48 protein-coding genes (1 of these 48 running past the window's edge) are annotated in these 57,671 nt (G+C 64.5%); 15 read left to right on the forward strand and 33 right to left on the reverse strand.

The window, feature by feature from the left end:
- Positions 1–143: 143 nt before the first annotated feature.
- From AAC050_RS03310 to AAC050_RS03330, 5 genes are all read right to left on the reverse strand, one after another.
- The gene (locus tag AAC050_RS03310) at positions 144–1,646 is read right to left on the reverse strand and encodes a tryptophan halogenase family protein (protein ID WP_339913632.1); all 1,503 of its coding nucleotides are present in this window, start codon (positions 1,644–1,646) and stop codon (positions 144–146) included.
- Between the two features lie 15 nt (positions 1,647–1,661).
- Complete coding sequence (locus tag AAC050_RS03315; protein ID WP_339913633.1) at positions 1,662–3,452, reverse strand: glycoside hydrolase family 3 protein; 1,791 nt, start codon at positions 3,450–3,452, stop codon at positions 1,662–1,664.
- Positions 3,453–3,755: 303 nt separating this feature from the next.
- Positions 3,756–6,623: a TonB-dependent receptor gene (locus AAC050_RS03320; protein ID WP_339913634.1), complete on the reverse strand. Its 2,868-nt coding sequence runs from the start codon at positions 6,621–6,623 to the stop codon at positions 3,756–3,758.
- 256 nt (positions 6,624–6,879) lie between these two features.
- The gene (locus AAC050_RS03325; protein ID WP_339913635.1) at positions 6,880–8,304 is read right to left on the reverse strand and encodes a glycoside hydrolase family 30 beta sandwich domain-containing protein; all 1,425 of its coding nucleotides are present in this window, start codon (positions 8,302–8,304) and stop codon (positions 6,880–6,882) included.
- 146 nt (positions 8,305–8,450) lie between these two features.
- Positions 8,451–9,518, reverse strand: a complete 1,068-nt coding sequence (locus AAC050_RS03330; protein WP_339913636.1) for a LacI family DNA-binding transcriptional regulator — start codon at positions 9,516–9,518, stop codon at positions 8,451–8,453.
- Between the two features lie 95 nt (positions 9,519–9,613).
- On the opposite strand from AAC050_RS03330, the gene AAC050_RS03335 reads away from it, so the two are divergent.
- Positions 9,614–10,846: an MFS transporter gene (locus AAC050_RS03335; protein ID WP_339913637.1), complete on the forward strand. Its 1,233-nt coding sequence runs from the start codon at positions 9,614–9,616 to the stop codon at positions 10,844–10,846.
- A gap of 38 nt (positions 10,847–10,884) precedes the next feature.
- On the opposite strand, the gene AAC050_RS03340 is transcribed toward AAC050_RS03335, so the two are convergent.
- Complete coding sequence (locus AAC050_RS03340) at positions 10,885–11,766, reverse strand: endonuclease/exonuclease/phosphatase family protein (RefSeq protein WP_339913638.1); 882 nt, start codon at positions 11,764–11,766, stop codon at positions 10,885–10,887.
- A gap of 486 nt (positions 11,767–12,252) precedes the next feature.
- Between AAC050_RS03340 and AAC050_RS03345 the strand changes: the two genes are divergently transcribed.
- Positions 12,253–12,855 carry a peptidoglycan-binding protein gene (locus tag AAC050_RS03345; RefSeq protein ID WP_339913639.1) on the forward strand — a complete coding sequence of 201 codons (603 nt, stop codon included), beginning with the start codon at positions 12,253–12,255 and terminating at the stop codon, positions 12,853–12,855.
- A 106-nt stretch (positions 12,856–12,961) separates the two neighbouring features.
- The gene (locus tag AAC050_RS03350; RefSeq protein WP_339913640.1) at positions 12,962–13,945 is read left to right on the forward strand and encodes an alpha/beta fold hydrolase; all 984 of its coding nucleotides are present in this window, start codon (positions 12,962–12,964) and stop codon (positions 13,943–13,945) included.
- Positions 13,946–14,144: 199 nt separating this feature from the next.
- On the opposite strand, the gene AAC050_RS03355 is transcribed toward AAC050_RS03350, so the two are convergent.
- From AAC050_RS03355 to AAC050_RS03370, 4 genes are all read right to left on the reverse strand, one after another.
- Entirely contained in the window at positions 14,145–14,534 is a 390-nt protein-coding gene (locus AAC050_RS03355; RefSeq protein WP_339913641.1) for a response regulator, read from the reverse strand.
- Complete coding sequence (locus AAC050_RS03360; RefSeq protein WP_339913642.1) at positions 14,527–19,248, reverse strand: CHASE domain-containing protein; 4,722 nt, start codon at positions 19,246–19,248, stop codon at positions 14,527–14,529. Before AAC050_RS03360 ends, AAC050_RS03355 begins: the two co-directional genes overlap by 8 nt.
- A 237-nt stretch (positions 19,249–19,485) precedes the next feature.
- Complete coding sequence (locus AAC050_RS03365; protein ID WP_339913799.1) at positions 19,486–20,880, reverse strand: amidase; 1,395 nt, start codon at positions 20,878–20,880, stop codon at positions 19,486–19,488.
- A 161-nt stretch (positions 20,881–21,041) separates the two neighbouring features.
- Entirely contained in the window at positions 21,042–23,291 is a 2,250-nt protein-coding gene (locus tag AAC050_RS03370; protein ID WP_339913643.1) for a S9 family peptidase, read from the reverse strand.
- 114 nt (positions 23,292–23,405) lie between these two features.
- On the opposite strand from AAC050_RS03370, the gene AAC050_RS03375 reads away from it, so the two are divergent.
- A complete protein-coding gene (locus tag AAC050_RS03375) occupies positions 23,406–24,221 on the forward strand; it encodes a ferredoxin--NADP reductase (protein ID WP_339913644.1) in 816 nt (271 codons plus the stop codon).
- Positions 24,193–24,537, forward strand: coding sequence for a chorismate mutase (locus AAC050_RS03380; RefSeq protein WP_339913645.1), 345 nt, complete (start codon positions 24,193–24,195; stop codon positions 24,535–24,537). Before AAC050_RS03375 ends, AAC050_RS03380 begins: the two co-directional genes overlap by 29 nt.
- Position 24,538: 1 nt before the next feature.
- Here AAC050_RS03380 and AAC050_RS03385 read toward each other — a convergent pair whose 3' ends face one another.
- The 9 genes from AAC050_RS03385 to AAC050_RS03425 form a co-directional block, all read right to left on the reverse strand.
- A complete protein-coding gene (locus tag AAC050_RS03385) occupies positions 24,539–24,898 on the reverse strand; it encodes an Hpt domain-containing protein (RefSeq protein ID WP_339913646.1) in 360 nt (119 codons plus the stop codon).
- 123 nt (positions 24,899–25,021) lie between these two features.
- Positions 25,022–25,366, reverse strand: coding sequence for a hypothetical protein (locus AAC050_RS03390; protein WP_339913647.1), 345 nt, complete (start codon positions 25,364–25,366; stop codon positions 25,022–25,024).
- The gene (locus tag AAC050_RS03395; RefSeq protein WP_339913648.1) at positions 25,363–26,628 is read right to left on the reverse strand and encodes a bifunctional alpha/beta hydrolase/OsmC family protein; all 1,266 of its coding nucleotides are present in this window, start codon (positions 26,626–26,628) and stop codon (positions 25,363–25,365) included. The genes AAC050_RS03390 and AAC050_RS03395 overlap by 4 nt, the downstream gene beginning before the upstream one ends.
- A gap of 4 nt (positions 26,629–26,632) precedes the next feature.
- The gene (locus AAC050_RS03400; protein ID WP_339913649.1) at positions 26,633–27,349 is read right to left on the reverse strand and encodes a flavodoxin family protein; all 717 of its coding nucleotides are present in this window, start codon (positions 27,347–27,349) and stop codon (positions 26,633–26,635) included.
- Positions 27,350–27,495: 146 nt separating this feature from the next.
- Entirely contained in the window at positions 27,496–27,966 is a 471-nt protein-coding gene (locus tag AAC050_RS03405) for a hypothetical protein (RefSeq protein WP_339913650.1), read from the reverse strand.
- Positions 27,967–28,097: 131 nt separating this feature from the next.
- Positions 28,098–28,709 carry a hypothetical protein gene (locus tag AAC050_RS03410; RefSeq protein ID WP_339913651.1) on the reverse strand — a complete coding sequence of 204 codons (612 nt, stop codon included), beginning with the start codon at positions 28,707–28,709 and terminating at the stop codon, positions 28,098–28,100.
- A gap of 15 nt (positions 28,710–28,724) precedes the next feature.
- Complete coding sequence (locus AAC050_RS03415) at positions 28,725–30,131, reverse strand: MBOAT family protein (RefSeq protein ID WP_339913652.1); 1,407 nt, start codon at positions 30,129–30,131, stop codon at positions 28,725–28,727.
- Positions 30,132–31,400 carry a GDSL-type esterase/lipase family protein gene (locus AAC050_RS03420; RefSeq protein WP_339913653.1) on the reverse strand — a complete coding sequence of 423 codons (1,269 nt, stop codon included), beginning with the start codon at positions 31,398–31,400 and terminating at the stop codon, positions 30,132–30,134. It lies immediately after the preceding gene.
- 2 nt (positions 31,401–31,402) lie between these two features.
- Positions 31,403–32,323 carry a DUF459 domain-containing protein gene (locus tag AAC050_RS03425; RefSeq protein ID WP_339913654.1) on the reverse strand — a complete coding sequence of 307 codons (921 nt, stop codon included), beginning with the start codon at positions 32,321–32,323 and terminating at the stop codon, positions 31,403–31,405.
- Positions 32,324–32,611: 288 nt separating this feature from the next.
- Here AAC050_RS03425 and AAC050_RS03430 point away from each other — a divergent pair, with 288 nt between their 5' ends.
- Genes AAC050_RS03430 through AAC050_RS03440 form a run of 3 tightly spaced genes read left to right on the forward strand, consistent with a single transcriptional unit; the run spans position 32,612 to position 34,857 of the window.
- Complete coding sequence (locus tag AAC050_RS03430; protein ID WP_339913655.1) at positions 32,612–33,316, forward strand: CoA transferase subunit A; 705 nt, start codon at positions 32,612–32,614, stop codon at positions 33,314–33,316.
- Between the two features lie 2 nt (positions 33,317–33,318).
- On the forward strand, positions 33,319–33,978 hold the full coding sequence (locus tag AAC050_RS03435) for a 3-oxoacid CoA-transferase subunit B (RefSeq protein WP_339913656.1): 660 nt from the start codon (positions 33,319–33,321) through the stop codon (positions 33,976–33,978).
- A gap of 45 nt (positions 33,979–34,023) precedes the next feature.
- The gene (locus tag AAC050_RS03440) at positions 34,024–34,857 is read left to right on the forward strand and encodes a hypothetical protein (protein WP_339913657.1); all 834 of its coding nucleotides are present in this window, start codon (positions 34,024–34,026) and stop codon (positions 34,855–34,857) included.
- A gap of 62 nt (positions 34,858–34,919) precedes the next feature.
- Here AAC050_RS03440 and AAC050_RS03445 read toward each other — a convergent pair whose 3' ends face one another.
- From AAC050_RS03445 to flgK, 6 genes are all read right to left on the reverse strand, one after another.
- On the reverse strand, positions 34,920–35,537 hold the full coding sequence (locus AAC050_RS03445; protein ID WP_339913658.1) for an ABC-type transport auxiliary lipoprotein family protein: 618 nt from the start codon (positions 35,535–35,537) through the stop codon (positions 34,920–34,922).
- A complete protein-coding gene (locus AAC050_RS03450; RefSeq protein ID WP_339913659.1) occupies positions 35,534–36,472 on the reverse strand; it encodes an MlaD family protein in 939 nt (312 codons plus the stop codon). The genes AAC050_RS03445 and AAC050_RS03450 overlap by 4 nt, the downstream gene beginning before the upstream one ends.
- 13 nt (positions 36,473–36,485) lie before the next feature.
- Positions 36,486–37,289 carry an ABC transporter ATP-binding protein gene (locus AAC050_RS03455; RefSeq protein WP_339913660.1) on the reverse strand — a complete coding sequence of 268 codons (804 nt, stop codon included), beginning with the start codon at positions 37,287–37,289 and terminating at the stop codon, positions 36,486–36,488.
- The gene (locus AAC050_RS03460; protein WP_339913661.1) at positions 37,286–38,401 is read right to left on the reverse strand and encodes an ABC transporter permease; all 1,116 of its coding nucleotides are present in this window, start codon (positions 38,399–38,401) and stop codon (positions 37,286–37,288) included. The genes AAC050_RS03455 and AAC050_RS03460 overlap by 4 nt, the downstream gene beginning before the upstream one ends.
- Positions 38,402–38,525: 124 nt before the next feature.
- Positions 38,526–39,446, reverse strand: coding sequence for a flagellin (locus tag AAC050_RS03465; RefSeq protein WP_339913662.1), 921 nt, complete (start codon positions 39,444–39,446; stop codon positions 38,526–38,528).
- Positions 39,446–41,566 carry a flagellar hook-associated protein FlgK gene (gene flgK, locus AAC050_RS03470; RefSeq protein ID WP_339913663.1) on the reverse strand — a complete coding sequence of 707 codons (2,121 nt, stop codon included), beginning with the start codon at positions 41,564–41,566 and terminating at the stop codon, positions 39,446–39,448. Before flgK ends, AAC050_RS03465 begins: the two co-directional genes overlap by 1 nt.
- Positions 41,567–42,062: 496 nt before the next feature.
- Here flgK and AAC050_RS03475 point away from each other — a divergent pair, with 496 nt between their 5' ends.
- The 5 genes from AAC050_RS03475 (at position 42,063) to mnmA (ending at position 47,601) form a co-directional block, all read left to right on the forward strand.
- Positions 42,063–43,592: a flagellar hook-length control protein FliK gene (locus AAC050_RS03475; protein ID WP_339913664.1), complete on the forward strand. Its 1,530-nt coding sequence runs from the start codon at positions 42,063–42,065 to the stop codon at positions 43,590–43,592.
- Between the two features lie 3 nt (positions 43,593–43,595).
- Positions 43,596–44,285 (forward strand): flagellar hook capping FlgD N-terminal domain-containing protein, encoded by a 690-nt coding sequence (locus tag AAC050_RS03480; RefSeq protein WP_339913665.1) that lies wholly within the window; start codon positions 43,596–43,598, stop codon positions 44,283–44,285.
- A gap of 73 nt (positions 44,286–44,358) precedes the next feature.
- Positions 44,359–45,816 carry a flagellar hook protein FlgE gene (gene flgE / locus AAC050_RS03485; RefSeq protein WP_339913666.1) on the forward strand — a complete coding sequence of 486 codons (1,458 nt, stop codon included), beginning with the start codon at positions 44,359–44,361 and terminating at the stop codon, positions 45,814–45,816.
- 171 nt (positions 45,817–45,987) lie between these two features.
- Positions 45,988–46,272: a DUF1153 domain-containing protein gene (locus AAC050_RS03490; protein ID WP_339913800.1), complete on the forward strand. Its 285-nt coding sequence runs from the start codon at positions 45,988–45,990 to the stop codon at positions 46,270–46,272.
- A 126-nt stretch (positions 46,273–46,398) separates the two neighbouring features.
- A complete protein-coding gene (gene mnmA / locus AAC050_RS03495) occupies positions 46,399–47,601 on the forward strand; it encodes a tRNA 2-thiouridine(34) synthase MnmA (protein WP_339913667.1) in 1,203 nt (400 codons plus the stop codon).
- A gap of 47 nt (positions 47,602–47,648) precedes the next feature.
- Here the strand turns inward: mnmA and AAC050_RS03500 are convergent, their stop codons facing one another.
- Both AAC050_RS03500 and AAC050_RS03505 read right to left on the reverse strand, forming a co-directional pair.
- On the reverse strand, positions 47,649–48,797 hold the full coding sequence (locus AAC050_RS03500; protein ID WP_339913668.1) for a zinc-binding dehydrogenase: 1,149 nt from the start codon (positions 48,795–48,797) through the stop codon (positions 47,649–47,651).
- A gap of 72 nt (positions 48,798–48,869) precedes the next feature.
- Positions 48,870–49,361 (reverse strand): helix-turn-helix domain-containing protein, encoded by a 492-nt coding sequence (locus AAC050_RS03505; protein ID WP_339913669.1) that lies wholly within the window; start codon positions 49,359–49,361, stop codon positions 48,870–48,872.
- 203 nt (positions 49,362–49,564) lie between these two features.
- Between AAC050_RS03505 and AAC050_RS03510 the strand changes: the two genes are divergently transcribed.
- Positions 49,565–50,401 (forward strand): thioesterase family protein, encoded by an 837-nt coding sequence (locus AAC050_RS03510; protein ID WP_339913670.1) that lies wholly within the window; start codon positions 49,565–49,567, stop codon positions 50,399–50,401.
- A gap of 3 nt (positions 50,402–50,404) precedes the next feature.
- Here AAC050_RS03510 and AAC050_RS03515 read toward each other — a convergent pair whose 3' ends face one another.
- Positions 50,405–51,961, reverse strand: coding sequence for a CHASE domain-containing protein (locus AAC050_RS03515; protein WP_339913671.1), 1,557 nt, complete (start codon positions 51,959–51,961; stop codon positions 50,405–50,407).
- Between the two features lie 149 nt (positions 51,962–52,110).
- Between AAC050_RS03515 and AAC050_RS03520 the strand changes: the two genes are divergently transcribed.
- Complete coding sequence (locus AAC050_RS03520) at positions 52,111–53,301, forward strand: acetyl-CoA C-acyltransferase (RefSeq protein ID WP_339913672.1); 1,191 nt, start codon at positions 52,111–52,113, stop codon at positions 53,299–53,301.
- Here the strand turns inward: AAC050_RS03520 and scpB are convergent.
- The 5 genes from scpB to AAC050_RS03545 all read right to left on the reverse strand — a co-directional run.
- Positions 53,298–53,969: an SMC-Scp complex subunit ScpB gene (gene scpB / locus AAC050_RS03525; RefSeq protein ID WP_339913673.1), complete on the reverse strand. Its 672-nt coding sequence runs from the start codon at positions 53,967–53,969 to the stop codon at positions 53,298–53,300. The genes AAC050_RS03520 and scpB overlap by 4 nt on opposite strands.
- On the reverse strand, positions 53,966–54,793 hold the full coding sequence (locus tag AAC050_RS03530; protein WP_339913674.1) for a ScpA family protein: 828 nt from the start codon (positions 54,791–54,793) through the stop codon (positions 53,966–53,968). Before AAC050_RS03530 ends, scpB begins: the two co-directional genes overlap by 4 nt.
- A gap of 45 nt (positions 54,794–54,838) precedes the next feature.
- A complete protein-coding gene (nagZ, locus tag AAC050_RS03535; protein WP_339913675.1) occupies positions 54,839–55,888 on the reverse strand; it encodes a beta-N-acetylhexosaminidase in 1,050 nt (349 codons plus the stop codon).
- Positions 55,889–55,891: 3 nt separating this feature from the next.
- Positions 55,892–56,605, reverse strand: a complete 714-nt coding sequence (locus AAC050_RS03540) for an SPOR domain-containing protein (protein WP_339913676.1) — start codon at positions 56,603–56,605, stop codon at positions 55,892–55,894.
- A gap of 78 nt (positions 56,606–56,683) precedes the next feature.
- Positions 56,684–57,671, reverse strand: partial view of a deoxyguanosinetriphosphate triphosphohydrolase gene (locus AAC050_RS03545; protein ID WP_339913677.1) — the 3' portion only. It continues 194 nt past the right edge of the window; the window shows 988 of its 1,182 coding nt (coding positions 195–1,182); its start codon lies off the right edge, out of view — the gene reads right to left on this strand; its stop codon occupies positions 56,684–56,686.

Below are 57,671 nucleotides of genomic sequence, written 5' to 3' on the forward strand. Positions count from 1 at the left end.
CGGCGTCTGGATATCCGTCATCTCATTCCCCCGATGGGCGTGCGATCAACGCGCACAGTGTTGGGTAAAACCGGTTGCTCCGCCCGGGATCGCGCATCATCGCCAATTTGCAGCACGTCAGGTCCCTCCATGGTGAACGGCCGCTAGGCCGGCGCGGGACAGGTCCTGGCGACGAAATCGGCATGGCTCGGCATCACCTTCACGCATTTGCTGATCACCGACTCGATGTTGGCGAGAAACTCCACATTTTGCGCGTCGGTCTTGATATCGACGAGTGGATCATAGCCCCGGGGGAATATCCCCTGACCCAGGAACACCTGGATCCAGCTCTCTTCGGCGAACAGTTCCTCATCCTCGCGGAAGATGCGGCCGTTGGCACGAAACAGGTCGATCTTGCGCTGCAACGTCGGGGGCACCTCCATGTCCCGGCAATACCGCCAGAAGGGCGTGTCGTCCCGTTCCGTGGCCTTGTAGTGGAGGATGATGAAGTCGCGGATACGCTCGTATTCGAAATCCGACTGACGGTTGAACTCGTCGATTCCGGCCTGGTCGAAACCGGCGTCAGGCAGCAGTCGCACCATCCGGATGATCGCCGACTGGATGAGGTGCAGGCTGGTCGATTCCAGCGGCTCTAGAAAGCCGCTCGACAGTCCGATCGCGACGCAGTTGCGGTTCCAGATCTTCTTGCGTTTGCCGGTGACGAAGCGAAGTCGCAGCGGGTCGGCCCTTTGCGCGCCGTCGAGATTATCGCACAGGATGCGCTCGGCCGCGTCGTCGTCCATGTAGCGGCTCGCGTAGACATGGCCGTTGCCGGTGCGATGCTGCAGGGGGATACGCCACTGCCAGCCCGCCGGACGTGCCGTGGATCGCGTGTACGGGGTGAAATCCCCGGACCGTTCGCAAGGCACGGCGATGGCGCGGTCACAGGGCAGCCAATGGGTCCAGTCCTCGTAGCCGGTCTTCATCGCCTGCTCGATCAGCAGCCCGCGGAATCCCGAACAGTCGACGAAGAGATCGGCGGAGATCACCTCGCCATCATCCATCGTCACCGACTGGATGAAGCCGTCCTCGCTGCGGAGGGTGACGTCGACGACCTTGCCCTCGCGCTGCTGCACCCCACGCTCCTGGGCGAAGCCGCTCAGATATTTCGCGTAGAGGCCGGCGTCGAAATGAAAGGCATGGGCGAGATGGCCGATCGGCGACTCGGCCATCCGGGGGTCAGCGCGCATGAATTTGTTCTCGAGCGCGGCCGCAGTGTTGATCGAGTAGTTGGCAAAATCGGTGATACTGCCCTGGCTGTGCGCCTTGAGCCAGTATTGATGGCAGCGCAGCCATTCGAAGTCCCGGCCAATCACTCCGAAGCCATGGATGTAGCTGGAGCCAGGGCGTAGCCAGTCATTGAACTGGATGCCGAGCTTGAAGCTGCCCTGGGTTCGCTGGAGGAACTCGTTCTCGTCGAGCCCAAGCAACTCGTTGAACTTCTTGATCGCGGGGATCGTCGCCTCACCCACGCCGACGGTGCCGATCTCCCGGGATTCGACGACCGTGATCTCGTAGAGCCCCTTGAACAGATGGGAGAGCAGCGCCGCGGTCATCCATCCGGCCGAGCCGCCGCCGACGATCAGAATCCTGCTGAGTTGCCGCATGCGTCGTCCCCTGACCTACGGCGTCGCCGTTTCACACGTCGCGGGCGTCGCGGGCGCTGGAAGCCTTCCGACCGTCCCCGGGCGAGCATAACTCAGCCCGTAACCACGCGGAAACTGAACCATATTGCCGGGGCCCTCGCCCGTACTGCAGGCCGAGCCCGGCCAGACGAAGGACAGACGTCCGGTGAAGTCGAACTCGCCGCCCAGCAGGACATCCGCCAGTCCGTCGCCTTCGGTGCCGGGAAGGAAGGCGGCAACGAACGCGTCTGAAAGGTTGATCAGGTCGTTGGCGTAGGCGGTTCGTCCCGAATACAGCACCGTGATCACCGGCACGCCCCGGCCGGAAACCGCACGAAGGACCGCAAGGTCAGCGGGATTGGTGAGGCTGTGCTGGACCGGACTCGGAGCCCGCACATCACCCAGGTATTCCGCATGGGGTGTCTCGCCGAGAACGACGATCACGGCATCAAAGGCCGACACATCAACGCCGGCACCATCGATCGAATAGACGACATTGGCCACCCCCAGACCCCGACGAAGCGCACCGAGCAGGGTCGTTCCGCCGCGGAAGTCCGCATTGGTATTTTCAGTGCCCTGCCAGGTCAGGGACCAGCCGCCGGTCTGATTGGACAGGCTATCGGCGCTCACCCCCACGACGAGAACCCTGCGATCGTGCGCGAGTGGCAGGACGCCGTTGTCATTCTTGAGCAGAATCACAGACTTCCGCACCGCCTCGCGTCCCAGAGCGCTTGCCAGCATCGCGTCAGCGCGCCCGTTGTACACGCTCGCCGACGGTGCCCGCTCGAACAGGCCCGAGCGCATCTTGACCCTCAGGATGCGCGAGACGGCTTCGTCGAGGCGCACCATGGAAATCCGGCCCGCCTGAACATCGGATACGGTATTGGCGATAAAGGCCTTCCAGTCCTCGGGGACCATGATCATGTCGATGCCGGCGTTGATCGCCGCAGCACAGTGGTCCTTGGTGCAGCCGGGCACCTGATCGATGCCGTTCCAGTCCGAAACGACAAATCCGTCAAAGCCGAGCCGGTCCCGAAGGACATCGGTCAGCAGCGTCCGATTGCCGTGCATCTTGCCATGGTCCTCGCCCGCCTGAACATCGTTCCAGCTGTTATAGGACACCATCACGGTCTGCACGCCCGCATCGAGGGCAGCATAATAACCGGCCCCGTGACGCGTGATCATCTCCTGGCGCGTCGCCCGGGTTTCGCCCTGGTCGATGCCGTCGAAGGTGCCGCCATCGCCCATAAAATGCTTGGCGGTCGCCACCACATCACCCTCCCCGTCGAGGTCACCCTGAAGGCCACGGATCATGGCGTCCGCATACCGGGCGACGAGCGCCGGGTCGCTTGAATAGCTTTCATAGGCCCGCCCCCAGCGACGGTTTTCACTGACCGCGAGTGTCGGAGCGAAGACCCAGGTGATGCCGGTGGCGCGGACCTGACGCGCGGTGGCGCGGCCGATGCGCTCAATCAGGGCGGGGTCGTTCGCGGCACCCAACCCGATATTGTGCGGAAACAGGGTGGCACCGGCGACATTGTTATGGCCATGCACGGCATCGGTGCCCCAGATGACCGGAATCTGGACCGCCATGTCGGTCGACTGCGACGCGCGATAGTAGCGCGCGGACAGCGCAGCCCAGTCCGCAACCGACGCAGCCTTGTCCGCATCCGGCCAGCTGCCGCCACCGTTCAGAATCGAGCCGATGTAATACTGCCGGACCTCGTCCGGAGTGATGTAACGGATCTCGGGCTGGGTGATCTGCCCGACCTTTTGTTCAAGAGTCATCCCCGCCACGATTCCGGCGATGCGCTGCTCCATCGCCTGATCGATCGCATGGGGCGAACGATGGAGAGGCCAGTCCGACGCTTCGATCGTCGAAGCAAACGGTGATGCATTCTCCATCGCTGGAGAGATGCTGCACCCGGCCAGAAACAACAGTGGAAGGCATAGCTTGAAGGAGAGACGGATCATTCAGATACTCGGAGCTTGCATAAAGCGCTGCGGCGGAGTCGCGGTACGGCGGGATAGCGCGTCCACGCCTGGCGGCCCTGGCCGGAGCCTGCACGAGGCTCCGGCCAGGCTTTAACGCTAGAACCGATAGTTGATCCCGAACAGGAACTGACGGCCGTATTCCTCATGGGTCTCCGGCATGAAGGAGCCGTCCGAAGTGTGCGTGCCACCGGCGTCCAGGCCGAGACGGGTGCGATAGGGCGAGTTGGTCAGGTTGTTGACCTGGAACAGCAGGCCCAATCCGTCCAGCCGGCCGGACTGGAAGGTGTAACCGATCTGGGCGTCCACCTGTTCGTCGTCGAGGATTTCAGTGTAGCCACGCGTGGCGAACAGCTGCACCACCTCGCCCTTGAAGGCTTCCCGGAACCGCTTGCTGATACGGGCCTGAAAACCCCCATGCTCGTAGTAGGCGGTGAGGTTGTAGACGGTACCCGACAGGCCGGGAATACGCACTGTCTGACCGGTGGCGCTGGGGTTCAGATCGGACTCGGTCAGGGAAATGCTTCCGATCAAGCCCAGTCCGTCCAGAGGGTCCCAGACCGTGCCGAAGTCGAATGCACCGCTGAACTCAAACCCGTGGATCGTGCCGCCGTTTCCATTCGCCGGCAGCGTCATCTGGCCGATCGGACTGATGATCACGCCGGCCGGGATGGAAGACGCCGTGACCGGAAGCGGAATCCCGGAGAAGTCGAAGGTCCCGGTCTGACGGTAAATATAGGTGTCGAGGGATTTGTAGAAAGCCGCCACCGAAAGATAGCTGGTCCGGTTGATATACCACTCGTAAGCGATATCGAACGCTGTGGCGCGCCAGGGCCTCAGGTTCGGATTGCCGCCGGACGCCGACCAGGGGTTGACGGTCTGACCCGGGGCGCAGGGCTGTCCTGTACAGACGTTCGAGTTGAAGCTGGGGGTCACATTGGCGCGCATCTCGTCCATGCGTGGCCGCGCCATGGTTTTCGACGCCGCGAACCGCAGCCGATGACCATCGCCCAGATCGTAGATCAGATTCAGGCTGGGCAGGACATCGATGTAGTCGTCGCCGGCAGTGATGTTTATGGGCACGATCGGTTGACCCGGAGCCGTGCCGTTGATGATGACGCCCGTCGATTCTTGGGACTGCTGGACGACCTGCAGCCCGATGTTCCCGCGCAGCCGTTCGTACTCGAAATCGGCCTTGGTGAAGAAGGTGACAACCTGTTCCGAAATGTCCCAGTTCTTGTCGTAGAAATTGGCATCCAGGATCGGCGACCGGTCATAGTAAACGTCAAGCGCTCGCGACAGGTCGACACTCAGAACATCGCCGAAACCCGCAAAGCCGAGCGACGTCGGAGTCGCGAGATATTGCGGATCGACAAGGACCTGCTGTCGTCCGTTCTTAAGGAACAGATCAAAGTCGTCCACCCGCTTCGACTTGTCACGATTGGTGAAATTCACGCCGGCGGTGATGGCGCTGATGAAGCCGTCGAGCTGGCGTTCGGCCTGCAGGTCGACCGCGTAGACACTTTCCTCGACATCCGGAAAACGGATGGCACCGTCGTGGCCCCAGCCGCCCCAGGGCGCGCGATCACCCAGCGATACCTGCGCTGCGTCGGCATAGTTCAGACCTGCCGTATAGGTGGGGTAGCCGTCGTCTGACAGTCGGAAACCGATGGTGTCGAGCGTGCGACCCACACCCGGCGTTGCGCCGGTTACCCCACCGACCCCGAGGCCGTAGCCGGCATAGGTCTCGAGAATCTGTTCGCGGCGTTTGTTGGTGGAATAGGAGAGATCGGCCATAAGCCGCGTCCGGTCGTCGAGTTGGTATTCGTTATTCAGCCCCACCGAAAAAAGTTCGTCGGTCCGGGTATTATAGTCGTTCCGGATGATCGGAACGCCCCCGTTGAGCGTACCGCTGACCGCCAGCGACGAGCCGCCGCGATCCTCGGTCTGGACATCGGTGAAGGTCGCGCCATCGGCCCAGCCGTTTGAGAACCACTGCGCGCCCCGGGTCGTCTCTTCCTGATCGAAGCGCGAATAGTAGAGGTCGAGCGTCGAATGAAGCCGATCGTTTGGCCGCCATTCCAGAATGCCGATAAAGGCGTCGCGTTGATTGAGCCGTGAGGTGGCGAACACCTCCTGACCATTGAGGATCAGCGCGTCGTCGGCACTGTCTGGCGTGACGGCGAAGCCAAACGCTTCATAGCCATAGGCCTTATAGTGCTGGTTCTGTGACGGAGAATCCAGATGCGCAAAACCGAGCGCGATTCCCACCGTGCCGTCCGCGAATTGGTCGATATAGCTGAGGCTCGCACGGCCACCGTAATCGCGGACGTCGTCATTGAGCCGGTCGCCCTGGGTCAGCTCGCCACGGAGGTTCAGCGCGACAATTCGCTCGCTGAAATCGAGCGGACGGACCGTGCGCAAGTCCGCCGTTCCCGACAGGCCCATGCCCGAAACCTCGGCGTCAGGTGTCTTGTAGATGACCACTCCCGACAGGAGCTCCGAAGGATACTGGTCGAACTCGACCGCCCGGTTGTCTCCGGAGCTTGCCTGCTGGCGTCCGTTCAGCAGGGTCGTGGTGAAGTCCGGGGCCAGTCCGCGAATCGAGATCACCTGGGCACGACCATTGACGCGCTGGGCAGCAAGGCCGGGCAGGCGCGCGATCGATTCAGCGATCGAGACATCCGGAAGTTTGCCGATATCCTCGGCCGACACGGCCTCAACAATCGACGTTTCGTTCCGCTTGATGGCAATGGAATCGGCCAGACCACGACGAAGCCCCGTTACAACGACCTCCTCAACCTCGGTAACGGCCTGCCCCCTCGCGGCCGGCGATGCCGGAGTCGCGACCTGCGCCAGCGCGCCCGCTGGAGCCGTCAGGGCAAGCGCCAGGGCGGAAACCGTCAGATAGAGATGCCTGGGCGAATTAAGCGTCGGACGACGATCGCTCATGAAGCCGGTGCGCATGGTTAGCCTCCCCTTTTTGATCACACGTCGGCACCCCTGCACCGCGCGAACTCATTATTGGCCTCGTTAATCCCCGCCGGAACGTCAGATTGGAAGCGCTTCCAACGGCTAACTTATCCCGCAAACATACGCAACACATTTTCGCCACAGCCTGTCGGAACTCGCCCCGGAAGCGTCTCCCGTTCCATCGCCACGAGGACGCCGCGAACGTACTGGGAACCGCTCTGGACCGCCGCCTTCGGCCACCGCGTTTCCTTCACGAACCTGGCTTCGGCCGCCATACATAGGTTGCGGCCGACTGCGGTGGCAGTTCGGCTGATGCCTGCCGTCGGCCGTCCTGAATGCCGAATGCAACAGGCACCGCCCCTTCGTTCAGGACAATCAGAACGCGCTCTCCGTCCGGATTGAGGAAGGCGACACCCGTCAAACCGTCCGCCACCGCCAGGCCGACCCTTTGCGCCCCGGCGCGCACGAAGCGACTGGCGTGCCCGAAGGCATAGTATTCCTGATTGCGCTGCACGGCCCCGGTGTGACTGTCGATCGTCACCACACCGCGACAATCTCCACAGCCGCCGGCATGCGGTCCATAGGCTTCGTCCAGGGCCAGGTTCCACATCAGGACCCCCCGCGCCCACCCGTTCGTCGACCCGATGATGAGGTTCTTCATCATCCAGACAAAGCTGTCCGAGAAATCGGACGCCCACTCTCCGCCCGAACATTCGGTGAAGAAGGCCGACTTGTCAGGATAGGCGTCATGAACCTGGGTTTGAGCGGCGACATCGCCGAGATAGCAGTGCCAAGCTACACCCGCCACGAACGCCCGCGCGTTCGGATCGGAAAGGACCCCCAGCGGTTGCTCCGGCTGATCCCAATTGTGGTCCCAATCTAGAATCTTCGTTTCGATCCCCGTAGTCCGAAGAAGCGGGCCGAGGTGATGACCGATGAAGTTTGCCCGACCTTCCGGGCTCCAACGCATGCCGGGATAGCTGTCGGGTTCGAAATCGGGTTCGTTCTGGATGCTGAGATAATCTGTAGGCACACCCTGGGCTGCTGCGGCCTCAATATAGCGCCGGAAATAGTCGGCGTAGGTCGCGTAGAACTCCGACTTCAGTTCACCCTGGATCATCGAGCCGGTGGTTTTCATCCAGCCCGGCGCACTCCAGGGCGTGGCCATGATTTCAAGATCGGGATTGATAGCCAGCGCCTGTCGGACGGTCGGGAACACATATTCCTCCATCCTCTGCGTCGAGAAATCCTTCAGTGTCGTATCCAGAAGGTCCGCCAGACTGTAGTGGTCCAGCGAGAAATCCGAGGCTCCGATCGTGACTCGGGTGAAACTGAAGCCAAGTCCCCCCTCCTCCCGACCGAACAACTCCAGCATCAGGGCATCGCGCTGGGCGGGTGTAAGTCGCGTCTGAATCAGCCAGGCGGAAGCGTCCGTGATCGCCGCACCGAAACCGACCATGTGTTGAAAGCGCCGGCTCACGTCGACAGCGATGACCGGCCGGTCCGACGGGACCCCAGCCGTAAATCTCAATGGAGCCTGTTCGCTCAACATCTGACTTCGGTCACCAGTGGTCACCCACACGCGAGCGGTAAGCGCTTCCGGATCACCCGCAGAGGCACAGCCGGCGACGGTCAGCGCCATCAGCGCCGCCACGACGGGAGCCAATCGCCTCACCTGCGTGCTTTTCCTGATGTTTTCTAGGCTCTCCAAGGTCATGTGACTGCTGAATCCTGCCACAGTCCCTGCCGCAAATTCCTACCAGCCATCGCCTCACCCCTCAAATGGAAGCGCTTCCAATAAGTTGGAACGCGGGGGCTCTGTCAAGCGGTCGCTGCTGCGATCTTTGACGTCGGGCCGCCGGTCGACTCCCGCAGGACGACCGCATGAGGCAGGTTCTGGAACCGCCAGGTCACGTCTCCACCTGCTCCGTTCAGGCGTTTGACCAATGCGATCACCGCTTCGTGAGCCATCTCTTTAAGCGGTTGGTGAACCGTCGTCAGCGGCGGCCAGACGATCGCCGAAACCGGCGTATCATCGAAGCCGGTGATCGACAGGTCGCCCGGTACGTCGAGCCCTCGCCCGTGAGCGATCGACAGGGCACCGGCCGCCATATCGTCATTCGCGCAGATCAGGGCCGTCGGCGGGCACGGGCCGTCAAGCAGTTGCGCCGTCAGCAGTCCGCCGGATCGAAAGGTGAAGTCGCCTTGCAATACCTCGACACTGTCAGGGTCCAGACCCGCTTCCAGAAGCGCGCGGCTGAGACCGTCCCGGCGACGCGCGGCGGACAGGTGCCCCTCGATCCCGCTGATATAGGCAAAACGCCGATGGCCCAGCTTCAACATATGGCGAGCGATATCGTAACCGCCGGCCTCGTCGTCGATGCCGACACCATCCGCCACGTTACGACCCGCGCCGCCCGGCGAGATCGTCACCACACGACAGCCCAGCCGTCGAACCTCCTCAATGAGCATCACGTCATCCGCGAAGGGCGGCGTGAGGATCATGCCCTGACACTTGTGCGAACCGATCAGGTCGAGGATCTGCCGCTGACAATCCGGACTTTGCTGAGGCACGTGATGGGTGAGCAGTTGATATCCCAGGGCCAGGCACCCTCGCAGGGCCCCAAGCTCCAAGGCCGAGGCGTAAAAAGAGTTCGGCTCTGTGTCGAGATCGGACGCGAAGACAAGCGTCAAAATCCGGCTGCCCCCCCCTGCCAGCGAGCGCGCCTGGGGGTTCACTCGATAATTCAGAGCCTCCACCGCCGTGAGGACGCGTTGACGTACCTCATCCCGGACGTTGGGGCCCCCGTTCAGGACGCGGGATACGGTCGTGCGCGCTACGCCGGCACGGTCCGCCACATCGTCGATCGTCGGCTTCTTCAGCGTCACAGATTACTCCGGCAGGGATCGAACAGGACGATGGTCGTATGCCGCGCCTCTTTCAAGAGCTCGACGCGGTCACAGGGGTTACGTCATATGCTGCGATGATCGAGTCTGTCACCCATACCCGCCCGACGATGCGCCGCTCGCTCAGCTTCGTCCTGGGTTACGGTGCCGCGCAGGCCGGCGCATTCATCTGCTTCATTCCCCTGCTGACCCTGCTGCTTCCGGAAAAGGCGGAACAGATCGGCGGTGCCGACAAGGCACTGCTTCTGAGCCAGGCGGCCATGATCGGCGGCCTGACCGCCGCCGGGGCCAATCTCCTGTTCGGCACACTTAGCGATCGCACCGAAAGTCGTTTCGGGCGACGACGTCCATGGATTCTTATGGGTTTTTTCGCCGCAGCGCTGGCACTCGCCCTGATCGGCGCGGCGCGGGATCCGCTGCAGCTGGCGCTGGGTCTGGTAGCATTTCAGATTGCGATCAACGCCCTGTATGCGCCCCTGATGGCGCTGGTGCCTGACATGGTGCCGGATGATCAGAAGGGGCTTGTCTGCGCCTGGGCAGGCATCGCCCTGCCGGTCGCGAGCCTGTTCACCGCGCTCGTGGTCAGTCAACTTGCCGACACCCTCACAGCCCAGTTCGTCGTCGTGATCGTGGCCGCGGCGGGTCTGGTGCTGCCCTTCGCCCTGACCTTGAAAGAACCGCGGATCCCCCGTCCGCGCCGTGAGCCGTTTCGTCTCTCGTTCGTCGCCCTGAAGGACCAGACGTTCAAACTGGCGTTCAGCTCACGGCTGCTGCTCGAAAGCGCCGTCGCGATCAACACGCTTTACCTGTTCTTCTTTCTCCAGACACAGCCGGCCGGCTCCGCGCCAGAGGGCTGGTCCGTCGCCCAGGTATTCGGAGCCCTGCTTCTTGCCTCAACCCTGGCCGCCGCCGCAGTCGGCTTCGCGGGGGGAATCCTGTCGGATCGCCTGAGACAGAGGCGCCTGTTCGTGCTGACAGGCAGTACGGGGATGGCGGCGGCGCTTGCGCTTTTCATTGCCTGGCCGACATGGCCGGGTCCGCTGGTCGCCCAGCTGCTGTTCGGTGCCTTCCATGGCCTGCACGCGACGGCAGTCGCGGCCATGACCGCGCAAATCCTGCCCGATCCACAGAAGTCCGGCAGGGATCTCGGCGTCATGAACATGGCCGTCGCCCTGCCCCAGGGCCTGGCCCCGGCTTGCGCCGTCGTCATTCTCGGCTTCGGATTTTCGCTGACGTCTGTCTTCGCCGCCGCCAGCGTCGCCGCCCTTCTGGCCTCGGCGGTGCTGTTGGCGATGCGCAAGGCACCCTAGCGAAGTCTCTACGCTGCCGCACCGGACGCCGGACACGCTCAGTTCACCGGGACGGTGTCGAACATCACGTCCGCAGTCACAGGGAAATGATCGGAAGGGTATCGGTCGCCCGAATGGGTCGTGACGGTACGGGCGCTCCGGGTCCGAAATCTGCGTGTGAAAATCCAGTCGATCCGGCGGTCGGCCAGGCCGGTGAAGTTATGAAATGTGCCGTCGGGACCGCTGGTCATCGGGGCGGCGAGGCGAACGTCAGTGAGGTCTTCGGAGAACAGGGCATGGACCGGCCCGTCCGGTTCGACATTGAAATCACCCATCAGCACCACCGGAATGTCCGCCGGCAGTTGGGCGATCCGGCTGACGATCAGCCTGGCCGCCTTCAACCTCGCCGCCCCGTCTTCCGTCCGATAGGGAAAATGTGTGTTCAGGACGTAGAAGCGTTGCCCGCCTGCCCTGTCCTCAAACAAGCCCCAGGTCACATTGCGCGGATAGAGATTCCCCCAGGTGATGGAGCCGGCGACTTCGGGCGTGTCCGAAAGCCAGAAGCTTCCGGATTCGAGGAGCGCCAGCCGGTCACGCCTGTAGAAGACGCCCATGTGTTCATCATCGTGACCGCCTCGGCGGTCGATGCCGAACCAGGCGTATTCGGGAAGTTGCTCGACCAGATAGTCGCCCTGGCGTTGGTAGAGCTCCTGTGTGCCGATGACATCAGGGTGCACCTCCGCGATGGTTTGAATGAAGATCGCCTGACGCTGCTCCCACGCATTGTCCCTGTCCTGAGGGACAGGCAGGCGTACGTTGAAGGTCATGACACGCAACGTCGTATCCCCGGTCTGCGCAAAAGTCGGCGAGGCCCCCAGCAGGCAGAGCGTTACCGCCAACCGACGCAAGATAGCGAACAGAGTTGTCATTCCAATTTCCATTCCGGTCGTTAGTCACGGCACCACATGCACCGGATCCAACTTGGGACCTGAGCTGACCAACGTAGGCTTCTTGTCCTGATCCCCAAAGAGCATTGCCGACCCGGGCCCTGGCGGTCAGGCAGGCCGGCTGGTTCCGTTGGCATGGGCAAGCAGACTTCCACACGCGAAAGCGCTGAAGGGTCGAGAGCTGACCCGCTGCATCTGCCGTCCCCGTCTTCTGATGGGGGGCGGGCTCTCCGCTCGACCTTGTTACCGACGGCTCACCACAGACACATGCGCGGTCCGGCAGTCACGCAAACCATACTGTCCAGATGTCAACGTGATCGATGAATAGAGACCGGTTAGCGTTGGACCGTCAGCACCGCCATCTCGCGTCAGACCGACTGTCTTCGTCGCCCCGCAGCATAACGAAATCGGTTGCAAGAACTCAGGTTTCTATTTTAGATAGCTTCCTCACTCCGGCTTCACAGAAACGGGGGACTAGCGATGACGCCAGTCGAGATTCAGAAGGCTCTTGTCCGGCTGGGATTCGATGCCGGCCCCGCTGACGGCAAACTGGGGCCGCGCACGACCGCTGCGGTCCGGGAATTCCAGAGACGCTACAAGCTGAAAGCCGACGGCAGTCCGGGGCCGATCACCCAGTCTGCCCTCCGCCAGGCCCTCGCCGGCCTGAAGACGGAATCGGCGACTCCGACCGCTCCGGGGGCGTCCGTCGTCCTGGACGCCCGTTCGGAAAAGAATCTGAAAGGCGTGCACCCCGACCTGGTTCGTGTGGTGCGGGGTGCCGCCACGATCAGTCCGATCGCGTTCGTCGTCACCGAAGGCCTGCGCACCATCGAACGACAACGCAGCCTCGTCGCCAGCGGCGCGTCCAGAACCATGAAGAGCCGGCACCTGACCGGCCACGCGGTTGATCTGGCCGCCAGGGTCAATGGTGAAATCCGCTGGGACTGGCCGCTGTACCAGACGCTGTCGAAGGCGATGAAACAGGCGGCCCAGGAGGCGAACGTCGCCCTCGAATGGGGCGGAGACTGGCGCTCGTTCAAGGACGGACCGCATTTCCAGCTGCCGTGGGCGAAATATCCCTGAGCCGGGGGGGCCGTACAGCCCAACAGACATCCGCGAGGTTCACATGGCGTCGGTTCGGATTTTCTTTGCGACAAACCGAAACTATCAGCCGGAGAACAAGAAGCTGGTGTTCGGTCCGAGGTTCAATCCGGACGGCGTCGCGGCGCTGCGCTTCGGGCATGCCGATTTCGACGTCGCCGATGCCTCGCCGAAGCTGGACGCGATCCATGTCTATCCGGACACGCTGGGCGAGGACGTCACCAAGTCGGGCAGCGGCGCCATGATGGACGACCTGCGCCAGCGCATGCGCGGCAAGCGCAGCGACACCCTGGTCTTCATCCACGGCTTCAACGTGACGTTCAACGGTGCCCTGGAAGCCGCGGCGCTGCTGGCGCGCGACGTGCGGGTCGGCGACGACCCCGTCAACGTCATGCTGTTCAGCTGGCCGTCCGACGGAGCGGCGGTTCCGCTGATGTCCTACTACAGCGATCGCGAGGACGCCCGCGCCTCCGGCCCCGCCATCGCGCGGGCGTTCCTGAAGCTGCAGGAGTATCTGGTCCAGCTGAACGCGGACGACTACTGCCAGCGCTGCCTGCATCTGCTGACGCACAGCATGGGGGCTTACGTACTGAGGAACGCGCTGCAGGCTGTCCGGGCCAAGGATCCGCGCGCCCTGACCCGCACCTTCGACCAGATCCTGCTCGCCGCCCCGGACGAGGATGACGACGCGTTCGAGACCGACGACAAGCTGCGCCTTCTGCCGCGCCTCGGGCGCCAGGTGACCGTCTACTTCAACCCGAACGACAAGGGGCTGATCATCTCCGACCGGACCAAGCTCAATCCGGATCGCCTCGGGTCGGGTGGCCCCCGTCTGATCGACCTGATCCCGAAAAAGGTGGTGATGGTCGACTGCCGCCGGGTGGCCGGCCACGCCGATCCCTTCATCGAGCACAGCTACTATATCCGCAGTCGCGCGATGTCCGCGGACATCGCCGCGGTGCTGGCCGACACGCCGCCGGAGTCGATCGGCAACCGAACCTATGTCGACTCGATCCGTTCGTGGAGGATCATCGCCGAACCCGGCCTGACGCCCGCCGCAGACGCCAGATGATCGCCGTCGTCCGAGGGACAGGTCTGTGTCAGGTCAACGATCGCGACTCTCAACTTGCCCGGCCCGGAAAAATCTCAGGCGGTGGCCACCGCCCAGGCGACATGGGCCCCGACGCGAACGCGCAGAGGGCGAGTCGACTGAGCAGAGAGCGCCGGCACCCGCGACCGGGATCCCCTCAAACAGGGCTTGCCGAATGACGTCAGTCGTTGAGGCGCGCCCAGATGGCCTTGAGATCGACGCTCAGCTTCATCGGATCGAACGGCTTGGGAATAACATCCAGGGCTCCAAGCGCCAGATAGCGTTCCACTTCAACCTGCTGGACCCGTGCGGTCATGAAGACGACCGGGATATGACACAGGGCGGCATCCGCCTTTAGCGCCGACAGCGTGGCGGGGCCGTCCAGACCCGGCATCATGACATCAAGCAAGATCAGGTCGGGCATGATGTCCGCGACCTGGGCAAGGCATTGGGCCCCGCCGTTTACGCTCGAGACCGTCAGGCCGCCCACCAGTTCCAGGCTGATCCGGGCCACTTCCAGAATGTCCGGGTCGTCGTCGACGCACAGGACATGATTCAGGGATCTAGACATAGCTGATCTCCCGGGCATTCCGGGTCCGGTTTTCGACAAGGCCCAGGATGGTTTCAACAATGAGAGCCTCGGAATGACGCGACTTTACCATGGCCGCAGCAACGTCGGGAAGAACATCGGCCGGGGCCTCGGCCGCGGACAGGATGGTGACGGGGATCGCCCCCCCTGCCCTGTCTCTCAATGCCGGCAACAATGACAGACCGTCGCCATCTGGCAGGCCTATATCAAGTATGACCAGGGCAAAAGACTGGTCGGCGACCAGACGCACGGCCTGACTCAGGGTCGTCGCTGTGACCAGCTCGGCCTTGCCCTGCAGGGCGGCGGCAAGGAACTGACTGAAGTCCTCGTCGTCCTCGACATGCAGGACACGGGGCAGGCGTTCCGCTCCGGCGATGGCCTGACTCAGGACCTGTCTGACCTCCTCGCCATCGGCGGCATGGCGAATGATCCCGGCGATCCCGGCTTCAGGCGATCCAACCTCGTCACGCCCATCGACCCCCGACAGCAACACCACCGGAAGATGGACCCCGGCAGGCAGGGCCCGCAGGTCGCGAACCAGATCCAGTCCGTTTTCGGCAGACACGACCTGGTCGATGACCAGAGCCGCATAGTCACGCATCATCACCTTCTGCAGGACATCGACCGGCGTGATTGCGACATCCACCTGATAACCGGCCCCGCTCAGGGCCCGGTCCAGCGTGACCCGGCTGTCATCGTCACCGGCACAGACCAGAACGGCCGGACCTGCGGCCGGGTCAGGCGTCCTGATTACCGCTTCGGCGACATGCGGCTGGCTCACCGGAACCTCAAACCAGAAGGTTGACCCATGATTGGTGCGGGTATCGAACCCGATCTCACCGCCCATCTGCTCGATGATCTGCCGGCTGATGTGCAGCCCCAGACCGGTACCGCCCCGCGCGCGAGTGATCGATGAATCGCCCTGGGAGAATTTACCGAAGATCTGTTCCCGGTATTCCTCGGCGATACCGGGTCCATGATCCGTCACCGAGATCCGTACCCGGCTACCTGCCCGTGCGGTTGATATCACCACCGAGTCACCGTCGGGCGAGAATTTAGCCGCATTGGACAACAGATTGGACAGCACCTGGATCAGGCGATCCGCATCCGCCTGAATCTGCAAGTTCTGCTCGACCGGCTCAGCACTCAGGGAAACATTGAAATTCTCGGCATAGGCCGTGTTGGCTTCGACCGCCTGGTTGATCAGCCAGGCCAGATCATGGCTCCGCACATCGAACCGCATCTGCCCGGAGGCGAGCTTGTCGATGTCCAGGATGTCATTGATCAGCAGGATCAGCCGTTCGCAGTTGTTGTGAGCGATCTCGAGCAACCGCGTTGCCTTGGCCGGCAACTCCGACGCCATCGCCCCGACCACCAGACCGAGCGACCCCCGGATCGACGTCAACGGCGTGCGCAATTCATGACTCACCACGGAAATGAACTCGCTCTTGATGCGGTCCATCTCCTTGCGGTCGGTGATGTCCTGAACCTGGACGATGAAGAATTTCGGTTCGCCGTCATGGTCCCTGACCAGGGATGCGTTGACCAGCGTCCAGATGATCCGGCCCGACCGATGATAATAGCGTTTTTCGGTCTGGTAGTTCCTGATCTCGCCGGCGAGGGCGCGGGCCCGCAAATCGATCGTTTCGACCAGATCATCTTCGTGGGTCAGGGTCCTGATATCGCAGCCCAGAAGTTCGTCCGCGCTGTAACCGAACAGCTCGCACAGTGATGGGCTGACGTTGATCCAGTTCCCGGTCGCAGAGGCCAGACCCATGCCGATCGGGGCATGTTCCATCGACGTTCGGAAAATTTCCTCACTGGCCGCCAGCGCCCGCTGCTGCTCCAGGCGCTCGGTGACGTTCTCGGCAACACCGAGATAGCCGGTCACGTCACCGGCCAGGTCCCGCAAGGGGGTAACTGTCAGATTGACCGGGAACCGGCTGCCGTCCTTGCGGATATAGGTCCATTGGCGGGACTCGACACCGTCGCGCTCGGCCCTGGTGACGAAGACCTCGAACCCCGGTTCGAAAGGGGTTCCCATTTCCTGGCTCAGCTCAGCAGCCCGGGCCACGACCTCCTGCGGATCATGCCAGACGGACGGGTTCATTTTGCCGACCACCTCGGCCGCGTCGTAACCGAGTTCTGTTTCTGCCGCCTTGTTGAACAGCATCACGGTACCGTCGCGATCGGTCGCGATAATCAGAAGAGCCGAACTCGACAGGATCGCAGTGTTCAGCTGGTTCGATTCCAGCAGATAGGCTGATTTGACCTTGGACAGCAGGATCGAGCGCATGGTCAGGGCCAGCAGGGCCGCGATCATCAAGCCGGCAATCAGCAACAGGGTGGGCAAGGACGACGAGTGCCCGTCAATCACCGCATCGGTCGGGGTAACGGTCAAATGCCATGTCGTATCGGCAACCCGAATGTTACGGACCGTCTTCAGGTCGTCCTGCAGCGTCCCGTGTTCGGGCATGCTGCTGAAAAATACATGATCGCCTTCAGCGACCGTGACCGCGAAATTCTCGACCACTTCGGGTCGCAGGACGCCGTCAAAGAACTGATTGCTGGAAAAAACCCCCCCCAGAAACCCGGCGAAACGCCCATTCTTGCGGATCGGAGAATAGGCGATGATGCCACGATAACCCTGCACCAGGTCGGTCGGCGCTGAGATGGTGAAGACATTTCTGGATGCCGCCCGATTCAGTGCGTCGACCTGATCACTGGCCGCAAGAATATCGAGACCGACCGCGCTTTCATTTCCGGACAGAGGTTGGATCCAGCGCACGTGATAACTAGCGTCGACCCATTGCACCGCACGTAAACCCGGCGACTGTTCAATGAAATTATGCGCATCGTCGCGCCATTCGTCTTCAGGGGTGCCACCGACAGTTTCCCAGCGCTGCCCCATCCGTTTCAGGGCGAGCAGGCGGTCACGGGTGTTACTGGTGATGAGCAGAGCGGCCTTTTCAGCCTCCTCCTGCACCACGTCCTGAATGAAGACGTGTTCACGCTGTTTGGCGGCGTCAAACAGATAAATTGTACCCCCGGCGACCAGCGCAAAGAGCAGGAGCGGGGCAGCGTATTTCTGGTCCTTGAGAAGCCACTCCATGGTTGCGGTTGTGCGGACCGACCCCAGGATGACGAACATGCCGAACAGGCCGGTGAACAACAGGCCGCCCACCAGCACCATCAACGGCTGGTCGGAACGGTGGACCTTTTCAAACGCCGGCGTACTGGTCCAGACCCCGTGCCAGGTCTGATGCATGATCGCGAACGTCTTCTCGACTCTGAAGGCCGGCACGCCGGCAGCCTGTCGTGACGACGCGCTGTCAAAAATCAGATCCTTCGCCGCCCCTGACTCGCCGTCATAGAGCATGAAATGAAGGGTTTCCCCCTGACTGCGGGTCAGGTCAGTCAGCAGATTTCTGGCGATGAAAGGCGCGTAAATCCAGGCCTTCAGGTTTTGATCGCGCTGCGCGGCGGTGGCCAGGGGGAGACCGGCCTTATAGACCGGCCGCATCATCAGGAATCCGGGCGTCTGCTCATGGTCCTGAACCAGAATAATCTTGTTGGTTATGGCCGTCGAAGCCGTGGCGCGCGAGATATTGGCGGCCTCGAGTCGGTTGTCTTCAAATCCGGTGTTCAGACCCACGGCCGGTCCGTTGATCTCGACGGGCTCGATGTGGGTGATGACATTGAGTGGTCGTCCCGGGGCGGCCGGGTGAATGTCGAATTGCGGCAAGCCGTCAGCCCGGATGCCGGCCAGAAACGCGTCACGGTTTTCGGGGCGCACAGGCACGATCACGCCGATGCCATTGATCCCTGGAAACTGCTTCCTGATGTCGATCGTCTCGACATAGGACCGCCAGTCAGCGCGCGAGAAGAACACATTGCCCTGGTAAAAGGCGGCAGCCCCGAGCAGGGCATAGTCATAGGACGCCATGCGGAAGCGCAGCGCTTCCTCGTTCTCGGCTGCCAGGGCCGTGAACTCCGTTTGCGCCCGCTCGTATGCGTTCTCACTGGTGATTTTCCAGGCGTAGAACGTCAGTCCCAGCGGGACGATGAGCATCAGCAACGTCAGTCCCGACAGCCGGGCCAATGGTCGTCCCCGCCAGCGGGGTGGATGCGGATTACCCGGTGCGACCAGAGCCAACGGCATGAAAATGAGCACGCCCAGGACGTCGCCCATCCACCAGGTCAGCCAATTCCCGGCGGCCGCCGCAGGCGCGACGATCCCCATAACCATCAGGGTGCCGACTCCGACCGTGGCTGCGATCAGACAGGCGATGGGACCGCTCAGGGTGAAAAGGTTGAACAGGTCCCGGGAACGTTTGAGCTTCAGCGGGAGAGCGATATGGCGCGCCACCAGCCAGCGGCCAACGACCGCCTGCAAGGTGGAGCCCGCGGCAATTCCCAGAGCCGCGATCGTCTTGACCACGTCAAATCCACCCTCGACCGTGAAACCGTGGGAATTGTAGAGATTCAGCAGGAAGGACCCGATCAGGACCCCGGCCCACAGCCGCGACCCGTGGACCAGCAACATGCCGATCGCGATGCCCGAGGCCGGCCAGATAATGGTCGCGTAACCGGGCGGCACGGCCAACATCAGGCCGAGTTTTCCCGTCAACACATACAGAACGGCCAGAATTACCGTCTTGCTGATCAGGTCAAATTTGATCCGGGACGTCCACATACCGGATCAGTCCTCTAAGATCGGAAGTATGGAGGATGCGCAGAGCAGCACCTTAAGGATCATCGTTTTGACCCTGAAGGAACCATTTCAGTACAATGCGGAACAGTATACCGGACGTGCCGCATGTTCATTCCATATGACGTTGCCTGAGCGGCCCATCAACATGGAACTACACGCCTTAAGGACCACCTAATCCCGACACGGGCCATAGGGCCGACGCGGGATCATGCTCCCCCGTCACGGCACCGTCGGCGGTCGCCGGGCGTGGGTCTTCTGCTCATAGGCAAAGCCCAACGACAGGATGCGCGCGTCGTCCCATTTGCCGCCGATAAAACTGATCCCCACCGGCATGCCGCGGTCAAAGCCCATCGGCACGGTCAGGTGCGGATAGCCGGCCACCGCCGCCAGTGAGCTGGACGACCCCTGCGAACGGTCGTCGTCGTTCGGGTCGTTAGTCCAGGCCCGTGACGTCGTCGGCGCGATCAAGGCCACCACGCGGTTCTGCGCCATCATCCGGTCGATGCCCTCGGGCCCGGCCATGCGCAATGAAGTGGCCCGCGCCTCGATATAGTCCGGATCGTCCAGACCCTTGGTGGCCTCGGCCTGCAAAAACAGCTCCTGGCCGAACAGCACTGTCTCGCGCGGCTCGGCGGCATTGAAGGCGATGACATCGGCCAGGGTGCGGGTCGGTACCTGTTCCGGATCGGTCGAGGCCAGATAGGCGTTCAGGTCGACCTTCAGCTCGGTCATCAGCACCTGGAAGGCGGCGGTGCTGATAGCCCGCATGTCCGGCCCCTCGGTGATATCGACCAGTTCGGCCCCGGCGTCGCGCAGCGCCTGCAGATTGGTCTCGAACACCGCCCGGGTCTCGGCCGAATAGTTGGCCAGCAGGAAGCGCATCACCCCGATCCGGGTGCCGTGCAGGCTATTGGCATCCAGCGCCGCACGATAGTCGACCTTGCGCACATCAGCTTCGACCGTGGCGGGGTCCAGCGGATCGCTCCCGGCGATCACCGTCAGTACGATGGCCGCGTCCTCAACCGTAGTGGTGATCGGCCCGGCGGTGTCCTGCGAATGGCTGATCGGCACGATGTGGGTGCGCGACACCAGCCCGACGGTCGGCTTGAACCCTACCACGCCGTTGACCGAGGCCGGGCAGACGATCGAGCCGTTGGTCTCGGTGCCGATCGCCGCCGGAGCCAGGCCAATGGCTACCGCCACCGCACTGCCCGCCGACGAGCCACACGGGGTGCGTTCCGGATCATAGGGGTTGCGCGTCTGCCCCCCGACCGCGCTCCAGCCGCTGATCGAGTTGGACGAGCGGATATTGGCCCATTCCGACAGATTGGTCTTGCCGAGGATGACCGCACCCGCCTCGCGCAGCCGGGCCACCAGCGGCGCATCCCGACCGGGCGCATTGTCGACCAGGGCCAGCGAACCGGCCGTGGTCGGCATGTCACGCGTCTCGATATTGTCCTTAAGGAGGATGGGTACCCCGAACATTGAGCCTGTTCCGATATGGGCGACACGCATTTGCTCATCTGCCCGGCTCCACGCGGTCGGGGCTAGGGAAATCAGGGCGTTTGACGGCGACTCGTTCGCCGGCAGCCCCTTCTCGATCGAGGAAACCATGCCGGCGAGGTTGGCCGGCTCTGACGGGCAGCGGGCCCCGTCAACGATCGCGGCGACCGTCGGCATCATCAGATAGTCGGAGCAGCCGTCGGCCGACCAGATTCCCGGTGGGGTCTGGCTTGCACAACCCGTCAGCGAAACGGCGACCAGCGCCGCCGCGATCAGTCCTGCACGGGTGCCCGTGACCCGATCGTGCGGTCGAGAAAGTCCAGATAGGTTCGCCATTGCTGCAGCTGCCTTTCATTGCCCCGGACGCCGTGGCGCTGGCCGGGATAGAGCATCATCTCGAACGGCTGGCTGTTGGCCTGCAGCGCATTGATGACCCGGGTTGAGTTCTCGAAGATCACATTGTCGTCGGCCATGCCGTGCATCAGCAGCATCCGCCCGGTCATGTTCTCCAGCCGCGGAATGGCGTCCGAGGCGGCATAGCCTTCGGGGTTCAATTCCGGCGTCGACATGAAGCGCTCGGTGTAGTGGGTGTCGTACAGACTCCACTCGGTCGGCGGCGCGCCCACGGCGGCCGCAGCCAGTCCCATCTTCGGCTCGGTGATGGCCATCAGGCTCATGAAACCACCATAGGACCAGCCCATCATGGCGATGCGGTGATCGTCAATATAGGGGAGTGATCTCAGATAGTTCGCCGCAAGAACCTGATCCTCTATCTCAACCTGTCCCATCTTCAGATACAGGGCCTGTTTGAACGCTGTCGAGCGATCGCCCTCACCGCGATTGTCGAGGCGGAAGATGATGTATCCGGCCTCAGTCAATAGTTGATTGGTGGCGCTCTGCCAGGCCCGTTTGACCCCGCCGCCCGACGGTCCCCCATAGACCTGCATCACCACCGGCCAGGTCTTCGACGGATCGAAGTCCGGCGGTGTGATCATCTGCCAGACCAGGGTCTGGCCGTGGCTGTCCAGCGTGCCGAAGGTCGGATCCTGACGCCGTCCGGCATAGGGGAAGAACGGGTGGTTTTCGTCCAGCCGGTTCTCCTCGATCCAGCGCACGAAGGTGCCGTCGGCCCGGTACAGGCCGGACTGCGCCGGGGTGTCCGGATCGGAATAGTTGCCGACAAAGGCGGTGCCGGTCTTGTTGACCGAGGCACTCCACCAGCCGCCCGCCGGGGTCACTGCCGCCGGCGTCACCGTTCGGCGCAAACTGGCCCGGAACAGTTGTTGTTCGATCGGCAGTTCGCGGCCGTCGCGCATCGAGGCGGTGAAGAACACCTCGCCGGTGGCCTGGTTGACGCCGTTCAGACTCTTGACCGGCCAGTTCCCGCGCGTGATCGCCCGCAGCCGCCGACCATCGCGGTCATACAGATACAGGTGCCGCCAACCGCTTTCCTCGGACGACCAGACGAAATTACCGTTGTCCAGAACCTTGAAGTCGTGGGTCAGTGAGACCCACGCATTAGAGGTCTGCGTCAGGATCACCCGCGACGCGCCCGTGGCCGGGTCGACGCTCAGCAGGTCCAGCGTCTTCTGGTCGCGGCTCTCGCGCTGGACATACAGGGTCTTGCCGTCGACCGACCAGTTGACCCGGGCCAGATAGATGTCGGGGTTCGTGCCCAGATCGACCTTGATCCGCCGCCCCGTCTGGCGATCGTGGACATACAGGTCGACCACCGCATTGGGGCGACCGGCGCGTGGATAGCGCTGCTCGATCACCCGGGCTCCGCCGCCGCTGATGTCGAGACGCGGAATCACATCGACCGTCGATTCATCGGTGCGCTGCAGGGCGATGTAGCGTTCGTCCGGGCTCCACCAGTAGCCGGTGTCGCGATCCATCTCCTCCTGGGCGATGAACTCGGCCGTCGCCCAGGTGATCAGGCCGTCGCCGTCCGTTGTCACCTCGGTTTCGTGCCGCGACGCCAGATCGTAGACGACCAGATCCTGATCGCGGACCCAGGAGACAAAATTACCCCTGGGCGACACCTTGGCATCGATCTCATCGGCGGCGGTCTCAGTCAGCCGCTGCACCGTGCCGTCGGCGCGGCTGGCCAGAAAGACGTCGCCTTCCAGCGGGGCCAGGATGTAGCGTCCCTGCTCGTCCCACGAATATTCGACTACGCCACGCTGGCTGATCCGCATCCGCTCGCGCCGTGCCTTTTCGGCCTCGGACAGCTCGCCGGCGTCTGGCACCAGCGCCCGGGCGTCGATCAGCTTGAACGGCTCGCCGTCTCCCGTCGGCGCGGCCCACAGGTCCAGCACATCAACGTCATCCTCGCGCGAACGCAGGAAGGCCACCAGTTCGCCGTCCGGTGACAGGGTCACCCCCCGCGCTACCGGCCCGCTCAGCGACGGATTGGCGAAGACCCGCTCCGGGGTCAGGATCTCGGTCCCCCCCGCGGTCGACTGGGCGGCGGCCGATCCGGCGGCCAGGAGGATGGTGGAGGCGAGAAGGAATGTGCGCATGGCGGTCAAGCTAGCCGGGCTTGCTGCAAGCGTCACCCGGATTCGGTACCCACTGGCCTCCGGAATGCGGTCCCCGCCTTTTCCTCGCCGCCGCGACCGCCTAGTTAGGGCGCAATGACCGACACCGCCGTCTCTCCCGCCCCCGCCAAGGCGTCCGCCTTTCATGAGCTGAAAGTCCTGTGGGTGCGCCACTGGACCGAGCAGCTGTTCAGCTTCGCGCTTGAACGGCCCGACGACTTCCGCTTCCGCTCCGGTGAGTTCGTAATGATCGGCCTGCCGGGTGAAGACGGCGGCAAGCCGGTGCTGCGCGCCTATTCCATCGCCAGCCCGACCTGGGCCGAAGAACTGGAGTTCCTGTCGATCAAGGTGCCCGACGGTCCCCTGACCTCGCGCCTGCAGAAGATCCAGCCCGGCGACACGGTGCTGATGGGCAAGAAGCCGACCGGCACCCTGGTGCTGGACGCCCTGACCGGTGGCGAACGGCTGTTCCTGATCGGCACCGGCACCGGCCTGGCCCCGTGGCTGGCCGTGGCCCGCGATCCCGAGACCTACCAGCGCTTCGGCCAGGTCGTGGTTTGCCACACGGTCCGCAACGTCGCCGACCTGACCTATCGCGATTTCCTCACCACCGGCATTCACGACGACCCGCTGATCGGCGACGAGGCGCGCGAGCGACTGGTCTATTATCCGACTGTGACGCGTGAACCGTTCGAGACTCCCGGCCGGATCACCGACCGCATCACCTCCGGGGCCCTGTTCGCCGACCTTGGCCTGCCGCCCGGCTTCTCGCCTGAGCGCGACCGCGTGATGCTGTGCGGCTCGATGGCCATGATCAAGGAGGCCGCGGCCCTGCTGGAAACCTTTGGCCTGAAGGAAGGCTCGAACGCCGAACCGGGCGACTATGTGCTGGAGCGCGCCTTTGTCGGATAGCGTCACGATCGATCCGCGCACCGCGCCGGAAGCCTGCGCCTCGATGACCGAGGTTCGCCACGGCGTCGACGCGCTGGATCGTGCCCTCGTCACCCTGCTGGCCGAGCGCCAGCGCTATATGGACGCGGCCGCCCGCATCAAGCCCTGCCGCGACGTGGTCCATGACGACGCCCGCATCGAGGACGTGGTGACCAAGGTGCTGGCCGCCGCGCAGCAGGCCGGTCTCTCATCCGACATCGCCGAGCCGGTGTGGCGCACCCTGATCGACCGCTGCATCGCCCACGAACTCGGCACCTGGGATCGCACTCGCGGCTAGATCAGGCCCCGCCCCGCAGCGACCGCAGCATCAGCTCGTGCCGAAAGGCGGCGACATCGGCCAGGGCCGTGTCCAGCGCATCCTGCACCCGGTTCAGCAGCGGCGGCGCGTCGGCCTTCTCGGCGGCCTCGGCCACGGCACAGGCGTTTGCCAGATCGACGGCCCCGATCCCTGCCGCCGCGCCCCGGATCGTATGCACGCCGTCGCGCCAGCCGTCCTCGCGCACGTCCAGCATCGGGGCCCACATCCCCGCCTGCTGCACAAACAGGCCCAGCACCTCTTCATTGATCGCGTCGTCGTCGCCCGTCATCCGCCCCAGCACGGCAAAGTCCACAGCCCCTGACAGATCCCGCCTCGCCATAACGCCCTCCGCGCCGCCCGAACGGTCACGCCTGATTCCCGACACGGAGCCTACGCCCCTCGGGCCGGTGACGGAATGGGCGCTTGCAGGACGCGCCGGTGCCGATTCATTCGCCGGTCCGGGTCATGCGAATTCCTCGACCCGCAACGCCGCCGACGCCTGAGGCACCGCCACACGAAAGGCGATAAAGAAGAACAGGGGATTGGGCAGCCAGTACAACCATCCCAGCCCGCGATTGCGGGTCCCGTCAGAGGCGGTGAAGTCGAGGCCGACATACAGAAATTTGTAAATGCACAGGCCCGGAATCCAATTCAGTCGAAAACCCGTCGTCCGCAGGCAGCTGCGGCTGATGTAGAAATTCCCTTCGAATGAAGTGATGCCGCCCAGGCTCACCGGCCCCTCTGCTATCAGGTCGCCGCTGGCGACGTGGCGTATGCGGATCCTGGCTCCGGAACCCCGGCCTGTCATGCGCCCGCCTCGTCGGCGCAGACCTCTTCCATGCGGTGTACGTGGTCCTCGGCGCAGGTCTCGACCCCTGCGTCCTGTTGATCGTCGGGCAGGCGTTCGGTTTCGATCGTTGCGCTTTCGGTCAGGGTGCGGTGCACCGGGCAGCGGTCGGCGATCTCCAGCAGCCGCACATGCTGCGCCTCGTCCAGATCGCCCTGGAAGGCGATCTTGCGCACGAACCGGTCCGGCTCCGACGTCGTCTTGGCCGTATGGCCGACCTCGACCACGACCCGCTCCAACGGCCATGACTTGCGTTCGGCATAGAGGCGGCAGGTCATGGCCGTGCAGGCTCCAAGACCGGCACTCAAAAGCTCATAGGGCGTCGGACCCGAATCCAGGCCGCCGACGCTGGCCGGCTCATCGGCGAGGAAGATGGTCGAGGAGGTGACAACCCGCACCTGAAATTTACCGGCCCCGGTTTCTTCGATCCGAACGCCCTGAACGGGCGGCTGGACCGGGTCGGCGGTAAGTTTGAGATAACGGCTGGCCCAGGCGACAATCACCGCTGACGCGTAGTCGGAATCGGCCTCGCGGGTCAGCAGATGGTTGGCGTGGTCCAGCGACACGAAGCTCTTGGGATGGCGCGCGGCCAGGAATATCTCCGACGCATTGTCGATCGAGACGACCTCGTCGACCGGCGAATGCAGCACCAGCAGGGCGCGGTCGAGATTCTCGATTCGGGCCTTCTGGTTCTGACCACGGATGTCGCGGACGAAGTCGCTTCCCAGTTCGAAGTCGCGGCCGCCGATCGAGACGGGCACACGCCGACCGGCTGGCGCGTCTTTCAGCTCCGGTCCGATATGGGTCAACACATGCTCGGCGTCGAACGGGGCCCCGATCACGGCCACGGCCCTGACCGCCTCCAGCGCGCCCGCCGCAGCCAGCACCGCCGCCCCGCCGAAACTGTGCCCGACCAGCAGTTGCGGGGTCATGCCTGCGGCCGCCATCGCCTCAGCGGCGCAGACCACGTCCCGGACATCGCCGGACAGGCCTCGCCCGAACTCGCCTTCGCTCTCGCCCAGGCCGGTAAAGTCGAAGCGCAGCACGCCGATACCCCGCTCGGCCAGGGCCCGGCTGACCCGCGTCGCCGCCAGCGAGGTTTTGTCGCAGGTGAAACAGTGGGCGAACACGGCCCAGGCCCGCACCGGACCATCGCCGCGTTCCAGCACGCCTGACAGTTGCCGACCGGTCGTATTCTCGAAATCAAAGGTCGAATGCGTCATGGGCTCAGCGATACTCCGGATTCGGATGGTCGAAGCGCTCGCCCTTGTCCCAGGCCGACTTCTGGTTGCCATGGGCCGGTATGCCACCGGCGTCCTTAAGCATGCGGGCCATATGCATCAGGTTCCAGGCCATGAAGGTGGTGTTGCGCTGGGTGAATTCATTGTCCAGCCCGACCTTGCCCCCGGCCTTGTCATTGTCGCCATAGGAGGGTCCCGGTCCCGCCTCCCCGATCCAGCCAGCGTCGGCCTGGGGCGGGATGACGTAACCGAGGTGCTGCAGCGAATAGAGGATGTTCATGGCGCAGTGTTTGATGCCGTCCTCATTGCCGGTGACGATGCAGCCACCGACCCGACCGTAATAGGCCCACTGGCCCTTGTCGTTGAGCTTGCCGGAATAGCCGTACAGCCGCTCGATCACCCGGGTGCAGACCGACGACTTGTCGCCCAGCCAGATCGGCGTGCCGATGACCAGGATGTCCGCCGCCATCACCTGTTTCTGCACCGCCGGCCAGCCGTCGCTGTCCCAGCCGTGTTCGGTCATGTCGGGCTGGACCCCGGGAGGGATGTCCAGATCGGCGGCGCGCAGCGTCGACGTGGTCACGCCCTGCTTTTCCATGATGGCGATGGCAACATCCATCAGGGTCTGGGTATGCGAGGTCTCGCTGGAGCGCTTCAGACTGGTGTTGATGAAGACAGCACTCAGATCATCATAGGCGGTCATGAGGGCCCTCCTTTCGAAAGAGGCAGCGGCGCGCGCAGGCACCGGGTTAAGCCGGGGATGGGGTAACGCGTCAGACGCCACCGCGGTCCCCGGCAACCGGAATCAGCGGCCCACTGGTCGGCCGAGCGGCCAGTTCCAGTGATCGGCTATTTGGTCAGCACGCGATAGGACAGGCCCAGGACCATGCCGAAGGCAATGTGCGACACGATCGAGATCGCGTTCCGCGCCATGGCAAACCACGGAAAGAACGCCGTGAAACCGTAAAAATTGACGACATACAGACCCAGCCCGACCGCAGCGCCCGCCAGCAGAGCCTTCAGCAGGCCAAACCGGTGCGCGACCATGGCGAACACGACGCCAATCACGATCGACAGCATGAAATGCACCCCCATGGCGGCCATCAGGATCGTCAGGTCAAAAGTGGCCGGCGGTGGCAGCACCCCCGGACCCATGACGATGGCGGCGATCATACGTGGCGGCCCCCAGGGACTTTGACCCGCCATGGCCACCAGCCCCATCTCCATCATCATGAAGGTAGCCCCAGCGATAACGCCGGCCAGTGCGCCGGCCTTCAGATCGGCACCGCGCGGAGCCTCAGCCTGGATGTGGGTGTTCATGTCAGCCTCCCGGAGACGTTCGGCCTGTCGCCGGACACCCGCTATTCGCGCTCCGGGTCAGATCGTTACAAACACAGGACGTTTCGTGCAGACAGGGAAACCGTCGCCGGGCTATCGCTTGGGTCAGGCCTTCAGGTGCCGGGCGCAGCCTTCGAACCACCGCCCGGGCTCGCCCCTGTACCGGCGACCGGGGCCTGGCCGATAAAGCGCTGATCCCGGGCTTCTTCATAGGTCTCCCGGACCGCCTCACGCGGCTGATCGGCCCCCAGCTGCGCCATCTGCGCCGCCCAGACGTCCGACAGCTGCTGCGCCGTGGTGGTCATCCAGCCGGGAGCCTGCTGGCGTGACCAGTTCTGGACCGAGGCGATATTGAAGACCAACAGGAACAGGGCGGTCAGCAGAATGGTGCGGCTGGCCCAGCGCCGGTCCCGGGCGGCGACGCCCTCATCATCCAGCGGCGGGGCCGGAGGAAAGGCGAACCGGTGCAAGGCACTGAGCCGGTGCTCCAGCGTCGGCAGGTCATGAGCGTCGGCGCTCTCAATCCAGTCACTGTCCGGATCGGCAGACGTTGACCCGGCGTCGGGCGCGATCTCAGGCTCGGTCACGGGGACCGGCTGGGGCGGAAAACTCTCTTCCAGTGGCGGAAACGGAGACTCGCCCGACGCCACAGGAAACGGATCAGTCAGCCCGTCGTGATCATCATGGGGATCATTGGGATCGGGGGGATCGTGATCGTCGGTCATGGTCTCACCAACGCCTCAGAACTGGAAATAGATAAAGGGGGCGACGCCGTCCGGACGCACGGCCTCGACCAGCAGGAAGGCGACACCGACCAACACCGCCAGCGTCAGCGACGGTGCTGTCTTCAGCCGTTCGGCCATGCCCTCGATGGCACGCGGCGGCAGCCAGTGCATGGCCAGCCCCCCGACGATCAGGGTCAGCAGCATCGGGGTCACCATCACCGCCGGTTGCCACCAGCGCCCGAGGCCAGTCAGCACCTGCATGGCCAGGTCGAAATTTTCGGCCCGGAACAGGATCCAGCCCAGGCAGACGATGTGGAAGGTGATCAGCACCCCCAGCACCGGATGGATGATCCGCCGGTCACCGAAGGCCGCCCGGCCCAGCCGCTCGACCACCTGGACCCCGCCATGCAGTGCCCCCCAGGCCAGGAAGGTCCAGGCCGCCCCGTGCCACAGACCGCCCAACACCATGGTGATGAAGACGTTGATGCTCGACGAGATCAGGCCCTTACGCCCGCCGCCCAGCGGCACATACAGATAGTCACGCAGCCAGCTGGACAGGCTGATGTGCCAGCGCCGCCAGAACGACTGCATCGACCCGGCCCGGTACGGCTGGTCGAAATTGCGCGGGAATGAATAGCCCAGCAGGGCGGCGATACCGATGGCCATGTCAGAATAGGCCGAAAAATCGCAATAAATTTGAACTGCATAGCCGTAGACGGCGGCCACCAGATCCAGAGATCCATATGCCGTCGGATCGAAGAACACCGGATCGACCAGCCGCATCGACAGCTCCGAAGCGATCACCGTCTTCTTGAACAGACCCCAGACAATCAGCAGCATGCCGTGGGTCGCCATCTCGCGCGTCAGTCGCGGCGTGCGGTCGAACTGCGGCAACAGGTCCGAGGCCCGCACGATCGGCCCCGCCACCAGATGCGGGAAGAAGCTCATCAGCAGCATCACATCCAGCAGCGACCGCGCCGCCGGTGTCTTGCGCCTGTGCACGTCGATCACATAGCTCATGCCCTGGAAGGTGAAGAAGCTGATGCCCACCGGCAGGATCACCTGCAGCAATGGCAGGTCCCGCTCCCAGCCGAACCGGCTCAGCAGATCGCCCGCCTGTTCGATGAAGAAACCATAGTATTTGAAGAAGCCCAGGATCAGCAGGTTGATGACCACACCCAGGGCCACCAGCCATTTGCGCCGGCCGTCCTGATCGCTGCGCGCGATCAGCGCCGCCACGCCCCAGTTCAGCACCGCGCTCAGGATCAGCAGACCGACGAAGCGCCAGTCCCACTGGGCGTAGAAGAACCAGCTGGCCAGCAGCAGGAACAGCTTGCGTCGCCCGTTCTCGCGATCCAGCGACCAGCTGGTGAAATAGACAAACAGAAAAAAGATTCCGAAGGCCAGGGTAGGAAACAGCATCTAGTCGCCCTCCCCTCTGGCAGCCTTCCAGACGGCATAGGCCGACATCAGATCCGCGGTCAGGACCCCGCCGATCCAGTCAGACCCGATCGAGGTGAAATGCACCCGGTCGCCACGCATATGGGGCTCGCCCATCATCGCCAGTCGATCCGCTGAACAGTCGCCGCCCATCCGTCCGTGCCAGTCCCAGAACGCCACATCCATGTCGGCGGCGACCCGGCGTTGCACATCGCGGACCACCGCCAGCGACGGCGGCGGACGACGCAGACCGTCGGCGCTACAGCCCCCCGCCAGGCCGCTCCGTTCACCGTCCGGGGCCCCCAGCAACATCAGGGACGCGGCCGGGGCCAGCCGCCGCATGCGCGCGATCTGGCCGCGCAGCAGGGCCTCATAGGCCACGCCGTCCAGACCGTCGTCGAAGCCCTCATTGGTGCCGAACGCCAGCACGATCAGCTGAGGCCGCCACAGGGCCAGCTCGGTCGCCACAACAGCCTCGTCGCGCGCTGCGAGGTCTCTCAACGTCGCTCCCACCTGACCCAGATTGGAGACGATCACCCCCGGTCCACCCGTGCCGAGGGACAGGTCGTACAGCATCAGCCTATCCGTTGACGGAACCAGTTCGATGCGTCGGGCCGGCGTATCCAGGGTCAGTTCGCGACACATTGGGCCCTCATCCCGCGCGGTGAAATCGGCCACCAGCGTCGCTTCAGGGGTACGGACCGTCACAGCACCGGCCGCCGGGCCGCCCCGCGCGCAGAGATCCAGAACCCGGGGCTCGCTGCCCGGATCCGGAATCAGCGTCAGAACCGGCGCAGCGCCCCGAGCAAGAGTCTGAACGCCCGTCAGCCCCACACCCGCACGGCCATAGCCGCCTGCAGGAGTCAGCGGGGCCGGTCCCGTGCTCCAGTCCAAAGCCTCGACCTGGATCTGAAACGGTCTGTAGCCCTCATAGGGAACGCCCGGCGGAAGGACGCCGCGTCCACCATTGCCAAAACGGGCCTGCAGCGCCGCCCGCAGCGCGCCGGTGATCCGATCTCCGGCCGTGTGACTGTCGCCGATCTGCAAGATATGGACAGGGCGTGTACGCTGTCCGGCCTCGGTCGCGGCCAGAGCCTCGAACCACCCGTCCAGCGCCCCGGGCCGGCACAGCCCGCCGGGGCAGACCGACAATCCTGCCGCCGGCGCAGGCTCGGAAACATAGGCGGTCTGGGCCAACCCGGGCGTCGCGACCAGCAGGGTCACCGCCAGAAGCGCGGCGACAATCCTCACACTCAGACCGCGGGCGATACGGGTGGGGTCGAGGCGGACACCATGCCGTCGCCCGTTCCGGGCCGTGGTCTTTCCAGCCCGGCATCGCGCTTCAGCCTGGCTGCGACCGGATCGCCGATCCGCAGATAGCCGGCCATCGACATATGGATCCCGTCATTGGCCCGCATCAGGGTGCGGCGGCCGGTGTCCGTCGGCAGATAGGCCTCATAGCCGCCCGCCGCGTTCGAGGTCAGGGGCACGGTTTCGATATAGGGCACGTCCAGCGCCGCCATCCGCTCCGCCACGACCTCATTGATCAAGGTCATCTTGGCGTCGAACCCCTCGCGCTTCATGCGCGGCAGACCGACCCAGTAGACGGCCACATCACGGCCGCGCAGCAGGGTCACCAGATCCTCGATCCGCTGACCATAGGCCGCCTTCCAGCCATCAGTGCCGAACCTGTGCACCTCACCGTCCAGACTGATGCCCTGGGCGTCATTGGTGCCGAACAGAATGACGGCCACGTCGACCGGCTGCTCGTCCAGCTGCCGCGCAGTCTTGGCCTGGATATCGACGTAGTCATACCGCGACAGACCGGTCGAAACCTCGCTGAATTTGGTCACCGACAGGCCCGGAACCGGGTTGAGATCACGATAGAGGGCCGCCCACAGACCGTCCGCCATCGAATCTCCGAACACGCCGATCCTCAGCTTGCCCTGGGCCAGCCGGGTCTCGAGCGGGGTAATCACCGGTCCGACGGCAACCGGGGCCGCAGCCGGGACCACGGGTGTTGGGGTCGTCTCGGCCGGAGCCGAGGCATTCGCCGTCGCGCCCAGCAACAGGGTCGGGTGGCGCAGCCACGCCCGTCCGTCCGGCGACAGCGCCAGTCCGGCCAGCACGCCGACCACAAAGGCCACCGTCAAAGCGTTTATGCCTGCACGCACGCCTGTCCCCCGAAATCAGATGGATGGCATGATCACGCCACCAAACCACGACTGTTTCTAGCGCATTGGCACGCCATCGCCACCGCCTGCCCCCTGCGAGCGAAGAAAAAGGTTAATCTACCTCCCGACAGATATCCGGACCGCCGCTCGGTATTGTATCACCCGGGAGCCCTCGCGGCGGTCCGTCGGCGGCCTGACCTCGTCACCGAGGCTTGCCCGCCTGCGGCCCCCGGCCTAGAGACGGAGGGCGGCACGGTTATTCATCGTATGATGAAAAAGAGGAAGTTGATGCGGAAAATCTATCCCGACGCGGCATCTGCGCTGGACGGCCTGACCTTTGACGGCATGACCGTCATGTCCGGTGGTTTCGGCCTGTGCGGTATTCCCGAACACCTGATCGCCGCCCTGCGCGACAGCGGGGCGAAAGACCTGACCGTGATTTCCAACAACGCCGGCGTCGACGGCTTCGGCCTTGGCCAGCTGCTGGAAACCAAACAGATCGCCAAAATGATCTCGTCCTACGTCGGCGAGAACAAGGAGTTCGAGCGCCAGTATCTGGCCGGTGAGCTACAGCTGGAGTTCAACCCCCAGGGCACCCTGGCCGAGCGCATCCGCGCCGGTGGCGCGGGCATCCCCGCCTTCTTCGTCAAGACCGGCGTCGGCACCCTGGTGGCCGAGGGCAAGGAAGAGCGCGTCTTCGACGGCGAGCGTTACATCATGGAGACCAGCCTTCTCGCCGATCTGTCGATCATCAAGGCTTGGAAGGCCGATGGTCGCGGCAACCTTCAATTCCGCAAGACAGCGCGCAATTTCAATCCGATGATGGTCACCGCCGGCAAGGTCACCGTGGTCGAGGTCGAGCATATCGTCCCGACCGGCTCGTTCGACCCGGATCACATCCATACGCCCGGCATCTATGTCGACCGCATTGTCCTGACCCAGTCCGAAAAGCGCATTGAACAGCGCACCATCCGCCAGAAAGAGGGTGTCTGATCATGGCCCGGACCCGCGAACAACTGGCCGAACGCGCCGCGCACGAGCTGCAGGACGGCTTCTACGTCAACCTCGGCATCGGCATCCCGACCCTGGTCGCCAACTACATCCCGCGCGGCATGGAGGTCACCCTCCAGTCCGAGAACGGCATGCTGGGCATGGGCCCCTTCCCCTATGACGAAGACGTCGACGCCGACCTGATCAACGCCGGCAAACAGACCATCACCGAGATCCCCGAGAGCGCCTATTTCAGCTCGGCCGACAGCTTCGCCATGATCCGCGGCGGTCATATCAACCTGTCGATCCTCGGGGCCATGGAAGTGGCCCAGAACGGCGACATCGCCAACTGGATGATCCCGGGCAAGCTGGTCAAGGGGATGGGTGGAGCGATGGACCTCGTCGCCGGCGTCAAACGCGTCGTCGTGGTCATGGATCACGCCAACAAGCACGGCCAGTCCAAGGTCCTGAAGGCCTGCACCCTGCCCCTGACCGGCACTGGCGTGGTCAGCCGCATCATCACCGACCTGTGCGTCTTCGACGTCAAGCCGGACGGCGCGGGGCTGGAGCTGATCGAACTGGCCGACGGCGTGACCCTCGAGGAGGTCGTGGCCAAGACCGAGGCAAGCTACAGCATTTCCGAAAACCTGAAGTCGCTGGCATAGTCCTTTCAACCGGTTGTCAAAACCGGACAAGGGAGGGCAAGGGTGATGGCTGACGGGACCTACCACGTGACGGGTGGCGCACCCTCGCCCGACCCCGCACGCGTCGTCGAGGCCGCCGCCAACCTCAATCCCGCCGCCCCCGAAGACTTCGGTCAGCCGGCCTGTGCCATGGTCATCGAGCGGCTGGATCAGGCACTCGTGGTCGTCAACACCAGGGACCCGTCGGACCCGGTGGCTCGCCTGACCCGGGCCCGGTCCATGCTGGACGACCTGTCACCGACAACCCTGGAGCCACGCCGGGGCCTGGCCGGGCTGTTCGATAGCCGGGGTCGGCGGTTGAAGCAGTTTCGCGGCGACTTCAACGACATAGCCGTCGCCCTGACCGAAATTACCGGCGACCTGTCCAACAGGGCCGGAAACGCAACGCGACAGGGCGCGACGCTGGAGGGCATCTGGGAAGATCTCCGCACGGCCGTAAGTGATCTGGATGTTCATCTGATGGCCGCGACAGACTGCCCAGAGGCGGAGTCGGAGTCCCCCTCGCCGCTCGCGGTCCGCATCGACGGACTGACTGCCTGTCGCACCGCGGGTCTGGGAGCTCTGCCGCTGATCCGCAGCATCCAGAACATCGAGGCCCGGATCGCCGGGAGCCTCATCCTCTGCAATTCCGCTGTCGATGCCTGGCGGGACGGCTGGACGATCTCGCTTGGTCTCGGCGGTCGGCGACCGAAACGGGTCCGCCCTGACCCGGCACAATTACTGCCCCTTCGCGATGCCCTGCTCGGCCGGATCGACAGTGCGATCAGCGAACTCAGCTCGGTTGAGGCCCGTAGGACTGGTCTCTCGCAGCGACTGGAGGACCTGCGTCGCGCGACCTAGGTCAAGAGCCGGAGCCTCCATAGCCTGACCAGTCCAGCCGGAAACATAATTCTCCGCGCAACTCAGTTGCCGGCGCTGGCCTCGGTCCAGTCGACGATCTGGGTATTCAAGTCGCGTGTGGCGATATCGAAGGCCTCAACGATGCTCGACACCCGGTTGGCCGACGCCGGCTGCGAAACCGTGAAAACCCGTTCGGACACGACCGTGCGTTCAGGCAACCGCAACATCCGCGCCGTCGCCGACAGGACCACCACCGGGGCGGCATCGACCTGTTCATAGCGCGCCTCGAAGGTACGCACGCCGACATCCAGGGTCCGGGTGGTCGGCGTCAGTTCCCGGCGTCCAATCAAACGCACGCGCGTCGCCTGGGTCAGGAAGGCGATCTCAAGACTCTGGCTGAACAGGTCTTCGGCCGGCGATACCCAGCGCGCGCCCTTGATGTAGGCGGCCTCGGTGCCGGTCACGCCCAGCAACCGGTCGCCCCGTGAAGCCTCGGGAAACCCGACCCGGCGCAGGGCCACCTGGACCGGCGCGCTCAGACTGGCCGAGCTCGACACGGCCTCTGGTGCCGAACCGAAGCGATACAGTTGTACCGGGTCCGGCGACGACAGCAGGGCACAGCCCCCCAGTATGGCAACCCCGGCGATCATAGCGGTGCCGCGGGAGAATAGGCCGATCATGGTCTGACCTCGATTTCATTGGAGGGCGGGCGGGCGATAAAGTCGCGGGGACTGGATCGTATTTCGTCGATCAACCCCTGCAACGAGTTGGTGGCATCCTCGAGCCCCTGGATCGCCTGCATCAGTTGCGGCACCCCTTCAGTGGCCACCTCGCCGAGTGGTCCCTCAAGACTGTTGGCGGTACGACTGATCGACGCCAGGGCCGTCCGGGCATCCTCAGTGGCCTTGTTGATATTGCTCACGGCTGCACGCCCATCGCCATCAACCAGCCCACGCAGGCTGGCTCCCAGTTGCTGGTATTCGTCGATCGCGGCATTGGCCTTGATCAGGGACTGTTCAAGTTGCTGGATCATGCCTTTGCGGGCTTCCAGTTCGGTGGTCAGGGACTCGACGTTCTTCACGCTGACCGTGAACGAACGGATATTGTCGTCCGACAGGACCCGGTTGATCCGGTTCAACGCGTCCACCGTCTGGGCCAGAACCGTGCCGGAGCCGGACAACAGCTCGGCGATCGGCGACGGCTGGCTTTGCAGCACCGGTATGGTGTTCTCGGGATACTGGCTTTTCAGCAGGGCGCTGCTGGGGGCCCCGGCGGTGATCTGGATATAGTTCAGGCCGGTGATGCCCTGCGGCTCCAGCTGGGCCCGCGACGTGACCCGGACCGGGGTGGTGGCGTCAATGCGGATGCGGGCGATGACCTCGTCACTGTTCTTGGGGTTCAGGTCCAGATCCGTGACCTCGCCGACGCGAATACCATTGAAATTGACGTCTCCGCCTTCCGACAGGCCGCGAACAGCCCCCTGAAAGACGATGTCATAGACATCATAGTCATTGTTGAACTGCAGGCGGGCCAGCCAGATAGCGAATACCGCCAGAGCTGCCAGCAGAGCGACGGTGGCAATGCCGACGGCGGCGTAATGAGCGTCTCGTTCCATCGCTCCGCTCTCCTCAGGCGGCTTTCGTGGCAGCGCGTCCGCGCGGCCCCATGAAATATTCCTTGATCCACGGATGCTCGGAACCTTGCAGCTCTGCAACCGTGGCCTTCTCTATCACACGCTTGTCCGCCAACACCGCAACCTTGTCGCAGATTGCGTACAGGCTATCGAGGTCATGGGTGATCATGAAGACCGTCAGCCCCAGATCGTCGGAAAGATTACGGATCAATTCATCGAACGCCGCCGCCCCGATCGGGTCCAGCCCGGCTGTCGGTTCATCCAGGAACAGGATTTCGGGATCCAGGGCCAGGGCCCGGGCCAGACCGACCCGCTTGCGCATACCGCCGGACAGTTCGGCCGGCTTCAGATAGTGGGATTCCGGCCCCAGCCCCGCCATGGCGATCTTCATCTCGGCCAGTTCGCGGATCATGTCCCGTGACAGTCGGGTATGCTCGACCAGCGGCGACGCCACATTCTGAAGCACGGTCAGAGCCGAAAATAGCGCGCCCTGCTGAAACAGGGTGCCGGTGCGTTTCTCGATATCCTCGGACTGCGCCTTACTCATATTGCCGATGTCGTGACCGAAAATCCGGATCGAACCGCCTTCCGGCTCCTTCAGGCCGATGATGCTGTTCAGCAGTACCGTCTTGCCCGCCCCCGACCCGCCGACGACACCCAGAACCTCACCCTTGACCACATCGAGGTCCAGGTTCTCGTGGATCGTCCGATCCCCGAATTGGCTCAAAAGTCCGCGCACCTCGATCAGCACCTCGGGCAGCTGTTCGGCCACAGGGGAAGACGGAGCCCGCGCGCTCACCAGCTCAGCTCCAGGAAGATCAGGGCAAACACGGCGTCCAGCAGGATGATGGCGAAAATGGCCTGCACCACGGCCGCGGTGACTCGACGCCCCAAGGATTCGACATCCCCCTCCACAGACATGCCCTGGCGACAACCAATCGCCGCCACGACGATGGCAAAGACCGGGGCCTTGATCATCGCGACCCCCATGTGCGTGCCGATGTCGGGAGTGTCGGCGAGGCGCTGGATGAAGAAAGCCGGACCCAGGTCCAGCTGGCTCCAGGTCACCAGCATCCCGCCGAACAGGCCCGACACCATGCCGACGAAGGTCAGGATCGGCAGCATCAGCAGCATCGCTGCCAGCCGGGGAATGACCAGGGCCTGAAACGGGTTGACCCCCATTACCTGCATGGCGTCGACTTCCTGGTTCATGCGCATCGACCCGATCTCGGCGGCAAAGGACGAGGCGGAGCGACCTGCCAGCAGCACTGCGGTAATGACCACAGCAAACTCCCGCAGCACCGAGACACCGATCAGCTGCACGGTGAACACTCCGGCCCCGAATTGGGTCAGCAGATCGGCTCCGAGAAAGGCGATGACCGCACCAACGAAAAAATTGGTGGTGGCAATGATCGGCAGGGCGTCCAGACCGGCCCGTTCCGCCTGGCTGAACCAGGCGGGCCAGCGAATTCGGCCTGGATTACTGACGGCGGATCCCGCAGCGACCATCAGCCGCCCAAGGAAGGCCAGCGACATCAGCGCCTCATGGCCGATGTCCTCGACACCCCGGCCGACCTTGGCAAACCCCCGGACAAAAGCATCAGCACGTTTCGGCGGCTCGACGCTCTCGCGCTCCAGCCTTTCCACCATGGCATAGATACGACCTGCCTCGGGGCGGGCGGCCCAGACGGAGCCGGGCAGCGAGGCGGGGGTGGCCTGAACGATAGACAGGGCCCCGGCCGTATCGAACCGCCCCAGCTCGCTCAGATCCAGCGCCACCAGCGGCCGGTCCTTCATAGCAGCGTCAAGCCGACGTGTGATCCGGCCCAGCCCGACTGTGGTCCAGTCGCCGGTCAGGCGCAGCACCACGCCCGCTTCCCCGTCCTCAATCTGGAAATCCGCGTTGGCCATACCTCTCCCTAAGGGCGGTTGGCGACTTTGCCCATGCCCGGGATGAGCAATCCTCTCACAAGGTTAGGCGGGCGCGGCGATTCCGTCACGCCATTCTGATAACCTTGGGCCAATAGCTTGGTTTCTAGCTCAGGTAGTTCAGCAATGAGACTTGACGCAGCTGGTTGATCACCTGGGCCGAGGCCTGAATAGCCAGCTGTGACATCTGCAATTCCGTCACAGCCTGAGCCATGTCGGCGTCGGTCTTGTTGGAAAGCAGCTCATCAAGAGACGTCTTCTGCTGCCCCTGCGCCTTGAGTATGGTCTCGACCCGGTTCTGCATTGAACCGTTGCGGGCGGCCATATCCGTCACCGATGCCCGCTCCGTATCAAGGCGCGCCAGCTGGGTCGTCAGGAAGTCCCGCATGGCCTGGTCGGGCTGGCCGGTGATCGGAGTCGTCTCATGATATTGCTGAATGTCCCGAAAAATCTGGAACAGGTTGGACCCGATTTCATTGGCCAGAAAATTGGTATCCAGGCGTGTTCCCTCGTCCAGTCGCGACGTCTGTTTCAGACTGTCGTTCTGAAACGCGTCGGCGACGCTGGCGGCCGCGGAAAGGTCAGCCAGGGTCATGGCGACGACCGGTGCCGCCCCCACATTCGAACCGGCAAACACGTAGCGGCCCTGGTGTTTGGCGTTCAACCCGTCCTGACTGATCTGGAACTGGCTCTGCAGCTGCAACATCAATCCGTCGACCCGGCCGGCCGCCAGAGCTTCCGCGATGGCCTGACGGGCACCACCGGCTCCCTCGGCGACCCGGTCAAAGGCCAGATCCTGACTGGCCAGTCGCGCAGCAACCGACTCGCCGGTGTCAATAAAGCCCTGAAGCCGACTCTGCGTGGCCTTCAGCGCCGTCAACGTCTCCGAACTGCGCCCGAACCCGGTCAGATCGGTGGCGACCTTCTGCGTCGAGACCCGCTCCTGCGCCTCTTGCGACCGGACCTGGGTCGCCATCAGATTCATCAGGGCGGAATTATAGTTTCCGAAGGTCGAGACGCGGGTCATCACACCATCCCTATCAAGATATCGTACATGTCCTTGACCGCCTGGATCAGGCGCGCCGAAGCGTTGAAAGCTTGCTGATAGGTCGTCATCAGCACCAATTCCTCGTCCAGGTTGACGCCTTCATGGGCCGTCTGACGCGCGGAAGCCTCGGTAAACAGGGCCTGGGAACTGTCGCTTTGATTCTTCAGGACCGCAGCCTTGCCCCCGACCTCGCCGGCCAGCTCCGCCGAATAACGTGAGACCGAGGTGAATCCGCCCGACGCCCCCCCGGCGGCCTCAAAGCGCGCTGATCTCTGTCCGGCGTCCGCCAGCAGCAGGGCTCCGCGGCCATCGCCGCTGGTCACAGCGGCGGTCCCGACCGCTGCCGCCAAATTCAGTTGCGCCAGGGCCAGCTTCGACGGATTCTGACGGATGTCGGTGCGCAGTGAGAAGCCGTCGGCACGCGAGGCCCGAACGCCGGCACCGATACCGAACAATTCGGTCAGGGAAATGCCGGACGGCACCTGCGTCGTATTATCGCCCACCACCGTCAGGGTCGACTCGCGGTTTGCAAGAGCGGTGAAGGTCATGGCCCCGGTGGTCGGGTCCAGCGCAAAGGAGCCGTACTGCCCTACCCCGGTGGTCGGATCATTGAGCGCCGTCAACAGGTCGGCGACAGTCCCGGCTCCACCGGGGATCGCCACGCTCAGATCACGCATCTTGGTGCCGTTGGGCGCGACAAACCTGAAGCTCACGGTTTCGCCAGGCGTGAATCCATGCAGCGAGGCGGCCGTCAGGCCGTTGTCATACAGGGCGGGCCGGTCCGTTGAGATCAGGTCATTGAGCCCGAAATAGTGCGAAAACCCTCGCCCGGCCTTATTGCTCGGCGTGGTGGCATCATCGGCTATGGCCACCCCGTTGGTCCCGGTGGCAGCCAGACTCAGAACGCCACCGACAAAACTTGCGGTCGCCGCGCCGCCCAGTTCGGTGTTCAGGACCGACAGGAAGGTACCCGGCGTCGCCGCGGTGCCGTTGATGGTCATGGTCGCGCCCGAAAATACGATATCAGCACGCGCCTGGATGACTCCGGCGGCATTGGTGACGGCAATCGTCGTATTGCCGGTAAAGCCTTCGATCGCGGTCGCCAGTGACTGGCCGACATTACGCCCGGTCAGGACCGTCGGCGGCGGCATGGCCGTGTTGGCATTATGGGCACGGTTCAGCTCATCGGCGAGACGCGTGGTCAATTCAGCGAGCCGTGCAGCGGCCTGCGGAGCCTCGATGTCACGCAGCTCGACCAGTCCCTTGATTTCGCCGGACGTGATACTGTCCATCAGCGACCGCTTCTGGCCCCGCGGCTCGGTCACCCAGATTTCATTGAAGGACGTCTCGGCATTGACCGAACCGGCACGATTATAGTCCAGCGTCGCATGCCCCTCACCGGCCAGCAGGACGCCTGCATTGGTGCGAATGGTAACGCCCCCGACGGGCCGGACGGAGACTCGGATGTCCATCATCTGTGACAACTGACCGATCAGCGCCGCCTGGGAGGTCTCGGCACCGGACGCATCCGACGATATGACAGAGGCGCGGGCGATCTCGACGTTCAGAAGCTCGATCTGTTCCAGCAGGGCATTGGTGTTGTCGACGGCGCTTCGAATGCGACCGTCCGCATCCTCACGCACGGCCTGGATTTGACCGGCTATACGGGTAGCCTCATCAAACAGGGATGCAGTCTTGAACAACGCCTCCTGCCTTCGGGGGGACGAGGTCGGGTCCTCGGCCCCGGCGGCGAACACCGAGAAAACGTCGTCAACCTTCGAGAAGAAACCCGTCGTACCTCCCGGATCACCGAACAGGTTCTGCAGCCGGTCATACAATTCATACCGCACGGTCTGGCGGGCGGACTCCGATCCGGCATTCAGACTGGCGGCCTGAAGAAAGCGGTCGGTGGCAAGACGAATGCGCGCGACCTCGACGCCGGATCCCACGCCATTGCTGCTCAGGGACTTCTGTTCAGCGATCTTGCGGACATAGCCGGGTGTATTGACGTTCGAAACATTGTCCGAAACGACCCGGAGCTGCGCCTGGGACGCCGCCAGTCCGGACGATGCCGTGTTCATGATGGAGTTCAGAGACATCCCGACGCTCCCGTGACGCAACTACGGCGCAAGATCGCCGCACCCGGCAAGCCCTGCCAGAAGACGTGCGTTTTTTGCCTGGCGTCGCACACAGTCGACCAAGCCAGAACATTGAATCTAAAAGACATCACGATTTTGGTCGCGTTCATAACCTGTGAGGAGCGCAAGCTCCGGGCCAACCAGGTCCCGACCGCCAAGAGCCTCCAGCCGGGCAAAAAAGGTCATGCACGGCAAAAACCGACCCCCCGACCCCCTGCATCGCGCTGACGGCAAATCAAATATTATATTTATTTATCAGCATATTACTTCACATCCCAGCTGTGGCCCATGACTTGCGACAGCCCTTGTGAACACTCAGGCGCAGTAGGTGCCGCTTCCTCTACTCCCCTGGCGATCGATGTCCGCTGAAAGCCTCCTTTCCATTGTTGCACCGACCCAGGTGTCACCTGCCGCGCCCGTGGCAGCCGGCTCCCGGGGTGAGTCCGGCTTCGGAAAGATGCTCGGTCAGATCATGAAGGGTGAGGGCAAGGCTTCGCCGCCAGACGATGTTGCCGGAACGGTCGCTCAACCCTCCGAAAATACTGCGAGGTCGCGGGCTCCGGGTCTGGCCGTGGCCGAGAACCGGGTTTCCGCCGCCAGCATGGATGCGACCGGAGACGAGGTTGAGGACACATCCGTTGAATCTGTCGACGAAGACGACCTGACGATCACAATCGATGCGGATGCCGGACAGGTTCCGGTCTCTCCCGCGCCCGCCGACGACAAGGACTCCAGCGTCACTCCAGATTTACTGGCCGAAAAAGGCGCAGGTCAGCCCCAGACGGTGCCGGGACTCGTGCCTGTGGCGAAAGCCGATGGTGACGCGGAAGCGCCCCAGGTCCTGCCCGCCGCGCCCGGCAAAACTGGCGAGCCCCCGGTTCTGCGGCCGGAAGTTCTGCCCGCACAGGCCGGCAAGGGGGCCGATGCGCCCCTGGTCCTCCCTGCTGCCGACCCCTCGGCGCGGACCGGCAAGGACCAGAGTCTTCCGGCGACCGATCCTTCAACGCGCGCCGACAAGGACATGTCCGAAAAGCCACTGGTTTTGCCGGCCACGCCGGGACGGGGTGATGAGCAACGGGCGCTACGCCCGGCCGCTCCGTCGGCTGCGACCGTCAAGGAGGCCGAGCCGTCGTCTGATCCGGCCGCACCCTCCACGACGAAGGAAGCGACCGTTCCGGCTGCCAATGCCTCCAAATCGGCTGCCCCCCAGGTTCTGGCGGCCCTTGCCGCCGCCGCCCCGCCGCTTCGCCCGCTCACCGACCGGACGCCACCGACATCGAACGCTGCCCGGGGCACCGAACAGTCGGCCGGCCAGTCGTCTGATCAATCGTCCGAGCCGGCAGCTGCGGCTTCCGGGCGCGCGGTGCCTGCCGTACCAGCCACGCCCGCGGACCCCAAGGCCGGAACGGCGGCCATCCCCGCTACACCGGCCGTCCCGGCTGCCGCCGTTGACCGCAACGCTCCGGCCACCGGAGACCAGCCCCCCGTCGATGTCCCGCCAGTCCCTGCGGCCCAGACGGCCGCCGTGCCCCATGCTCTGTCTCCGACGACCCTGTCGCACGGAGCCATCACCGCCACCGCACAGATCGCCGCACAGATCATTCGTCGCCTCGACGGCCGCTCAACACGTTTCGAAATGGCCCTGACGCCCGAGCACCTCGGTCGGGTCGACGTCAGTCTCGATATCGATTCCAGCGGCCGTCTGGCGGCCCGGCTCGCTTTCGACAATCCCGCGGCCGCCCTCGACATGAAGGGACGGGTCGACGAGCTGCGTCGCCAGCTCGAGGAGGCTGGTTTCCATCTTGACGGCGATGCCTTCGAATTTGCCGAACGGGACCGCTCGTCCGGCGAAGGCTTCGACCGCCGCCAGGGACGCGCCTTCGCGGCCGCCTCGCGCCTCACCGAAGAAACCGATTCCGCAGCGGTGGTTCCTCCCCGCTGGATGTCCCTCTCCCTGACGCCTGACCGCGTCGATGTGAAAGTCTGACCGATGGTAGCCGCCGTCACCACAACCACCGCCGGCCAACGCACCGACGCCACCCGCACGGCCATGGCCACCAATTTCGAGACCTTTCTCAGCCTGCTGACCGCACAGCTGAAGAACCAGGACCCGCTAGCGCCAGTGGATTCCAACCAGTTCACCAGCCAGCTGACCCAGATGTCGGGCGTCGAACAGCAACTGCTGACCAACGACCTGCTGACCAGCCTGTTGGCCGCCCAGCAAGGCGGAGGTCTGTCCGGTGCCGCCAACTATATCGGCAAGGACGCCACAGCGGCCTGGGCAGCCAACAAATTGGTCGCCGGCCAGGCGACCTGGAGCTACGAACTGGGAGCCGACGCGGCCAAATCGACCCTTCAGGTCCTCAACGGTTCGGGCCAGGTCGTCTGGAGCGGCGACACACCCGATCGAACCGCCGGCATCCACGACTTCACCTGGAACGGTCAGACGACCGGTGGCGGCCAGCTTGCCGATGGTGGCGTCTATACGCTGAAGATCACCGCCAAGGGCGGCAATGACACGGCCATCGACAGCCAGGTGCTGGTCCGCGGCCGGATCAGCGGCGTGGAGCTGTACGACGGCGAACCCTATCTGACCGTCGGCAACTCCATCCTGCCCCTCTCGACCGTGATCGCCCTTCAGGAGCGCGCTGCCGCACCCCCGATCGGAGGTACCGCATGAGTCATTCAGTCTCCGGCCTCACCCCCATTCTCTCATCAACGATTGAATCAGTTCCCTTCAGGAGTTCAAAGCCATGAGTATCAACAGCGCCCTTCTCGCCGGCGTTTCCGGTCTGACGGCCAACTCCTCTGCCCTGGCCGCCATCGCCCAGAACATCGCGAACGTGAACACAGTCGGCTACAAGCGCACGTCCGGGGAGTTCTCGACGGTGGTCAACAGCCAGAGCCAGGGCTCCGGCTATTCCGCCGGTGGCGTGCTGGCCAGCGCCCGCCACTTCACCAGCCAGAACGGCCAGCTCCAGCGCACCACCTCCTCCACCGACCTGGGCATTTCAGGGTCCGGCTTCTTCGTCGTGACTGAAAAATCCGAAAACCTGACCCCGGCCGACACCCGCCTGTTCACCCGCGCCGGTGGTTTCCGGGTCGACAGTCTCGGTTACCTGAAGAACACTGCAGGTCTGTTTCTGCAGGGCTGGCCGATCGACAGCAACGGCAGCATCAATACCGACCCCTCGGATCTGACCCGACTCAAGACCATCAATGTCGGTTCAGTGGGCGGTACGGCCGAAGCCACGACCCGGGTCCAGCTGAACGCCAATCTGCGTTCCAGCCAGCCGATTTCGGTCGAGGCGAGCGACGCCGCCCTCGCGATTCCGGGACCCGCCGCCTACGACCCCGCCACCAATTCCATGGCCATGTGGAATCCTGATACCGGGACCGGGGTGAAGCCGGACTTCGAGCTCACCATCCCTGTGTCGGATTCCAAGGGCGGTCAGCGGACCCTCGCTCTGTCCTTCCTGAAGAGTACCGTTCCCAACCAGTGGTACGCGGAAATTCGTGCCATTCCAGCGACGGATATCGTCGCCGGGGCCGGGCTCTCCAACGGTCAGCTCAAATTCGGCAAGGTCGCCTTTACCCAGGACGGTCGCCTCGACGTGGCCGCCATGATCGCAATGCCCGCCGGTGAAGCCCTGTTCGCCGACCCGACCGTCGCCTCGCTCGACTTCGGCGCGTCCGACGCCGCGGCTCCCGCTGCGGGGGCCTTCAACTGGGCTCCCGGTCTCGGCATCGACAACCAGAGTGTCGCCTTCGACTTCACCAACGGGGCCGGCGGCCTGACCCAGTACGACAGCGCCTCGGTCGTCCAGGCGACCCTGACCAACGGCACCGCCTTCGGTAACCTGTCCGAGGTCAAGATTGACGAGAAAGGCTACGTTACCGCCATCTTCGATAATGGTGTGACCCGTCAGATTGCGCTCGTCGCCCTGGCCACCTTCCCCAGCCCCGACAGCCTGTCCGAGGTCAGCGGTAACGCCTTCCGCGTCACCCAGGGCTCCGGCACCTTCAATCTGAAGGGGGCCGGCAGCGGCGGCGCGGGCCTGATCGGGGCTTCGCAGCTTGAAGCCTCTACCGTTGATTTGTCAGCCGAATTTACCGGCCTGATCACCACCCAGAGAGCCTATTCCGCATCATCCAAGATCATCACCACGGCGGACGAAATGCTCGCCGAACTGATCAGCATCAAACGCTGATCGACAAGTAACTAATCGTTAGTCTCAATGGATCGTCGCCCTGATCACGGTCGCAGGAAGCGCCTTGAAGGAACGGATTTTATTCTTTCCTTCACCACGCCCCTTAAACGGCCTTTAGCTGAGCCCGGCTACATTCACGTCTCGATGGTGATGTGAATGAGGCTTAAGCCCATGCTGCAAGAGCGACGCCTTAATAATAAGGGCGAACAGTACGTGGTTGGACCAACGGGTACACCCCTGACCCTCGGGGACCTTCCGCCGGACGGTACGGACCGGTGGGTAATCCGCCGCAAGGCCGAGGTCGTCGCCGCAGTTCGCGGCGGCCTGCTCAGCCTTGATGACGCCCTGACGAAATACCGCCTGACAGCCGAGGAGTTCCTCGCCTGGCAGAAGGCGATCGACAAATGGGGCATGCAGGGTCTGCGCACCACGCGCATCCAGCACTACCGGGGCTAAACCCCTCCAGTTTTCTTCCCCCGAACGACGACGGCCGCTCCCGGAAACGGGGGCGGCCGTTGCCGTTCGGGCACCCATTGCCGTCCCGGCCTCGAATTCGTCGCGCTTTCGCACTACATGGCCGGAATGACGTTGCTGGAACCCGCCTGCCCGGTGCCGACCTTTGCCCCCGCCGACATGGACGGGGCGATCGCGGCCGCACGCGCGGCGGTCGGCCTGCCGGTCGGTGCCCGCGTCGTCGCGGCCATGTCGGGCGGCGTCGACTCCACCGTGGTCGCGGCCTTGCTGCACAAGGCCGGCTATGACGTCGTCGGTGTCACCCTGCAGCTCTACGATCACGGCGCGGCCCTGAAGAAGAAGGGGGCCTGCTGCGCCGGTCAGGACATCCACGACGCCCGTCTCGCTGCCGAATCCATGGGCATCCCCCACTATGTGCTGGATTACGAAAGCCGTTTCCGCGACGCCGTGATCGACCAGTTCGCAGACTCCTATCTGGCCGGCCAGACGCCGGTGCCCTGCATCCGCTGCAACCAGACGGTCAAATTCCGCGACCTGCTCGATGTGGCCCGAGACCTCGGGGCCGAAGCCATGGCCACCGGCCATTATGTCCGCCGTGCCATCGGCCCGGACGGTCGGGCCCAGATGCGCAAGGCGATCGACCATTCGCGCGACCAGTCCTATTTTCTGTTCGCCACCACACCGGCGCAGCTCGACTATCTGCGCTTCCCCCTGGCCGATCTTGAAAAGCCCCAGGTGCGCGGCGTTGCCGCCGAGCTGGGGCTGAAGATCGCCGCCAAGCCGGACAGCCAGGACATCTGTTTCGTGCCCTCGGGCGACTACCGCACCCTGATCGACCGCCTGCGTCCCCAGGGGCGCGAGGCCGGAGAGATCGTGCATATGGACGGCCGGGTACTGGGCACCCACGCCGGCATCACCGACTATACGATCGGCCAGCGCCGCGGCCTCAACGTCGCCGTGGGTGAACCCCTGTTCGTGACGAAGCTGGATCCTGAGAACCGCCGCGTCATCGTCGGCCCGCGCGAGGCCCTGCTGACCGCGGCCCTGACACTGGACGAAACGAACTGGCTCGGCGACCAGCCGACGATCGAGGCGGCCGCCGAGGCCGGGGCCCCGGTGCTGGCCCGCGTGCGCTCGACCCGGCCGCCGTCACTGGCCAGACTGGCGTTGGTCGACGGCGTCATTTCGGTCATGTTTGCTGAGGGCGAGGAAGGCGTGGCTCCCGGCCAGGCCTGCGCCCTCTATGATCCGGCCGATCCCGACCGCCTGCTGGGTGGCGGCTTCATCCAGACCACCACCGCCGTTGTCTGAGACACCCGGCCAGTGTCTATCGCGCCCTGACGGACCCCGCATCCGCCTCAGCCGGCGTCGAGGTTCGGATTGATCAGGTATTTCTCGCCCGTGGCCCGCTTGTTGTAGCGGGCGATGATCTCGGGGTTCAGGGTCTGGGCCAGCGAAATTTCCTGTACATAGTGGCTGGCGAAGGTGGTCTTCAGCTCGGCGGCGACGCGCTGGCGCAGGGCCTGGGCCCGCTCGCCGCCGATCCGGGCCAGACAGGGCGGCAGCAGCCAGCCGCCGATCCCCCAGGCCATGCCGAAGGCCCGGTTCAGCTCGGTCGGGCCCGAGTCCAGCATACCGTAGATATAGACCTGTTTGTGCACGGCCGAGCCGTAACGGCTGTAGGTCGTGGCCGTCTGATTGGCCGCTGCCTCCATCGCCGTCAGGATCTGCCCGGCCAGTCTGCCGCCGCCGATGGCGTCGAAGGCCAGGGTCGCCCCGGTCTCGGCCAAGGCGGCGATCAGATCGGCCATGAAGGTCGGGCTGGTCGAGTTGCAGATGTAGCGGGCACCGATACCACGCAGGATCTCCGCCTGGGCCTCGCTGCGTACGATATTGACCAGGGCGACGTTGTCGGCCTGACAGACCTTGTTCAGCATCTGGCCCAGGTTCGAAGCCGCTGCCGTGTGCACCAGCGCCGTATGCCCCTCCAGCCGCATGGTCTCGACCATACAAAGGCTGGTCAGCGGGTTAACGAAGCAGGACGCCCCCTCCGCCGCTGTCGTATCAGCCGGCAGCGGCAGGCATGTGTCGGCCCGCACCGTGCGGTACTGGCCGAACATCGCCCCGCCGAACAGGGCTACGGTCCGGCCCATCAAGTCCTGGGCCGTCGCCGAGCTGCCGGCGGCGACCACCGTGCCCGCCCCCTCATTGCCGACCGACATCGATTCCCCGAGCCGCCCGCCCATGGCCCGCATGCCCGGGGCCGGTATCTGGGCCGTGGTCACCGGATTGTCGGCCGGACCCGACATCGTCGCCGAGCTCATGTCGGCCGCCCCGACCAGCAGCGCCAGGTCCGACGGATTGATCGGGGCCGCCTCGATGCGGACGACCACTTCGTCCGGCCCGGGCGCAGCCACCTCGACCCGAGCCAGGGACAGTTCCAGCTCGCCGCTATCGCGCACGAGGCTGCGCAGCTGCAGTCCATCGGTCGGGAGGGATACGGACATGAGAACTCCTTGGTCGGATCGACCCGCGGGGGATCAGGATGAAGGGACCGGTCGGAACCGGTCAGGTCGTGATCAGGCCGCGTCTTCGCGGGGCATGACGTCGCCCACTGTGGCGCAGTTCTCGGCGCGAACCAGTTCGATCTCACGTGGCTTGACGATCTCGCCACAGCAGCCGCAGGCAATCTTGGGCACCAGCGTCTGGCCACAAGCCTTGTGAACCATGTCGATGCCGGAATCGGTCTCGCCATAGACGTGTTTGTTGCCCCAGGCGTGCAGGGTCACCAGCACGGCGTAGAGGTCCTTGCCTTTGGCGGTCAGCAGATACTCATTGCGCGGCGGACGCTCGGAATAGAGCTTCGGCTCCAGCACCCCGTGCTGCACCAGGGTCTTTAACCGCGCGGCCAGAACGTTTCGGGCCACGCCCAGCCGATCCTGCCACTGTTCGAAGCGGCGCACGCCCTGGAAGGCATCGCGAATGACCAGCAGCGTCCACGGATCACCGATGACCTCCAGTGTCGCGGCGATGGAACAGCTTTGTCGGGAATAGTCTGCGGTACGGCCCATGAGAGAGAAAGTGACCCCGCGTCAGCCTTTTGGCAAGAGGGTTGCCAATCTAAACTCACTAAGTCAGTATCTTTTGGCTACGGACGTGCCTTCGCTGTTCCGACATCGACGGCGTTTCCTGTATCCCTCGACTTCGGGCGGAAGCCTGTCGGTCCTGCACCGGCCTTCCGCCCGCCTTTCGCCTCTCATCTGCCGCGGACCCCATGACCGATCAGACCCTGTCCCAAGCCCTGACCCTGACGCCCGACGGGAACGACGGTCTGATCGCGACGCTGAGCGGCGGCTTTTCCAATGCCCCCCTGTCGATGCCGCCGGAAAAAGGCGCACCGTTCGGCGGCCTGATGGCGGCCCTAGCCGGTGTCGCGGCCCGCCAGGGACTGGGCATCGAGACCCCGTTGCGTAGCCTGACCGTCCAGTATCTGGCTGCGGCCCGCTTCGAGGCGGCTACCTTCGTCCCGACCCTGCTGCGCGGCGGGCGCAACATCGCCTACGCCAGCGTCGCCGCGGGTCAGCCTGACCGCCCGGCCCTTCAGGCCCTGGCCACTTTCGGCCGTGACGTCCCCGGGCCGACGCTGTCCCCCCTGAAGGCCGACGCCGTGCCGGTCGACCGGATCGAGCCGACTCCGCTCAACCCCATGTTCGGCCCCTGGTTCACTCGCCATATCGAGCACCGCTTTGAGAATGGTCCACGCCTGTTCGGCCTCAACCCGCCCGAAGACCCGGTCCTGCGTGTCTGGATGCGTACCACCGACGCCGCCCCGCTGGACGAGGCCCGGCTACTGTTTCTGCTGGACGGTGTCTATCCGACCTACTGGACCGCCCTGCCCGCCCCGCCAGCCATCTCGGCCAGCGTTGACCTGCGGGCCGACCTGTTCGGCGACCTGACCCCCGAAACCTCACCGGAGGGTTGGGCCTTTTTCGAATTCCGGACCATGGATCTGGATGGCGGCTGGGCGGTCGAGGACGGCATCGCCTTCGCCCCGGACGGGCGTCCCCTGGCCCTGGTGCGTCAGCGCCGGAAACTCATGCCGACACGCTGATCGTCAGGCGATCGAAAAGACCACGGACACCCGCGTTCCCGGCGACAGCGGCTCGACCAACAGATCTCCATCGAGTTTGGTGACCATGGCATGAACGACCTTCATACCCAGACCCGAACCCTTGGCCTTGGTCGCCGGATCGAAACCGGCTCCGTCGTCCTCGACCTCCAGCCGCAGGATCTGACCCTCCCGACGAAGACGGACCCGGATGTCACCCGGCTGATCGGACGGATAGGCGTATTTGGCTGCGTTGCTGACCAGTTCGACCAGAACCACCCCCACCGAGATCGCCCGATCCGTATCTGTCCGGACCTCGACCGCCTCCACGTCGAGGCGGCGGCCGCCGGCCTCAAAGGCATCGGCCAGGCCCTCGGTCAGGGTCTCGATATAGGCTTTCAGCTCGACGCCTTCGACCGAGTCATCGGTGTACAGTCGCTGATGCACGCGAGACACCGCCAGGATTCGCGCGCGGGTCTCGACCAGTGCGGACCTGGCCTTCGGATCCGTCACGGCCTGGGCCTGCAGATAGACGAAGGAGGCGACCAGTTGCAGGCTGTTGGCCGCACGGTGGTTCACCTCGTTCAGCAGCAGGTCTGAACGCGCCCGGGCTCGCTGGGCGGCCTCCAGCAAGCGGTCCTGCCAGTGCCACGCCAGACTCAGCAGGGCAGTGAGGAAAAGCCCCACACCCAGGATTCCGATCGGAACACCGCTCTGACCCAGCCCCCTGGGTGTGGACATCTCCAGCCACCAGGTCTGACCTCCGAAATTGACTTCCCGCATGGTCGAAAAACGGAAGCCCGAAGGCGACACCGGCCGGGTGGGCCACAGCACTGTTCCATCGACACCGCCCTCCCGGACGGTGACGTCGAGGGTGTCCAGTGCAGCTTCTCCGGCAAGCGCGCGCTCAAAAAAATCCCGCGCCCGGAACGGAGCATAAATCCAGCCCTGGAACACGCCATCGGCGCGGGACAGCGGCAGATAGACCAGAAATCCGGGCTGCCTGTCCGCATCCAGCTCCTGAACCAGAGTCACGACCGAGGTGGTGGCGGGAGTATCGAGCGTACGCGCGCGCCGCATGGCCTCACGACGGGTCGGCTCCGAATACATGTCAAAGCCCAACGCCGCCTGATTGCGCCGGTCCAGAGGCTGTAGAAAGACGATGACACTCTCGCCGCCGTCAGGGTTCGGCCATGGCCGGATCCTGACAGGCAGGTAGCGACGGACCAGCGCCCGGGCACCGGGACTGTCGAGCCAGACGGCATAACCGATACCCTGCACGCCGGGGTATCGCTCGATCAGGTCCAGCGATCCGACGAAATTCTGGAATTCAGCGGGTGTGACATCGTCACTGGCGGCAAATAGCCCCACGGTGGCGCGAAGCAGGGCGACATAAGTGTCGAGCCGCCCCTCCACGGCAGCCAGCACGCCATCCGCCTGTCGTTCGAAACGTTCATTCTGCCGGTCTGAACCAGCGTGTTCCGCCCATCCCGCCACAACCAGGGTCAGGACCAGACCGAACAACGCCGGCCACCATGCCGGCGTCAGTCGGATTTTCGGCATGCTTGACGCCACTTGCGATGCCCTCCCTGCCACCTACCTCTACAGCAACACCCGGGAACCGCACCAGAAACCCACGCTGAAATCCATGCGCTTGCCGCAAAGGCCGTCAGGCGCTACGCCGCTGCCGCCCGCATAGTCCAGGAGTCTCCATGACCATCGCCACCGACCCCGTCGTCATCTGTTCCTTCGCCCGCACCCCGATGGGCGGCTTCCAGGGAGCCCTGGGAAGCGTCAAGGCCACCGACCTCGGCGCGGCCGCGGTCAAGGCGGCGGTTGAACGGGCCGGGATCGATCCGGCGAAGATCGAGCAGATCTTCATGGGTTGCGTCCTGCCCGCCGGTCTCGGCCAGGCCCCGGCACGTCAGGCGGCCATCGGGGCCGGGCTCGGCCTCCATGTCGAGGCCACCACCGTCAACAAGATGTGCGGCTCGGGCATGCAGGCGACGATGATGGCCCATGACGCCCTGCTGGCCGGCACGGCCGACGTCATCATCGCCGGCGGCATGGAATCGATGAGCGGCGCGCCCTACGTCATGGCCAAGCACCGCGGCGGGGCCCGCATCGGCCACGACGTCATCTCCGACAGCATGTTCCTCGACGGTCTTGAGGACGCCTATGAGCCCGGCAAGCTGATGGGGGCCTTCGCCGAGGACGCCGCCCGCCAGTACCAGTTCACCCGCGAGGCCCAGGACGCCTATGCCGTCGAAAGCCTGACCCGCGCCCGCGCTGCCATCGACAGCGGAGCCTTCGAGGCCGAGATCACTCCGGTCGAGGTCAAGTCCCGCAAGGGCAGCGAGACCGTCAGCGTCGACGAACAGCCCGGCAAGGCCGACCCGGCCAAGATCCCGACCCTGCGTCCCGCTTTTGCCAAGGACGGCACCATCACCGCCGCCAACGCCTCCTCCATCTCCGACGGGGCCGCAGCCTTGGTGATGATGCGCGAGTCCACGGCCAAAACCCTCGGCCTGCCGATCGTCGCCCGCATCGTTGCCCACGCCGCCCACGCCCATGAGCCGGGCCTGTTCACCACCGCCCCGGTCCCGGCGATGAAGAAGGCGCTGAAGAAGGCCGGCTGGGACGTCGCCGACGTCGATCTGTGGGAGGTCAATGAGGCCTTCGCCGTCGTCGCCATGATCGCCATGCAGGAACTGAACATCCCGCACGACAAGCTCAATGTGAACGGCGGCGCGACCGCCCTGGGTCACCCCATCGGGGCGTCGGGCGCGCGCATCCTCGCCACCCTGCTGTCGGCCCTACAGGCGCGCGGCGGCAAGAAGGGCATGGCCTCGCTGTGCATCGGCGGTGGTGAAGCCACAGCGATCGCGGTCGAACTGGTCTAGCTTTCGCCCTCGCCGACGAAATCCTGGGCGAACTCCGGACCATCCTCTTCGCCAGGGGTCAGCAGGTCATTGTCGTCCTCACCGCCCCGTCCCGGATCCGGCACCTCGAACCCGACCGGGATCGACAGGTCCAGCAGGCCCGCGGCCTTCATCTCCTGCACGCCGGGCAGGTCGTACAGGCTGGCCAGGCTGAAATGTTCGAGGAAACGGTCGGTGGTGCCGTAGGTCACCGGCCGTCCCGGCGTCCGTCGCCGACCGCGCAAACGGACGAACCCCATCTCCAGCAGCAGATCCAGCGTCCCGCGTGACAGCGACACCCCGCGCACGCTTTCGACCTCGGCTCGGGTGCAGGGCTGGTGATAGGCGATGATGGCCAGGGTCTCCAGCGCGGCCTTCGACAGGCGGCGCGGCTCCTCACGCTCCTCGGTCATCATGAAGCTCAGGTCCGGCGCGGTACGGAAGCGCCAGCGATCGGCCACACATTCCAGCTCAACCCCCCGTCCCTCATAGCGGGCCCGCAGGCTGGCGATGGCCCCGCCGACATCAGCCCCGTCGGGCAGGCGTCGTGCGATCTCCGCCGCCGACAGCGGTCCGGCCGCGGCGAACAGCAGGGCCTCGACCCGGCGTTCGATTTCGTTGTGATCAGGGGCGAAGCGCAGGTCGGTCACGGCGTCAGCTCCAGCGGGCGCGCCTCGCCCCGCCGCTTCAGGTACAGTTCGGCGAAGGCTTCGGCCTGTTTCACATCCATGGCCCCTTCCTTGACCAGCTCCAGACTGGCCGACAGGGTCGAGGCCAGCAGGCTCGACCGAGACGGGCCCGTCCCATCGTCGCTGTCGTGTGCCGGGGCCACCCGCTCCAGCGACGTCCATTCCGACAGTCGCGGCAGGATGTCCCTCAGCCAGTCGCGCGCCACCTCCAGGGCAAAGGCCTCGACCCTCTGGCCGGGCGCATAGCGGCGGCTTTCCTCACGCCGACGTTGCGTCACATAGGCCCCCATAAGTTCGTACAGACTGGCGTCGATCCGGTCCGACGGAATGATCACCGTGGCTTCCGGATCGCCGCGCGTGAACACATCGCGTTTCAGCAGCGGCCGTCCGGTCAGGGCCTCGACCGAGCGGCGCATGGCCTCCAGCTTCTGCAGCCGGAAGGCCAGGGCCGCAGCCATCTGCTCGGCCGGCGGGTCCTCGTCCCGGTCCTTGGCCATGCGCGGCAGCAACAGGCGCGATTTCAGATAGGCCAGCCACGCCGCCATCACCAGATAGTCGGCCGCCAGCGAGAAATTGCGCCGCCGCGCCTCATGCACAAAGGCCAGATACTGTTCGGCCAGGGTGGTGATCGACAGGGTCAGCAGATCGACCTTCTGGGTCCGTGCCAGCGCCAGCAGCACATGCAGCGGCCCCTCATAGCCGTCCAGATCGACGACGAAGGCCTCGCGCTCGTCAACCTGTTCGACCGCGGTAAAGTCCAGATTTGGCTGAAAGGCGTCGGTCATCGAACGATCACCTTCCCCCACAAGGGGGGAAGGAATTGGAGAGAGTCATCCCAGCGCCTCCCCCACGTCGGGACCCTGTGCCGCCTCCAGCCGCCCCTCCAGTCCGGCCATGAACCGGGCCCGCGCCACCACCTCGTCCAGCGCTTCAGGGATGGCCACAATCCGCGCCAGCGCCGCCCCGGCCCGTTTCGCCGCCTTACCCTTCAGCTTGCCGGTCCCCGCAGCCACCTGCTTCATTTCGTCAAGGTCGCCGTTGCAGTGAAGCACGATGTCGCAACCTGCCTTCAGCGCCGCCCCGGCCCGTTCGGTCAGAGTCCCTGACAGGGCCTTCATCGACAGATCGTCGGTCATGATCAGGCCGGAAAAGCCCAACGCCTCCCGCATCAGCCGGATAACCTTCTTCGAGGTCGTCGCCGGATGTTTCGGGTCGATGGCGTCGAACACCACATGGGCGGTCATGGCCATCGGCATGTCGGACAGGACCCTGAACGGCACGAAGTCCCAAGCCTCCAGCGTCGCCAGGTCGGCATGGACCACCGGCAGGGCGTGATGGCTGTCGGCGAAGGCCCGGCCATGGCCCGGCATGTGTTTGATCACCGGCAGCACGCCCCCGGCCAGCAACCCCTCGGCCGCTGCCCGGCCCAGCCGCGCCACCGTGTCCGGATCGCGGGCGTAGGCGCGGTCGCCGATGATGTCGTGAGCCCCGGGCACCGGCACGTCGAGGACCGGCACGCAGTCAACGTTGATTCCCAGTGATTGCAGATCGTGCGCCATCAGCCGTGCGCCCTGGCGTACCAGATCGCGGGCCGCATCCACGTCGGTTTCGGCCTGCAGATAGGCGGCCCCCGGCGGATATTTGGGCCAGTGCGGTGGTCCCAGCCGCTGCACCCGGCCGCCCTCCTGATCGATCAGCACCGGCGCGTCCGGCGTGTCGATACTGGCGCGCAATTCCTCGATCAGGGTTCGTACCTGATCGGGACTGTCGATATTACGACGGAACAGGATGAAGCCCCACGGCCGCACCTCGGCGAAGAAGGCACGCTCCGCCGCGGTCAGACGATGACCCGAACAGCCGTAGATCGCGGCCGAACTCATGCCCTACCGGACCAGACAGTCACCGCCACCGGCCTTGATCGCGGCGCAGAAGGCGCGGGCGTCATCGCGGCTCAGCCCGGCGAAGGTAGTGCGATAGAGGGTCGAACCATTGGAGGCGGTGACCTCCTGCACCCGCTTGGTCGCCCCCGCGGCGAATTGCGGGAAGCGGGCGGCGACGGCGGAATATTCGCGATCGGCGATGCCCGGGGTCGAGAAGGCCCCGATCTGCACGATCGAACTGCCGCCGGTCGCGGCCGGACGGGGTTTCGTCTCGACCACCGGAGCCGGAGTGGCCGGGGCCACGGCGGTCGGGCGCGGCTGTACCGCTTCCGGCGGGGGAATGAAGGTCGGGTCAGCGGTCGGATCGACGGGCGCGCCATAGACGCTGACGCCGGCTTCCGGATCGATCGGTTGGGCATCCTGCGGGGCCTCGACCTTCAGGTCGCCGATCGGCGTGCCCACGGCGGGCGGGGCGTCGGTCGAGGAGCGCAAGCCCGAACGGTAGAACACCACCACGGCAATGATCAGCACCAACAGCACGACGGCGCTGACGATCAAGGTCACCGGCGGGGCCTTGCCGCCGCCACCACCTCCACCGCCGCCACTGCGACGCGCGTCAAAGCTGGACCGGCGGAACGGCAGATCGTCATCGGTCGGCGGCGTATAGGCACCGCGGTCACCGCCGTTGCCGGAACGATAGGGATCTTCGTGGGACATGGTCGCGCTCTCTGGCTCGGCCCGGCGCGAATCGACGCGTCGGTGGTGCAGTCTACCCTTCCCCGGCGCTCTTTCGAATCACAGATCAAGTCCGAGGTCGAGGCTGAACAGCTTCCTGTGCTCCTCAATCGCATAGCGGTCAGTCATTCCGGCGATATAGTCACACACCGCCCGCGCCCGGCGGTGCCTGTCTTCCACAGCGGCCTTTTCGGACCATTCCGGCGGCAGCACCCCCGGCTCGGCCATGAACAGCTGGAACATCTCGCCCAGCAGCCGCCGCGCCTGGCTGCGGGTGCGATTGACCCGGTAGTGGCGGTACATCCGCTCGAACAGGAATTTCCGCAGCACCCCCAGATCGGCCAGCATGCCGTCGGAAAAGGCCACAAGTGTCCGTCGCGCCATCCGCACGCTCTCGCGTGAATGGATGCCGTCGGCCTCTATGCGCCGCCCGGTCTCGGCCAGCACGTCCTCGATCATGGCCCCGATCATGCGCCGTACCGCCTCGATGCGGATCATCCGCTCGTCCTGATCCGGCCAGTCGCGCCGGGTTTCCAGCAGGATTGGCCCGATCAGCGGCACCCCGGCCAGATCGTCCAGACTGAACAGCCCGGCCTGCACCCCGTCGTCGACGTCGTGGTTGTTGTAGGCAATGTCGTCGGCGATCGCCGCCGCCTGGGCCTCCAGCGAGGCGAAACTATCCAGTCGCAGGTCCCAGTCCGGCGCATAGTCGGCGATGGCGCGCCACGCCGGTTCGTCCAGCCGGTGGCTGACCGGACCGTTGTGCTTGATCACCCCCTCGACCGTCTCCCAGCTCAGATTCAGGCCGTCGAAGGCCGGATAGCGCTCCTCCAGCTTGGTCACCACGCGGAAGGTCTGGACATTGTGATCGAAGCCGCCCCACGGCTCCATCTGCGCCTGCAGCTCGTCTTCGCCGGCATGGCCGAACGGCGGATGGCCCAGATCGTGGGCCAGGGCCACGGTCTCGGCCAGGTCGGTGTCCAGCCGCAGCGCATGGGCGATTGACCGGGCGATCTGCGCCACTTCCAGGCTGTGGGTCAGGCGGGTG

Source organism: uncultured Brevundimonas sp. (assembly GCF_963974615.1).
In the GTDB taxonomy this organism is placed as follows: Bacteria; Pseudomonadota; Alphaproteobacteria; order Caulobacterales; family Caulobacteraceae; genus Brevundimonas.

Bases quoted from the DNA above. Each gene is read 5' to 3' on its own strand.
- AAC050_RS03320 (WP_339913634.1), bottom strand. From the start codon at position 6,623: ATGCGCACCGGCTTCATGAGCGATCGTCGTCCGACGCTTAATTCGCCC.
- AAC050_RS03365 (WP_339913799.1), bottom strand. From the start codon at position 20,880: ATGGTTTCCTCGATCGAGAAGGGGCTGCCGGCGAACGAGTCGCCGTCA.
- AAC050_RS03405 (WP_339913650.1), bottom strand. From the start codon at position 27,966: ATGAACACCCACATCCAGGCTGAGGCTCCGCGCGGTGCCGATCTGAAG.
- AAC050_RS03380 (WP_339913645.1), top strand. From the start codon at position 24,193: ATGTGCTGGAGCGCGCCTTTGTCGGATAGCGTCACGATCGATCCGCGC.
- AAC050_RS03435 (WP_339913656.1), top strand. From the start codon at position 33,319: ATGGCCCGGACCCGCGAACAACTGGCCGAACGCGCCGCGCACGAGCTG.
- AAC050_RS03450 (WP_339913659.1), bottom strand. From the start codon at position 36,472: ATGGAACGAGACGCTCATTACGCCGCCGTCGGCATTGCCACCGTCGCT.
- AAC050_RS03480 (WP_339913665.1), top strand. From the start codon at position 43,596: ATGGTAGCCGCCGTCACCACAACCACCGCCGGCCAACGCACCGACGCC.
- AAC050_RS03340 (WP_339913638.1), bottom strand. From the start codon at position 11,766: ATGGAAATTGGAATGACAACTCTGTTCGCTATCTTGCGTCGGTTGGCG.
- AAC050_RS03310 (WP_339913632.1), bottom strand. From the start codon at position 1,646: ATGCGGCAACTCAGCAGGATTCTGATCGTCGGCGGCGGCTCGGCCGGA.
- nagZ (WP_339913675.1), bottom strand. From the start codon at position 55,888: ATGAGTTCGGCCGCGATCTACGGCTGTTCGGGTCATCGTCTGACCGCG.
- AAC050_RS03410 (WP_339913651.1), bottom strand. From the start codon at position 28,709: ATGACCGACGATCACGATCCCCCCGATCCCAATGATCCCCATGATGAT.
- AAC050_RS03430 (WP_339913655.1), top strand. From the start codon at position 32,612: ATGCGGAAAATCTATCCCGACGCGGCATCTGCGCTGGACGGCCTGACC.
- AAC050_RS03385 (WP_339913646.1), bottom strand. From the start codon at position 24,898: ATGGCGAGGCGGGATCTGTCAGGGGCTGTGGACTTTGCCGTGCTGGGG.
- flgE (WP_339913666.1), top strand. From the start codon at position 44,359: ATGAGTATCAACAGCGCCCTTCTCGCCGGCGTTTCCGGTCTGACGGCC.
- AAC050_RS03500 (WP_339913668.1), bottom strand. From the start codon at position 48,797: ATGTCCGTATCCCTCCCGACCGATGGACTGCAGCTGCGCAGCCTCGTG.
- AAC050_RS03415 (WP_339913652.1), bottom strand. From the start codon at position 30,131: ATGCTGTTTCCTACCCTGGCCTTCGGAATCTTTTTTCTGTTTGTCTAT.
- AAC050_RS03440 (WP_339913657.1), top strand. From the start codon at position 34,024: ATGGCTGACGGGACCTACCACGTGACGGGTGGCGCACCCTCGCCCGAC.
- AAC050_RS03505 (WP_339913669.1), bottom strand. From the start codon at position 49,361: ATGGGCCGTACCGCAGACTATTCCCGACAAAGCTGTTCCATCGCCGCG.
- AAC050_RS03460 (WP_339913661.1), bottom strand. From the start codon at position 38,401: ATGGCCAACGCGGATTTCCAGATTGAGGACGGGGAAGCGGGCGTGGTG.
- flgK (WP_339913663.1), bottom strand. From the start codon at position 41,566: ATGTCTCTGAACTCCATCATGAACACGGCATCGTCCGGACTGGCGGCG.
- AAC050_RS03390 (WP_339913647.1), bottom strand. From the start codon at position 25,366: ATGACAGGCCGGGGTTCCGGAGCCAGGATCCGCATACGCCACGTCGCC.
- AAC050_RS03510 (WP_339913670.1), top strand. From the start codon at position 49,565: ATGACCGATCAGACCCTGTCCCAAGCCCTGACCCTGACGCCCGACGGG.
- AAC050_RS03465 (WP_339913662.1), bottom strand. From the start codon at position 39,446: ATGACCCGCGTCTCGACCTTCGGAAACTATAATTCCGCCCTGATGAAT.
- AAC050_RS03490 (WP_339913800.1), top strand. From the start codon at position 45,988: ATGCTGCAAGAGCGACGCCTTAATAATAAGGGCGAACAGTACGTGGTT.
- AAC050_RS03360 (WP_339913642.1), bottom strand. From the start codon at position 19,248: ATGTGGACGTCCCGGATCAAATTTGACCTGATCAGCAAGACGGTAATT.
- AAC050_RS03520 (WP_339913672.1), top strand. From the start codon at position 52,111: ATGACCATCGCCACCGACCCCGTCGTCATCTGTTCCTTCGCCCGCACC.
- AAC050_RS03335 (WP_339913637.1), top strand. From the start codon at position 9,614: ATGATCGAGTCTGTCACCCATACCCGCCCGACGATGCGCCGCTCGCTC.
- AAC050_RS03540 (WP_339913676.1), bottom strand. From the start codon at position 56,605: ATGTCCCACGAAGATCCCTATCGTTCCGGCAACGGCGGTGACCGCGGT.
- AAC050_RS03345 (WP_339913639.1), top strand. From the start codon at position 12,253: ATGACGCCAGTCGAGATTCAGAAGGCTCTTGTCCGGCTGGGATTCGAT.
- AAC050_RS03475 (WP_339913664.1), top strand. From the start codon at position 42,063: ATGCTCGGTCAGATCATGAAGGGTGAGGGCAAGGCTTCGCCGCCAGAC.
- AAC050_RS03370 (WP_339913643.1), bottom strand. From the start codon at position 23,291: ATGCGCACATTCCTTCTCGCCTCCACCATCCTCCTGGCCGCCGGATCG.
- AAC050_RS03530 (WP_339913674.1), bottom strand. From the start codon at position 54,793: ATGACCGACGCCTTTCAGCCAAATCTGGACTTTACCGCGGTCGAACAG.
- AAC050_RS03445 (WP_339913658.1), bottom strand. From the start codon at position 35,537: ATGATCGGCCTATTCTCCCGCGGCACCGCTATGATCGCCGGGGTTGCC.
- AAC050_RS03315 (WP_339913633.1), bottom strand. From the start codon at position 3,452: ATGACTCTTGAACAAAAGGTCGGGCAGATCACCCAGCCCGAGATCCGT.
- AAC050_RS03395 (WP_339913648.1), bottom strand. From the start codon at position 26,628: ATGACGCATTCGACCTTTGATTTCGAGAATACGACCGGTCGGCAACTG.
- AAC050_RS03400 (WP_339913649.1), bottom strand. From the start codon at position 27,349: ATGACCGCCTATGATGATCTGAGTGCTGTCTTCATCAACACCAGTCTG.
- mnmA (WP_339913667.1), top strand. From the start codon at position 46,399: ATGACGTTGCTGGAACCCGCCTGCCCGGTGCCGACCTTTGCCCCCGCC.
- AAC050_RS03515 (WP_339913671.1), bottom strand. From the start codon at position 51,961: ATGCCGAAAATCCGACTGACGCCGGCATGGTGGCCGGCGTTGTTCGGT.
- AAC050_RS03355 (WP_339913641.1), bottom strand. From the start codon at position 14,534: ATGTCTAGATCCCTGAATCATGTCCTGTGCGTCGACGACGACCCGGAC.
- AAC050_RS03375 (WP_339913644.1), top strand. From the start codon at position 23,406: ATGACCGACACCGCCGTCTCTCCCGCCCCCGCCAAGGCGTCCGCCTTT.